This window comes from Amycolatopsis sp. NPDC101161 (assembly GCF_044768185.1).
Lineage (GTDB): Bacteria > Actinomycetota > Actinomycetes > Mycobacteriales > Pseudonocardiaceae > Amycolatopsis.
In genome coordinates this window covers 1-56786 of the sequence record NZ_JBIWPI010000008.1, presented here as the reverse complement: position 1 = coordinate 56786, position 56786 = coordinate 1, and the positions used below count along the sequence as shown (strand labels likewise).

Here is a 56786-nt window from a genome sequence, read left to right as displayed (position 1 = left end):
ACGTGAACGACTGCGTCACGATCTGCTGGACGTCCGGCACCGAAGCCGAACCGAAGGCGGTCCCGCGCTGCCACGGCGACTGGCTCGCGACCGCGCGCGGCTGCGTCCAGGCCGCGGGGATGACCCGCGACGACGTCCTGCTGTCGCCGTTCCCGATGACGAACATGGCCGGCATCGGCGGGATGTTCCTGCCCTGGCTGCTGACCGGCGCCGTGTTCGTCCCGCACCACCCGTTCGACCTGCCGGTGTTCCTCGGCCAGCTCGCCGCCGAACGCGTGACGTACACGCTCGCGCCACCGGCGTTGCTGACCATGTTGCTGCACAACGAGAAGATCCTGTCCGGAGTGGACATCTCGGCGCTGCGCAAGATCGGGTCGGGCTCGGCGCCGCTCTCGCCGTGGCTCGTGCGCAGCTGGGCCGAGCGGTACGGCATCGACATCATCAACTTCTTCGGCTCCAACGAGGGCACCGCGCTGCTGTCCGGCCCGGCCGACATCCCGGACCCGGACCAGCGCGCGAGCTTCTTCCCGAACTACGCCTCCGACGTCACCTGGTCGACACCCGTCGCCGGCTGGACGTCGGTGCGGCTGCACGACCCGGTCACCGGCGAGCACGTGACCGAACCCGGGCGGCCCGGCGAGCTGCACATCGCCGGGCCGACGGTGTTCGCCGGCTACCTCACGCGGCTGGGCGAGCCCCTGGACACCTCGTCGTTCGACGAGGACGGGCACTTCGGTACCGGCGACGTCTTCGAGATCGCCGGCGACCGCGCGCAGTTCCTCAAGTACGTGGACCGGATGAAGGACCTGGTCATCCGCGGCGGCATGAACATCTCCCCGGCCGAGGTCGAAGGCCTGCTGGCCGGGCACCCGGACGTCGCCGACGTGGGGGTCATCGGCGTCCCGGACGACGTCATGGGGGAGCGGGTCTGCGCGGTCGTCGTGCCCGGCGCGCGCAAGCCGTCGCTCGACGAGCTGGTCGCGTACCTGCGCGAGAAGAAGGTGGCCGCGTTCAAGCTGCCGGAGCGGCTCGAGTACGCCGACGCCTTGCCCCGCAACCCGGTGGGGAAGATCCTGAAGCGGCAGCTGCGGAAAAGTCTGGAGTGAGGCCATGACGGTGTTCGTGCTGGGCGGGGCGCAGACCGACTTCGCGCGCAACTTCGCGAAGGAGGGGCGCGGGATCCTCGAGCTGTTCGCCGAGGTCGTGCCCGCCGCCCTCGCGGACGCCGGGGTGTCGGCTCGAGACGTCGGAGTCGCGCACGTCGGGAACCTCGCCGCCGAACTGTTCACCGGCCAGGCCCAGCTCGGCGGGTTGCTGGTTGCCGCGGTGCCCGAGCTGGACGGCGTCCCGTCGACCCGGCACGAAGCCGCGTGCGCGTCCGGCAGCACCGCCGTTCTCGCCGCGTGCGCGGACATCGAGGCGGGCCGCTATGACCTGGCGCTGGTCGTCGGCGTCGAACTGATGCGCAACGTCGACGGGCAGCGCGCGGCCGAGCACCTCGGGTCCGCCGCGTGGGCCGGGCACGAGGCCGTCGGCGCGAAGTTCCCGTGGCCCGCGTTGTTCGCCGACGTCGCTTCCGCGTACGACGAGCGGTACGGCCTCGATCCCGAGCACCTCGGGCAGTTCGCCGCGCACGCTTTCGGCCGCGCGGCCCGGAACCCGCTCGCCCAGGCCCGTGACTGGCGCTTCCCGGACGGCGCCTTCGGAACCGACGACGAGCTGAACCCGCTGATCGAAGGCCGCCTGCGCAAGCAGGACTGCGGCCGGATCACCGACGGCGCCGCCGCGGTCCTGCTGGCTTCGCCGGCGTTCGCCGAACGCCTCGGCGGCGGCTTCCCGCGCATCGCGGGCTTCGGGCACCGCACCTCCCACATCGGCCTGGCCGAGAAGCTGGCCGCGGACGGCGAGTACCTGTTCCCGCACCTGCGCGGCGCGGTCGTCGACGCCTACGACCGCGCCGGCGTGCCCGGGCCGGACGCGCTCGACGTCGTCGAACTGCACGACTGCTTCACGATCACCGGGCTCGTCGCGCTGGAGCACCTCGGCGCCGCACCGCCCGGCGGCGGGGGCGAGTTCATCGCCGGCGGCGGGCTCGACGCGGCCGGCGTCAACCCCGGCGGCGGCCTGATCGGGCTCGGCCACCCGGTCGGCGCGACCGGTGTCCGGATGCTGCGCGACGCGGCCCGGCAGGTGACCGGGACCGCGGGCGAAACGCAGGTCGAGGGCGCGCGGACGGCGTTGACGCTCAACGTCGGCGGCTCGTTCACCACGGTCGTCACGATGGTGGTCACCGCATGAGGCTTTCGGTGTCGCTGGGACTCTGGCAGGACCGCCCGCCGGAGGAAGCCCTCGAAACCGCGCGCGCCGCGGAGGCCGCCGGGTACCCGGAACTGTGGATCGGCGAGATGGCGACCTGGGACGCGTTCGCCTTGGGGACCGCGATCGGCGCGGCGACCTCCCGGATTTCGCTGACGTTCGGGCCGCTGGCGGTGACCGTGCGGGACCCGGCGACGATCGCGATGGGCGTCGCGTCGGTCGCGGCCCTGACCGGCCGGACCACCGGCGTCGCGCTGGGCACGTCCAGCGACGTCGTGGTGCGCGGCTGGCACGGCCGGTCCCGGGCTCGTGCCGCGACGGCGCTGGAGGAGTCGGCCATCGCCGTGCGGCAGCTGCTGGCCGGCGAGAAGTCCACTGTGGACGGATCAGTGGTCGGCTCGCGGGGGTACCGGCTGCGGCTGGCGGCGCCGAAGTCGCCGCTGACGATCGCCGCGTTCGGCCCGCGAGCCCTCGGCGTCGCCGCGCGGCACGCCGACCGGATGGTGGTCAACCTGGTCAGCCCGGCCGCCGCGGCTTCGTTGGTGCGGGGGCTGCGGGACGCGGCCGCGCGGGCGGAGGTGGCGCCGCCGCCGGTGGCCGCGTGGGTGGTCGGCGCGGTGGACCCGGGCCCCGCGGAGGTCGAGCAGCTGCGGCGCGGGGTGGTCGGCTACCTGGCGGCGCCGGGGTACGGCGAGATGTTCCGCGCGGCGGGCTTCGGCGAGCTGGTGGACTTCGCGCGCACCCGTCCGCACCCGCGCGAGCTGCTGGCGGCCGTGCCGGTGGAGGCCATCGCCGCGGTCGGCCTCGTCGGGTCCCGCGAAGACATCGCCGCGAAGGTGCGGGAGTACGCGGAAGCCGGGGTCGACGAGCTGGCGATCGTGCCCGCGACCAGCGATGACGATCCCGGTGGCGCGAAAACCCTCGCCGCGTGTCGATCCGCGGCCGGCTCGTTCGACGCGTAGGCATGACTGAGCCGACGAAGACCAAGAACCTCGACCAGAACGGGCGCCCGGAGCTGCCGTGGAGCCGGGCGCGCGACCTCCTCGCGACCCAGACCCCGCACGAAAACCTGACGTTCTTCGTCGGGACCGTCCGCCCCGACGGGCGGCCGCACGCCGCCGGCGTCGGCGCGATCTGGGTCGACGACGCCCTCTACTTCGTCAGCGGGGACGGCACGCGCCGGGCCCGCAACCTGGCGGCGAACCCGGCGTGCAGCGTCTCGGTGCGCTTGAAGGGGCTCGACCTCACCCTGGAGGGCGAGGCCGAGCGGATTTCCGATCCCGCCACCCTCGAGCGGGTGGCGGCTGTCTACCGCGAGGGCGGCTGGCCCGCGACGGTGTACGAAGGCGGCTTCAACGCGCCGTTCATGGCGCCGAGCGCGGGTCCCGCGCCGTGGTTCCTGTACCGGCTGGCGCCGAGCCGGGCGATCGGCGTCGCGGGCGCCGAGCCCCACGGCGCGTCCCGCTGGGACTTCACCCGCTGACCGCCGCGGCCACGACCGCGCCGATGTGCCGCATGCCGGTGGCGTTGGGGTGCAGCGGGGCCGCGACCGCCGTCGGGATCACGCTCTCGAACCACTTGACGCCGGGCAGCTTGCAGACGTCGTGCCCGATCGACGCCGTCCGGACGTCGACGTACCGCGCGTTGTGCGCGGCGGCCTGCCGGGCCAGGGCCGCGTTCGTCTTGTCGATGCTGCCCTGGATGTAGTTCGCGTCGCGCGGGGTCAGCGGCGCGACCGGCCAGCACCCGTTGTGCGGCAGGTAGGTGCCGTACCCGGCGACGAAGACGTCGGCGTTCGGCGCCTTCGCGTGGATCGCGTCCAGCAGCGCGCCCCACGTCGGCTCGAACGCGGCGATCTTCTCGGCCAGCTGGTCGTGGCCGCCGGCGGTGTAGCGGTCGACGCAGTCCGGGTTGATGCCCGGCAAGAGGTTGATGCAGCTGGTGGCGGCGCCGACCAGGCCGACGTCGTTGCCGCCGATGGTCACCGTGACGGTCTTCGTGCCCGCGCTCAGCGCGTCCAGCTGCGGCGGGACCGCGCCGGTTTCCGTCGACTGCGGCGCGTACATGTCCGCGGTCGTCGCGCCGGAGCACGTGACGTCCTTCAGCGGGACGCCCAGCCGCTGCGCGGCGACGTGCGGGTAGTTCGCGAGCGACCGCAGGCAGCCCGGGGACGAGAGGTCCGGGGGCGGGATCAGCGGACCGGCCGCCGCCGAGTCCCCCAGGGCGACGTACCCGCCGGTGGCCGCGGCCGCCGTGCCCGCGGTCGTCGCCAGCGCCGCGACCAGGATCGTGATGAACGCCGTTGTCCTCACTCGCACGCCGTCCTCCTTGACGTAGTGCTGATGGTTGGCTTCCGTGACACCATCGGCACCGAGGCTGCCCGGATTGACTGGGAATCCGGGCAGAGAACGAGGGGATCGGTTGTGACGGAGCACAAAGCCGGTGGCGACCTGATCCTCGGCGGCCAGCGCGTCCACGAGCGGCTGACCCGCGAGGAGCCGGAGCTGATCGCGCGGGTGCTGACGCGCATCCAGGAGCAGGTCGCCGACTACCGGCGGCTGCCGGTCGAGGAGCTGGCCGGCGACATCGCGCGGATCACCCGGCAGGCGGTGCGCGCGTTCGCCCGGAGCCTGCGCGAGGACCGGCAGCTCAACGACGCCGAGCTGCGGCAGATCGGCGCGTCCGCGGTGCGCCGGGCGGAAGAGGGCTTTCCGCTGGAGGCCGTGCTGACCGCGTACCACGTCGGCGCGCGGGAGATCTTCGCCGTCGGCTCGGCGGAGGCGGGCCGCGCGGACGTCGCCGACCTCCTCGACGTCGCCGACCGGGTGCTCGCGTTCGTCGGCACCATCACCGGCGCCGTCACGCGGGGCTACCTCGAGGAGCTGCGCACGAAGGTCGGGCAGGAGCACACCGCGCGTCGGACGCTGCTTTCGGTGCTGGCCGAGGGCGGCCCGGTCGACGGCGTCGCCCGCAGCGCCGGCCTCACGCTGCCCGCGCGGTACCTGGTGCTGAGCGTCGAGCTGGGGCCGCACGCCGACGAGGCGTCACCGGGCGTCGACGCCGGGATCGCGATCCGCCGGAAGCTGCGGCGGTTCCTGGCCGCGTTCGAACAGTCCTGCGGCGAGGGCGTCCTGGCGTCGCTGGACGGGCCGGGCGGGCTGGTGCTGCTGCCGCTGGCCGGCCGGCTCGCCGACGTGGCGGAGTGGCGGGCGCTGCTGGACACGGCCGGGCGCGCGGCGGGCGTCGACGTGCTGGCCGCGGCCGAGACGGCGGCGCCGTCCGAGGTCCGCGACGTGGCCGGGCGGACGGGGGAGGTCCTCGAGGTGCTGCGCTGGTTCGGGCGCCCGCCGGGGCTGTACCGGCTGGACGACGTCCTGGTGGAGTACCAGCTCACGCGCCCGGGCGCGGCCCGCGACCGGCTCGCGGCGGTGCTCGCGCCGCTGGACGCGCACCCGGAGCTGCTCGAGACGCTCGCGGCGTACCTGGAGCTGGACACGAACCGCCGCCGCACGGCGACCCGCCTGCACGTCCACCCCAACACGGTCGACTACCGGTTGCGGAGGGTGCGAGAGCTGACGGGCATCGACCCGCTGCACCCGGCGGGCCTGCCGCGGATCATCGCGGCGCTGGCGGCCCGGCGCGCTTCGGAGCCGCGGCGCGGGTGACCGGGGCCCCGCGCAGGTCATCGCGGCGTTCCGACGGGAGCGGAGGTGCCGCTTGCCGGCCCGGCGAGCCACTCGCGCGCGAGTGGTCGGGGCGCACCGGCCTCGGCGAGCCTTCCGAACGCGGTGAGGAACCCTTCAGTTCACCGGGCTCACCGTTCGCGGCGAGCCTTTCGATCGCGGTGGGAAACCCGTCAGTCCACTGGGCTGACCGGTCGCGGCGAGCCTCCCGATCCCGCGAAGACACCCTTCAGCTCACTGGGCTGACCGTGCGCGGCGAGCCTCCCGATCCCGCCCAGGCACCCCTCAGTTCGCCGGGCTCACCGTTCGGGGCGAGCCTCCCGATCCCGCCACGACACCCCTCAGTTCACCGGGCTGACCGTTCGCGGCGAGTCGACCGCGGCCGGGCGGCGAGGAGCCGGGATCCGGACCCGGGCCGGGCGCCGGGCGGTGCGCGCGGCCACCCCCGCCACCACCGCCGCCGCGAGGACGCCCGCTGCCAGCGCCGAAGCCGCGTCGAACCGCAGCTCCCCGGCCCGGCCCAGGACGAACCCCGAGTCCAGTGCCCACGCCACCACCGCGACCCCGATCGCGGCGGTGACCGAGCTCCAGAAGCCGGTCAGGAGCACCACCAGCCCGAGCGTGACCAGCGCGTACCACGGATTCCGCGTCGCCCCGGCGACGTCGGCCAGCACCACCGCGACCACCGCCGCCCCACAGCCGAACGGGAACCCGAAGCCACCACTCATGCCGTCCAGCCAAGCCCCGGCCCGGCCGGCGAGCATGATCCAGGACACATTCCCTACGCCCGGACCCCCGGATCTTGACGCGCTATTGACCCGTCACGCGCCCGATCGCCTCGACCAGCGCCGGCCACACCGCGCGCGGCAGGTTGTGCCCCATCCCCGGGATCACCAGCAGCTCCGCGCCCGGGATCGCCTCCGCCGTCGCCTTGCCGCCGCTCACGTCGATCAGCGGGTCGGCGTCGCCGTGGATCACCAGGGCCGGCAGCCGGACGTCGCGGAGCCTGGACGTGCGGTCGCCGGAGGCCACCACCGCCGCCGCGTGGCGCAGCGTGCCCACCGGGTGGCGAGCGCGGTCGTAGTGCAGCGTCGCCTTGGCCAGCAGGAACGCCTCGTCGTCCGGGTAGCCGGGGGAGCCGAGCTTCCGGTAGCCCTCGACGCTGTCGGCGAGCGCCTGCTCGCGGGTCGACGCGGGCGGGCGCGCCAGCAGCCCCAGCGCCCACGGCTCGGCCTGCCCGACCGCGGGGTCGCCGGTGGTCGACATGATCGACGTGACCGACAACAGCCGGTCCGGGTGGTCGATGGCCAGCTGCTGCACGATCATCCCGCCCATCGACGCGCCGACGACGTGCGCGCGGGTGATGCCGAGGGCGTCGAACAGCCCGACGGCGTCGTCGGCCAGGTCCGAGAGCAGGTACGGCGCCGTCGCCAGGTCGCCGGCGGCCAGCGCGGCCAGGTCCGGCGCGGGCAGGTGGTCGAGCCACGTCGAGAGCCCGACGTCCCGGTTGTCGTAGCGGACCACGAAGAACCCGCGGGCGGCGAGCAGCTCGCAGAAGCCGTCCTCCCAGGTGATCATCTGGGCGCCGAGCCCCATCACCAGCACCAGCGGCGGATTGTCCGGATCGCCGAAGGTGTCGTATTCGAGCTCGAGACCGTTGGCCTGTGCGCGTGCCATACCCCGATCCTGCCGTACCCCCGCGGCGCTGGCACGGGTCCCACTCGTGCGGTTACCGTTACCCCCCATGCCGACCTCATCCTCGGGCACGGGCCAGCGTCCGCGGTCGCGCGCCGCGGCGGGACTGCCGGCGCTCACGGCCGACCGGATCATCGACGCCGCGACGACCCTGACCGCCGAACGCGGCCTCGACAACTGGACGCTGCGGGAGCTCGCGCGCGCCGTCGAGGCCTACCCGGCGGTGATCTACCACCACGTCGGTGACCGGGACGCGGTGGTCAACGCCGTCGTCGACCGGGTGGTCGGCCTGCTCGAGCTGCCGGCCGGTGACCTGCCGTGGCAGGACTGGTTCACCGAACTGCTGGCCTCGCTGCGCGCGGTGCTGCGCACGTACCCCGGCTGCGCGCGGCGGCTCGCGTTGTTCGGCCCGTCGGTCCAAGCGGCGACGCGCAGCATCGACGCCGGTGTCGGCGTGCTGCTGAAGGCGGGCTTCGGCCGCGAAAGCGTGCTGGCGTACAACCTGCTGCTGATGACGGCGTGCCAGTTCGTCGCGATGGAAGACGACCGCGACGGCGCGCTCGCGCTGCGGATCGACAACACCGAGGAGTACGCCACCTACCGCGAACGAGCCGACCTGCCGGGCATGGCCGAACTCGGCGCGGCGATGCACGACCTGATGGGCGATCCCGACCTCGCGGCGGGCTACTACGCACAGCTGTACGACTACGCGGTCGGCCGGTGCCTCGACGGGCTGGCCTGCCGCCTCGGCGAACTGGGCGGATCGGGGTTGACAGCGACTTGACAGCGGCCCGGCGTACCGTGGACGTGCGTCGGCGGTTCGCCCGCTGACCCGGAGCCCCTGGCGCCCTCCTCCCCCTCGTGGCGCCGGGGGCTTCGGTCTACTCCGGACCGTTCGGGTGCGCCGGTTCCGCTTGGATCGCCGGGAAGATCTCGCCGACGAGCGTGACGAGCGACTTGGACAGCAGCAGGTGCACCTGGGCGCGGGTCAGGGATCCGCGCACGAGCCATTCCCGGCCGGCGGACTTCACCATCCCGCCGAACGCGCGCACGAGCGCGTTGAGCTCGGGGCCGTGCTCGCTCGCGCTGGAAAGCCCGACGGCTTCGAGCACGCGGTCGGCGGATTCGCGGTCGGCTTCTTCGAGGATGCGCTCGACTTCGAGGTCGCGCCCGATGCCTTCCGGCGCGATGGCGGCGAGCCACATCCGCTCCTGGCTGGTGACCATGTCGAGGAACCACTCGATGGCGACGTCGGCGCGCAGTTCGAGCGGCCCGTCGGGCAGGATCTCCACGGCCAGCCGCGGCACGGTCAGCGCGCGGCGGATGATTTCCAGGTACAGCTCGCGTTTCGTGCCGAAGTAGTGGTTGATCAACCCCCGCGCGACCCCGGCCGCCGCGGCGATGTCCGAAGTGGACACTTCGGAGTAGGGGCGTTCACCGAACAGCCGCGCCGCGCAAGCGTAGATCTGTTCCTTCCGTTCGTCCGGTTCCAGTCTTCGCCATCTCGGCGCCGGCTCGGTGTTCATGGTCCCATCGTCGCACGTGGGGTGGGGCGGGGCAGGGCAGTGGGCACGATGTCGGACGCCGATCCCCGATCGGGGCACGCTCAGTCCGGGAGAGTGATCGGAGCGAGGTCTTCGAAGAGGTCCCCGGGCCCCGGGTTCACCGGATCGGTTCCCCCGCCGAAGTGGTGCAGCACGCCCCAAACCGCGTTGAGCGCCGTCTGGACCGCGCCCTCCGCCCAGCCCGCCGTCCACGACACGTCGTCGCCCGCCAGGAAGAGCCCCCGGTACCGCGCCGGCAGCGAGTCCTGCATGAAGTGCGTGAACAGCCGGTGCTGGTAGCGGTAGTGCCCCGGCAGGTTCGCCTTGAACGCGCCCATGAAGTGCGGCTCCGCTTCCCACGACACCGTCACCGGGTCGCCGATGATGTGCCGCCGGACGTCCACGCCCGGGTAGATCTCGCGCAACGACTGCAACATCACCTCGACGCGCTCACCGACGGAAAGCGGCAGCCACTTCAGCGAGTCGTCGGCCCACGTGTAGGACAGGCAGATCACCGCGGGCGAGTCCGGGTCGGAGCCCAGCAGGTACGTCCCCCGCGGCATGCGGTCGGTGAGCGTCATGCTCATCGTGTCGCGGCCGGTCGCCGGGTCGGGGTCGAGCCAGAACGGCCGGTCCACCGGCACGAACACCTTCGACGACTCCATGTAGTGCGTGCGCTCGATCGCCGTCCAGTGGTCGATCGGGAACAGGGCCTCGTCGCACTCGATCTTGGACAGCAGCATCCAGCTCTGTGCCGTGAACACCGCCGCCGGGAACGTCCGGATGTGGCCGGAGGAGTCGGTCACCGTGATGTTGTTCGGCGCGGTCCGGTGCAGCCTCGTCACGCCGGGGCGCGGGCCGCCCTCGTGCAAGGACGCCAACGACGTTCCGGCGGGCCAGAAAGCGGTCTCCGCGGGCGCGTGCTCCCACAGCCGCAACGGGAGCTGCCGGCTGCCGCCGACGATGCTGCGGTGCTCGTCGTCGGCACCGGTGTAGACGACGCGCAGGATTTCCAGGATGGAGTTGGGGAAGTCGGTGTCCCAGCCACCGGTACCGAAGCCGACCTGGCCGAAGATCTCGCGGTGGCGGAAGGAAGCGAACGCGGGGGAGTCGCAGAGGAACCCGTAGAACGTCTGGTGGTCCAGCCGCGGGACGAGCTCGTTCCACAGCCGCTTGATCGTCTTCGCGTCGCGGTCGCGGATCGCCGTCTGCATCTCGGCGAACGACGCGTGCTCGGCCAGCGTCCGGTCCCACGCCGCGGCGACGTCGCGGAAGACCGCGGGCAGGTCCTCGGGCGTGCGCGCGTAGTGGCTCTGTCCTTTGAGGTCGACGACCGTGCTCGGCGTCCCCGGCGCCAGCGGGTTGGGGAACGGCGTCGTTTCGAGGCCGACCTTGTCGATGTAGTGGAACAGCGCGGTCGACGCGGGCGGGAAGCGCATCGCGCCCATCTCGGCGACGACGTCGTCCGGGCAGCCGGGGAACCGGACCGTGCGCAGCCGGCCGCCGAGTTCGGCGATTTCGTAGACCACCGGCCGCAAGCCCAGTTTCATCAGCTCGTACGCGGTGACGACGCCGGACAGGCCGCCGCCGATCACCGCGACCTCGGTGCCGTGCCGGTGGGCCGGGATCGCACCGAGCCCGGCGGGGTGGGCGAGGTAGTCGTCGTAGGCGAACGGGAAGTCGGGGCCGAACATGGTGATCGGGCGGCCCGCCGGTTCGTCGTGGTGGATCGCGGTGGGTAAGGCGGAGGTCATGCGGTGGTTCCTCGGTACAGTTCGGGCCGCCGGTCGGCCAGGTGGGTGTTCTCCAGCCGCGACGCGGTGAGCGCGTCGCGGGTGACTTCAGCGGTGATCAGCGCGGGACCCGCCCCGGCGCGGGTCAGCACTTCACCGGTCGGGGCGACGACGCAGGAGCGGCCGCAGTAGGTCAGCTCCTGTTCGACGTCACAACGGTTGGCGTAGGCAACGAACAGCTGGCTCTCGTAGGCCCGCGCCGGCACCAGCGTGTCCGCGACCAGCTCGTAGGGGCTCATGAGCGCGGTCGGCACGACCAGCAGTTCGGTGCCGGCCAGCGCGTGCGCGCGGACCAGTTCGGGGAACTCGACGTCGTAGCAGATCAGCAACCCGACCCGGACACCGGCGACGTCGGCCTGCACGACCGGCTCGTCGCCGGCGGTGAACCACGCCTTGTCGAGGTCGCCGAACAGGTGCGTCTTGCGGTAGTTCGCGCGCCGCCGCCCGGACGCGTCGACGAGCTGGACGCTGTTGTGGACGGTCCCGCCGTCGGACTCCGGGTAGCCGTACACCAGCGCGGTGCCGGTTTCCTTTGCCAGAGCGGACATCTTCGCCGCCGTCGGTCCGTCGGCGGGCTCGGCGAGTTCGTGCGTCCGCGCGCCGATGTGGTAGCCGGTGGTGCTCATCTCGGCCGTGACGACGAGGTCGGCGCCGGCCGCGCGGACCGCGTCCGGCAGCGCGTCGACCGGGCCCTGGTGGATCGCGACCCTCATGCCAGCCTCGACCGCCGGATCCCGTAGCCGAAGTAGATCAGCAGGCCCAGGGCCATCCAGCCGCCGAAGACGACCCAGGTGGCGCCGTCGAGGCTGAACATCATGTAGCCGCAGCAAAGCACGCCGAGGATCGGTGTCACCGGCGAGAACGGCACGCGGAACGAGCGCGGCCGGTCGGGCTGGCGCCGGCGCAGCAGCAGGACGGCGATGTTGACCAGCAGGAACGCGAACAGCGTCCCGATGCTGGTGGCGTCGGCGAGCTTGCCGAGCGGGATGAACGCGGCCAGGGCGGCGACGAAGGCCGAGACGACCAGCGTGTTGATCCGCGGCGAGCCGGACTTGGCGTCCACTTTGGACAGCGACTTCGGCACCAGGCCGTCGCGGGACATCGCGAACAGGATGCGCGTCTGTCCGTACAGGACGGTCAGCACGACGCTGGAGATCGCCACGATCGCGCCGACGGCGAGCAGGCCGGCCCAGAAGGGGTTCCCCGACACGACGCTCAGCACGTGCGACAGCGCGGCTTCCTGGCCGTCGAACTGCTGCCACGGCAGCGCGCCGACGGCGGCCACGGCGACCAGGCAGTAGAGCACGGTGACGATGCCGAGCGAGAGCAGGATCGCCCGCGGCAGGTCGCGCTGCGGGTTCTTCGCCTCCTCGCCCGCGGTCGACGCGGCGTCGAACCCGATGTAGGAGAAGAACAGCTTCGCGCCGCCGGCACTCATCCCGGCCAGCCCGAGCGGCAGGAACGGCGAGAAGTTCCGCGCCTGCACCGCCGTGAACGCGATCGCGCAGAACAGCACCAGCGTGCCGATCTTGACCGCGACCATGACGGCGTTGGCCCGCGCGCTCTCCTTGGCGCCGGACAGCAGCAGGAACATCGCCAGCACCACGACGACGATGGCGGGCACGTTGACGATCCCGCCCGACCCCGGCGGCTGGCTCAGCGCGTCCGGGATGGCGAAGCCGAAGGCCAGCCGCAGCAGCTCGTTCAGGTACTGCCCCCACCCGACGGCGACCGAAGCGACCGAGACGCCGTATTCGAGCACCAGGCACCACCCGCAGACCCAGGCGACCAGTTCGCCGAGCGTCGCGTACGCGTAGGAGTAGGACGAACCGGACAGCGGGATCATGCCGGCGAGCTCGGCGTAGGAGAGTGCGGAGAACAGCGCGGTGACGCCGGCGAGCACGAACGACAGCACCACCGCGGGCCCGGCCACCGGGACGGCTTCGCCGAGCACGACGAAGATCCCGCTGCCCAGCGTCGCGCCGATGCTCAGCGTGGTGAGCTGCCCGAGCCCGAGCGACCGCTTCAACGTGCCATGATCACTTTCGGCGACCAGATCGGCGACCGGTTTCCGCCGCACCGTCGCGGCCCGCAGATTCATGCCGACGACGGTATCTGCCGTTCCTGGCACGCAAAACAGGGGAACATTGCGCGTACAGATGAATCACAGGTGATTCATTGCACAGCGAGTGCGAATCATGGCGAATCGTTCCGGTGACCGGCCGGGAGCAGCACCGTGAACGTCGGCGGATCCGGCCGGCTCAGCCGCAACCGGCCGCCCTCGGCCTCCGCGAGGCTCCGGGCGAGGCGCAGCCCGATGCCGTGGCCGGAGGGCGCGGTCGCGAACGGGTCGGTTTCGCCGAGGTCGGGGCCTTCGTCCGCGACGTCGATGGCCAGCGCGTCGCCCGCGTCGCGGGCCACCACCGTCACGGTGCCGCGGCCGTGCGTCGCCGCGTTGTCCAGCAGCACCCCGAGGACCTGGCGGACCGCCGCGGCCGCCACCCGCGCCGTCGGCGGGTCCTCGCGGGTGATCCGCAGCGCGCGTCCCTGCGGGCCGAGCACCGCCTCGCCCGCCTGCCGGATCTCCTCCAGGAGGGCGTCGAGGTCGAGCTCGGCCTGCGGCGCCCGGCGCTCCCGGCCCAGCGCCAGGAGGTCCTCGATGGTGCGTTCCAGCCGGTCGGCGGACGCGATCCCGGCGCGGATCGCCGCGTACGGGTCCGCGGCCGGCGTCTCCAACGCGGCTTCGAGCTGCAGGCGCAGCCCGGTCAGCGGGTTCCGCAGCTGGTGGGACGCCTCCGCGGAGAACGCGCGCTCGCGCTCGAGGGTCTCGCCGATGCGTTCCGCGGTGGCGTCCAGCGCCTCGCCGACCCGGTCGATCTCGGCGATCCCGGCCCGGGGGCCACGGGCGGTGAAGTCGCCGTCGCCGAGGCGCCCGGCCGCGGCGGCCAGCTCCTCCAGCGGCCGGACCAGCCGGGTCGTGAACCGCCGGGCCAGCAGCCAGCTCACCCCGATCGCCGCGATCGCGAGCCCGACCATGCCGAGCCAGGTCAGCGCGACCCGCATCCGCAGCTCCGCCATCGGCTGCGCCGCGCGGACCACGCCGGTCACCCGGGTGCCGCTGAGCACCGGCACCGCCAGCACCACGTCGTCGGCTTCGCGGCCGAGGACGACGTCCACGGTCGCACTCGCCGCCTGCCGCTCGACCGCGCCGCCGACGGCGGGGCCGTTCCCGGCGAGCAGCCGGGCGTCCGGGCCGTAGATCCCGACCACGCCGCCGACCTCGTCGTCCGCCCGGTCGAGCGGCGGCAGGGTCGGTGTCCGGCCGGCGGTCAGGTCGCCCGACACGGCGAGCGCGACGGTGTCCGCGGCCCGCTCCAGGTCACCCTTGGTGTCGTCGCGGTAGTACTGCATCACCGCGATGCCCAGCGGCAGCGCGAACAGCACGATCGCGACCAGCGCGGCCAGCATGGTCAGGGAGATGATCCGGCGGCGCACGGCTACCCTTCGGCGACGGTCCGGGCCGGGTCTTCCAGCCGGTACCCGTGGCCCCGCAGGGTGGCGATCCGGGGCACCTCGACCCCGGGGCCGGCCGCCGACGCGAGCTTGCGGCGCACCGCCGCGATGTGCACGTCGAGGGTCTTGGTGGAGCCGTACCAGTGCGCGTCCCAGACCTCGGACATCAGCGTCTCGCGGCTGACGGCGACGCCCGGTTGCTCGGCCAGCCGCGCCAGCAGGTCGAACTCCTTCGCCCGCAGCACGACCTCCTGGCCGCCCACGGTGGCGCGGCGGCCCGCGATGTCGACGGTCAGGCCGCCGACGGTCACCGGCGGCCGGGCCCCGGCCGGCGCGCCGCGGCGCAGGTGCGCGCGCACCCGGGCCAGCAGCTCGCCCAGCCGGATCGGCTTGGTCAGGTAGTCGTCGGCACCGGCGTCGAGGCCGACGACGACGTCCATCTCCTCCTGCCGGGCGGTGAGGATGACCAGCACGGTGGCCGGCAACGCGGTCCGCAGGCGGCGGCAGACCTCGACGCCGTCGAGGTCGGGCAGGCCGAGGTCGAGCAGCACCAGGTCGAATTCGCCGGCCTCGGCGGCCTGCAGGGCCGTGCGGCCGTCGCGGCGCCAGCACACCTGGTAACCGTGCAGTCGCAGAGTCGATTCGAGCACGCTGCCGATCGCCGCGTCGTCTTCCACCACCAGCAGGTTCGGCATGCGGGGAGCCTAACCAACGACCCACCGGATTCCCGATGACTGTGGCCTATTCCGCCCGCGTCCCGAGGCCGATCTGCGATATCCGCAGTGCGGCACCGGCCACGGCTTCGGTAAACGCAGCGACTTCGGCGGGTCCGAACCGGCTGCTCGGTCCCGTGACCGCGAGCGCCGCCAAGACGCGCCCGTCACCGTCGTGCACGGGCGCGGCGACGCTGGACGCGCCGGCTTCCGGCTCGCCGTGGCTGACCGCGGCTCCTTCGGCACCGTCGAGCACCCGCCCGGCGGCCCCGAAGCCGAGGGGCAGCTCGTCGCCGACGCGCCCGACGTGCCGGATGGCCAGCGGGCCTTCCTGCTGGGCCACGCAGACCAGCACACCGGTGCTGCGGACGTAGAGGTTGACCGTCTCGCGGCACTCCTGCGCCAGCTCGCGCAGCACCTGGCGAACGGGCTCGGGCAGCTGCCACGCGGTGTTCGCCAGCTGCGCCCACCGAAGCATCCCGGGCCCGACGGTGATCCGCCCGTCCGGCCGCGTCCAGAGCAGGCCGCGCTGCTCACAGGTGGCGACCAGCCGCAGCACGGTGGTCTTCGCCAGGCCGCTGGCGGCGGTGAGGTCCTTGACCGCCCAGGTCCGCCGGTGTTCGGTGAAGAGGGCGAGCAGGTCGAACGCGCGGAGCACGCTGCGGACGGACCCGTCGTCGTCTGCTTTCATCGAGCGACCCCCGTCCGCCTGGTGGTTCCAGCGTACCGCCAGGCGGACCGGTTCAGGCCACGTGTCGCTCGAACGCCGCAACGGTCTCCGCCAGTACCTCCGCGCCCGGGCGGGCCCACAGGTCGGCGTTGAAGACCTCCACCTCGATCGGGCCGGTGTATCCCGCGGCCGCGACCGCCGCGCGAGGGCAGTGGGCGACGGGCCGGCGGCCCTTGGCGTCCTGCCGGGGCGGTGCTGACGTGGTCAGGCCACGTGTCGCTCGAATGCCGCAACGGTCTCCGCCAGTACCTCCGCGCCCGGGCGGGCCCACAGGTCGGCGTTGAAGACCTCCACCTCGATCGGGCCCGCGTACCCCGCCGCCTCGACCGCCGCGCGCAGGTGGCGGTGGTCGATCGGGCCGTCGCCCGGCAGGGCTCGCCCCAGCAGGGGGTCCGGCAGCGGCACCAGCACGTCGCACACGTGGAACCCGGCGATCCGGCCGGCGGCCGCCGCGATCGACGCCTCGATCCGCGGGTCCCACCAGACGTGGAACTCGTCGATGATCACCCCCACCTGCTCGGCCGGGTGCTCGGCCGCGATCGCCAGCGCCTGGTCCACAGTGGACAGCACCGACCGGTCCGCGCACTGCATCGGGTGCAGCGGTTCCAAGCCGAGCCGCACGCCGCGTTCACCCGCGTACGGCGCCAGCTCGCCCACGGCGTCCGCGACCCGCTGCCGGGACGCGGCGAGGTCGTTGCCCGCGATCCCGCCCACGACCAGCACGAGCACGCCGGCGCCCAGCGCGGCCGCCTCGTCGATCGCCTCGCGCGTCTGCGCCACACCGTCCACAGGGGACCCGTCCGGCGTCACGCCGGTGAAGAACCCGCCGCGGCACAACGACGAAACCCGCACCCCGTGGTCCTTCAGCAGCCGCGCGGCCGCGTCGACGCCGGTTTCCGCGACCTTGTCCCGCCACAGCCCGATCCAGCCGACGCCGGCCGCGGCGCAGCCCGCCACCGCCTCCGGCAGCGACCACGCCTTCGTGGTGATCTGGTTGAGGCTGAACCGCGGGTCCATCACGCCACCCCCGCGACCCGCAGCAGCGGCCGCATCCGCGCGACGGCCAGGTCGGGGTCGGCGAGCACGCCCGCTTCGTCGGCCAGCCGCAGCAGCGTGGCCAGGTGCGTGATCGTGCGCGCCGACTCGCTCCCGGCGAGCATCCGGAAGTGCTCTTGATGACCGTTCAACCAGGCGAGGAAGACGACGCCGGTCTTGTAGTGCCGGGTCGGGGCGCGGAAGATCTCGCGCGCCAGCGGGACGGTCGGGTCGAGCAGGGCCGCGAACCCGGCCCGGTCGCCTTCGTCGAGACGGGCCAGCGCCGCCGCGGCCACCGGCGCGATCGGGTCGAAGATCCCCAGCAGGGCCTCGCTGTGCCCCTGCTCGTCACCCGCGATGAGCCGCGGGTAGTGGAAGTCGTCGCCGGTGTAGCAGGCGACGCCGGCGGGCAGCGCGCGCCGGAACTCGGTCTCGACCTCGGCGTCCAGCACCGAGACCTTGACCCCGGCGATCGTGCCCGCGTGCTCGGCGCAGAGCGCGGCGAGCTCCCGGGCCGCCGCGCGGACGTCGTGGTGGCCCCAATAGCCGGCCAGCGCCGGGTCGAACTGCTCGCCCAGCCAGTGCAGCAGGACCGGCCCGCTCGCCTCGGACAGCAGCTTCCCGTAGGCCGCGTGGTAGTCGTCCGGGCCCGTGGCCGCCGCGGCGAGCGCCCGGCTCGCCATGACGACCGGAACCGCGCCCGCGCCGCCGACCAGGTCCAGCTGCGCGCGCCAGGCGTCCACAATGGACGCCGGGGTGGCCGGACCCGCGGGCAGCTGGTCGGTGCCGACGCCGGCGCACCACCGGCGGCCCCCGGCGACCGCGCCGGTGCGCGTCACGAGCTCTCGGGTGGCCGCCCAGTCGAGACCCATTCCGCGCTGCGCGGTGTCCATCGCCTCCGCGACGCCGAGCCCGCACGACCAGACGTGCTCGCGGAAGGCCAGCGTGGTGTCCCAGTCGATCGCGCCGGGTTCGTCGGCGAGCGCGTCCGCGACGACGTGCACGGCGGCGTAGGCGATCCGCGACGACGGCGGGGTGCCCGGCGGCGCGGGCCGCGGCGGGCCGGCCGGCGACCAGTTCACGAGCCCGCCGCCGGGAACCGGGAGCACGAGCATCGGATGACCTCCGCGAGAGTCAGAAAGCGCTTTCTCAATTCCACGGTAGGGCCCGTGCCGGAGCACGACAAGGCCCGACCGGGTCAGCGTTTGGGGCGCGCGGTGCTGTCCCGCAGGACGACTTCGCCCGACAGCCGGACGGTCCGCGGCCGGGTGCCGCCGGCCCCCTTGATCGCCAGGTCCATCGCCCGTTCGCCGAGCTCTTCGAGCGGCAGCCGGACGGTGGTCAGCGCCGGGGCGAGGTCGCGGACGACCGGGATGTCGTCGAAGCCGGCGACCGAAATGTCGCCCGGGACGGACAGGCCCTCCTCGCGCAACGCCGTCATCGCGCCGATCGCCATCACGTCGGTGACGGCGAAGACGCAGGTCGGCAGCTTGCGCTTGCGGCCGGCGAGCAGCCGCTTCGTCGCCTCGTAGCCGCCGTCGCGGGTGAACGCGGCCTCGACGATGTCGTCTTCGTGCAGCGTGATGCCGTGTTCGGCGAGCGCGTCGGTGAACCCGGCCAGCCGGTCGATGACGGTGCTCAGCTTCCGCGGTCCGGCCAGCACGGCGAACCGCTTGTGGCCGAGCCCGACCAGCGCCTTCGCCAGCGCCGCGGCGCCGCCCTTGTTGTCCGGCTGCACGGTGTCGATCTTGAGCCCGCGGTGGCGGCTGACCGCCGCGACCTGCCCGCCGCCGCGGCGGTAGGGCTCGAGCTCGGCGGCCATCGCGCGTTCCCACGCGCGGTCCTCGAACGCCGAACCGATCAGCAGGATCGCCGCGGCCCGCTGCGCGCGCAGCGTCGAGACGTAGGCGACTTCGCGGTCCGGGTCGCGGAAGGTGCCGGCCAGCATCACGAGCAGCCCGTTGTCGGTGGCCACCCGCATCACCCCGCCGGCGATCGCGGCGAAGTACGGGTCGCTGACGTCGTGGCAGATCACGCCGACCGTGCGGTGGGTGCCCCCGGCGAGCGCCTGCGCGTGCGCGTTGGGGGCGTAGGCCAGCTCGGCCGCGGCGGCGGAAACGCGCTCCCTCAGGTCGGCGCGGACGGACGCGGTGCCGTTGAGCACCCGCGACGCCGTCGCGAGCGAGACGTTCGCGCTGCGTGCCACGTCTTCCAGTGTCACGTGCGGCCGGGCCTTCATGGCTGGCTCCTCCAAGATCGGTCTCGAGTGTCTCGGCGTGCTCGGTCGGTGCAATCTACTGGGAGGGGGGTGGGCCGGGAGAAGCCGCTGGCCGGGGGACCTGACCCGTTCGAGTGAAATGCGCGGGAAGATCGGGGGCCGCGGGTGTGTTGAAAACAAGGAGAACCTTCAAGTGGTTTGTATGCCACTGCACTGATGACCGCGAAAGGAACCACGCATGCTGTTCGGTGACGAGCACGTCCGCCGCTACGAGGAGACCGACGGCGAGGTCGGCCACGACTGGAAGGACGGCGTCCCGGCGCTCGTGCTGACCACCAAGGGCCGCAAGACCGGGCAGGAGCGCAAGTTCGCCCTGATCTACCAGGAAGTCGACGGCAACCCGGTGATCGTGGCGTCCAAGGGCGGCGCGCCGAACCACCCCGGCTGGTACTACAACCTCCTCGAGACCCCCGAGGTCGGCGTGCAGGTCAAGGCCGACAAGTTCAAGGCCCGCGCCCGCACGGCGGAGGGCGAGGAGCGCGCGAAGCTGTGGGAAAAGCTCGCCGCCGTCTGGCCGGACTACAACGAGTACGCCAAGAAGACCGACCGCGAGATCCCGGTCGTGGTGCTCGAGCGACTGTGATCTGCGCCGCGTTCCGCGGGCGCGGGGGCCGATCCGGCCGTCCGTCGGCTACGAATGACAGCCATGGACCGCTGGACCGCCCTGGACACCGAAGGTGAGCTGCTCACCCGACGCCAGATGATCGCCTACGGCCGGCGCTTCGCCCGCGCCGGCCGGGGCGCCTGGTACAGCTTCGCGATCGAGGTCGTCTGGCAGTTCCTCGCCCAGACGACCCGCTTCCGGGTGCGGGGCTCGCAACACATCCCGAAGACCGGCGGCGTCCTGGTGGCGTCGAACCACCTGTCGTTCGCCGACCCGACGACGCTCACGGCGTTCTGCCTCGCCGCCGGCCGCGTGCCGCGGTACCTGGCGAAGGCGTCCTTGTGGAACCTGCCGGTGGTCGGGCGCGTGATGCGCTCGGGGCGGCACATCCCGGTGTACCGCGGCGCGGCGACGGCCGCCGAGGCCTACCGCGACCTGGTGTCGTCCGTGCGGGCCGGCGAGTGCGTCGCGGTCTTCCCGGAGGGCACCTTCTCGACGGACCCGGACGGCTGGCCGATGCGCGGCAAGACGGGCATCGTGCGCGCCGCGCTCGAAACCGGCGCGCCGGTGATCCCGGTGGCCAACTGGGGCACCCACCGCCTGCTGCCGTCGACGGCGTGGTTCCCGCGCGTGTTCCCCCGCAAGACCGTCGAGCTCGTGGCCGGGGCGCCGGTCGACCTGTCGGACCTGCGCGACCGCCCGCTCACCCGCGAGGTGCTGGAGGAGGCGACGGCCCGGATCATGGGCGCGGTGACGTCGCTGCTGGAGACGATCCGCGGCGAGGAGCGGCCCGTCGCCGCGTGAGGTCCGCGTCACCCCGCCCGCGCGTCTCGATGGGGGTAGTTTCGGCTCATGAGTGCACAACACTTTGATGTCGTCGTGCTGGGGGCCGGGGTGGGCGGCTACGTCGCGGCGATCCGCGCGTCCCAGCTGGGGCTGAGCGCCGCCGTGGTCGAGGAGAAGTACTGGGGTGGGGTGTGCCTGAACGTCGGGTGCATCCCGTCCAAGGCGCTGCTGCGCAACGCCGAGCTCGCGCACATCGTGACCCAGGAGGCGTCGGCGTTCGGGATCTCGTCCGACAGTCCGATCCGGGTGGACTACACGGCCGCTTACGAGCGGAGCCGGAAGGTCGCCGACGGACGCGTCAAGGGCGTGCACTTCTTGATGAAGAAGAACAAGATCACCGAGTTCGACGGGCACGGGACGTTCGTCGACGACCACACCCTCGAGGTGAACGGCTCGCAGATCACCTTCGACCACTGCATCATTGCTACGGGCGCTACCACCCGGTTGCTTCCGGGTACGTCGCGTAGTTCGCGGGTGGTCACCTACGAAGAGCAGATCCTGTCCAGTGAGCTGCCTTCGAGCATCGTGATCGCCGGTGCCGGTGCCATCGGGGTCGAGTTCGCTTACGTGCTGCGCAACTACGGGGTCGACGTCACGATCGTCGAGTTCCTCGACCGGATCGTTCCGCTGGAGGATGCCGAGGTTTCGGCAGAGCTCGCTCGGCGGTACCGCAAGCTGGGGATCAAGGTGCTCACTTCGACTCGGGTCGAGTCGATCGATGACTCCGGTTCCTCGGTGCAGGTGACCGTGTCTTCGGAGAAGGACGGGCAGCAGGTTCTCTCCGCCGACAAAGTTCTTCAGGCCATCGGGTTCCAGCCTCGCGTCGAGGGGTACGGGCTCGACAAGACCGGGGTTGCTCTTACCGATCGGGGTGCCATCGCCATCGATGGGCGGGGGCGTACCAACGTTCCGCACATCTTCGCCATCGGTGATGTGACCGCGAAGCTGATGCTGGCGCACGCTTCCGAGTCGATGGGTGTTGTCGCCGCGGAGACCATCGCCGGTGTCGAGACGATGGAGCTCGACTTTCCGATGATTCCCCGGGCTACTTACTGTCAGCCGCAGATCGCCAGTTTCGGGTGGACCGAGGCTCAGGCTCGGGAGAAGGGGTTTGACGTTCGCGTCGCCAAGTTCCCCTTCACCGCCAATGGGAAGGCTCAGGGGCTGGGGGACGCTGGTGGGTTCGTCAAGCTGATCAGTGACGCTCGGTATGGGGAGTTGATCGGGGGGCATCTCATCGGGCCTGATGTCACTGAGTTGCTTCCTGAGTTGACTTTGGCTCAGCAGTGGGATTTGACCGTTCACGAGGTTTCTCGGAACGTTCATGCTCATCCGACTTTGGGTGAGGCTGTCAAGGAAGCTGTTCACGGGCTTGCCGGGCACATGATCAATATGTGACTTTTCGTGCTTCGCCCCGATGCCTGATTGTCACTACGGCCGGCGAGCCGCGTCAAGGCGGGAAAGCGTGCCTTGACCCGGCTCGCCGGCCGTGTACTGCGGCTTCGTATCGGGGCCGGGGAGGTGTGGGCTCGTGGTTGCCCTGGCAGACCTCGATCGGCTTCGGGGTCTTCTCCTGCGCAACGATCTTCTTGTCGACGTTCGGGCCGTTGGGCGATGCCTGCCTTGGGCTTCCCGTTGACGTTCAAGTGCGCAACGAGGCTCGCGTGCATCTCTGGTACGAAGCCAAGTTCGGTGTTTCTTGCCTGCCCCGGCCGTCTGCTCGTGCGTTGGGGTTCGGGTTGCGCTTGATGGCTCGTGGCACTTCTACGCTCCGCACGGCCTCGACGATCTCTTCGGCCTGGTCGTCCGGCCCAACCCCGTGCTCGCGCCTCGGGAAGTCTTCGAACGCAAAGCCGTCCGGTGGAAGGAACGCTGGCCCGAGCTCACCGTCTTGACCTCGCCCAGCTGGTGACCGGCGATTGGAATCGTTCTCATGTTTGCCTGATCGTTCCAGCATGTGGGCGCCGGGACGTTCCCGACTTTGGTCGGTGGACCACCGGGCGGTCACTCCTTAGATTCTCCCCATTACACCCGGTTGGGTGTCATACGGCCGAGTGCCTTCAGGGAGAAATCGATGGTGAGATTCAGCCGGGTCGCCGCGCACGCGGTTCCGCTGACGGTTGGCGCCTTGCTGCTGACCACGGGGGTTTCCGTGGCTCAGCCGTCCACCGTGGACGCCGCCGCCGCGCGGACCGAGGCGGGCATCAACGCTCTGCAAAGCATCAAGAAGAGCTTGACCCCTGCCGAGCGCAAGCAATCGAGCCAGCTCGTCGTCGAGAAGCGGTTGCGGGCCGATCGGTCCCTCGCCGCGAAGCTGCCCGACTACCGCTCCGGCGTCGGGGTCAGCACCGCCGGCACCGTCTCCGTCGACATCGCCGCCAGCCGTGACCAGTCCGTCGCGGACGCCGTCAAGGCCGCCGGCGGCTCCGTCCGCTATGCCGCGGCTGGCGCCGTCCGCGCCGACCTGCCGCTGGCCGCCGTCGATGCCATCGCCGGGCGCGCCGATGTCGCCGAGGTCCGGCCCGCTTCGCAGGCGACCACCTGGCGGGAGCCGGCCAACCGGGATGCCGCCGTGCAGGCCGCTGCCGCGACCCAGGTGTCCGAAGGCGACAAGGCCCACGGTGCCGACGCCGCCCGCGCCACCTACGGTGTCAGCGGATCCGGCGTGAAGGTCTGCGTGCTCTCCGACGGCGTCGACTCGCTCGCGAAGTCGCAGAGCGCCGGCGAACTGCCCACTGTGGACGTCCTGTCCGGCCAGAAGGGCAGCGGCGACGAGGGCACCGCGATGCTGGAGATCATCCACGACCTCGCGCCGAACGCCGCCCTCGGCTTCGCCACCGCCTTCACCAGCGAGGCCGGCTTCGCCGCGAACATCCGCGCGCTGCGGACCACCGGGCACTGCACGATCATCGTCGACGACGTCGCCTACTTCGACGAGTCGCCGTTCCAGGACACGCAGGTCGCGCAGGCGGTCAACGAGGTCACCGCGGCCGGCGTCCTGTACTTCTCCTCGGCCGGCAACTCGGGCAACGCGACCGACGGCACCAGCGGCTACTACGAGGGCGACTTCCGCGCGTCCTCGTCGAAGATCAGCGGTGTCACCGGCACCCCGCACGACTTCGACCCCAGCAGCACGACGCAGAACTTCGACGCGCTGTCGGCCGGCTCGCTCGGCAAGCCCGTGACGCTGTTCTGGTCCGACCCGTGGGGCAAGTCCGCCAACGACTACGACCTGTTCATCCTGAACTCGTCGGGCAGCGTGGTGGCCTCCAGCGAGAACAGCCAGACCGGCACGCAGAACCCGTACGAGATCGCGAACGTGCCCAGCACCGGCTCCGGCTACAAGGTCGCGGTGGTCAAGTACAGCGGCGCCGACCGGTTCATCGCGCTGAACGTCATCCGCGGCCGGTTCGTGGCTTCGGGTTCGCTCAAGGCGTTCAGCACCAACGGTGTCACGAACGGCCACTCGTCGGCGGCGAACGCGTTCAGCGTGGCGGCGGCCCCGGCGGCGGGCGCGTTCAGCCGCCCGCTGGAGACGGGTGACCCGGCCAACCCGGCGGGTCCGTACCCCGGCCTGTTCAGCGCGTCGAGCAAGTGGGAGCGCTTCTCCTCCGACGGCAAGCGCCACCTGTTCTACAACGCGGACGGCACGGCGATCACGCCGGGCAACGTGTCCTCGACGGGCGGCACGACCCGCAGCAAGCCGGATATCACCGCGGCGGACGGCGTGTCGACGTCGGTGACCGGCTTCCAGCCGTTCTTCGGCACCTCGGCGGCGGCCCCGCACGCGGCGGCGATCGCGGCCCTGCTGCTGTCGGGCAAGCCGACGGCGACGCCGGCCGAGATCCGGTCGGCGCTGGTGTCCTCGGCCATCGACCTGGGCGCGCCCGGGTTCGACACGGTGACCGGCAACGGCGTGATCATGGCCGGCCCGGCCCTGGCCGCGCTGGGTGTCCAGCCGAAGTAGGTTTTTCCGCGGAAGAGGGCCCGGTGCTTTCGCCGGGCCCTCTTTATTTCTGCGCGCTGACCAGCAGGCGGAAGCCGAGCCCACCGCCGAATCCGATGTCCACCGCCGTTTCACCGCCGGTCAGCTCGATCGCCGCGACCGCCTTGACCACCGCCGCCCGGTTCCGGCGGTCGAGCATCGCGCCGACGATCCGGCCCCGCAGGCCGCTAGGGTGGCCGAGTTGCCGGGCGAGCCCGGCTCGGAAACTCTCGCGAAGTCCCATGGACGCGGTCTAGGAGGCGAAATGGCGAAGACAGCGGTGGTGACCGGAGCCGGGTCGGGGATCGGGCGGGCGGTGGCCCGCGCCCTGCTGACCGACGGCTGGTCCGTGGCCCTGGCCGGGCGGCGCGCGGCCGCTCTCGAGGAAACCGCGGCCGGCTTCGACGGCGCCCTCGTCGTGCCCACCGACGTCGCCGACGAGGACTCGGTTGTCGCCTTGTTCGCCGCGGTGCGCGAGCAGTGGGGGCGGCTCGACCTGCTGTTCAACAACGCCGGTATCGGGGCCGCCGGGACCGTCGCGGATCTGTCCGTCGAGGACTGGAAGCGGACCGTCGACGTCAACCTCACCGGGATGTTCCTCTGCGCGCAGCAGGCGGTCCGGCTCATGCGCGACCAGGACCCGCGCGGCGGGCGGATCGTCAACAACGGATCCATTTCGGCGCACGTCCCGCGCCCGGCGAGCGTCGCTTACACCGCGACGAAGCACGCCGTGACCGGGTTGACCCGCTCGATTTCCCTGGACGGCCGCGCGTGGAACGTCGCGTGCGGACAGATCGACATCGGCAACGCGGCCACGGAGATGACCGAGCGCATGGCCGCGGGCATCCCGCAGGCGGACGGCCGGGTGGTGGCGGAGCCGACGTTCGACGTCGAGCACGTCGCGGATGCCGTGCGGTACATGGCGGGGCTGCCGCTGGACGCCAATGTGCAGTTCCTCACCATCACCGCGACCACGATGCCGTTCATCGGACGCGGTTAGCACGCTCGAATTCCCGGATGTACCGGACATTCCGAAACGCACCGTTCACAATCCTCCGGCGCGGTCGCCGGATGTTCGCACCGAATTAACCGGCGAGCGGCGCGGCCGCGATTGTAAGGCGCAGCAAGGGAAACCGCAGTGCCGCTCGCGCGACGCCAGTCGATCGGGATCGGTTAGGAGGGGTTCCGATCCACCCTCGAACAGCGTGATAGCGTCCGCCCGATGCAGACGGTCGGCGGAATATCCACGTTCATCTCCGCCGAGGTGCCCCATTCAGGGCGACCCGGCACCGGCGCCGCGAACCGGACGAATACCCGGTTGTGGCGCCGGCTGGTGATCGTGCTGGGAATTCTCGCCGCGGGCTGCGCGCTCGCCTCCCCCTTCCTCCCGGTGGTGCAGGACACCGCCGAGATCACCTGGCCCGTCGGCACCGACACCCGCCCGGTGAACGCCCCGCTCACGGGCTACTGGGCGCAGGACATGCGCGCCGACCTGCCGTGCCCGACGATCCGGGCGGTCGACGCGCGCAAGCCGGGCGGCGCCACCGTGTTCTCCACCGTTCCGGGCGCGCGCACCGGTAACGGTGCCGGGATGTTCCTGCGGGTCGAGCACGGGGTGCTGACCGCGTTCAGCCGCGGCCAGCAGGTCGCCAGCCAGCCGCTGCCCGCGACCGGGTGCGACGTCCGGTTCTCCTCGTCGGCGACGCACACCACACTGACCGTCGGCGGCACGCCCGTGTACGACGCGGGCGGCGACGTGCGCCCGCGGGTCGTCGGGATCTACACCGACATCACGTCGGCGAGCGATCCGATCGCCGGGCTGCGCGTGTCGATCACCCCGGACACCCGCTACCAGTCCGCGCCGACGGCGTTGAAGACCGGGGTCGGCATCGTCGGCGTGCTCGCGCTGATCGGCTGCCTGATCGCGGTGAACCGGCTCGATCGCGGCGGCGCGCGGCGGGCGCCCCGCTGGGCGCCGGTCGGCTGGTGGAAGCTCACCAAACGAGACTTCACGGTCGTCGGGGTGCTCGGCGCCTGGGTCTTCATCGGGCCGGTGACCTCCGACGACGGCTACATCCTGACCATGGCCAGAGTGGCGTCGCAGGTCGGCTACCTGACCAACTACCACCGGTGGTTCGGGGTCGCCGAGGCGCCGTTCGGCTGGAACGACCACATCTACGAGCTGATGGCGACGGTCTCCACGGTGCCGCCGTGGATCCGGCTGCCGTCGTTCCTCATCGGCGTGATCTGCTGGCTGCTGATCAGCCGCGAGGTCATCCCGCGGCTGGGCAACCAGGTCCGCCAGAGCCCGGCGGCGAGCTGGGCCGCGGCGATGGTGTTCCTCGTCTGGTGGCTGCCGTTCAACAACGGGGTGCGCCCCGAGCCGTGGGCCGCGCTGGGCTCGCTGCTCGCGCTGTGCGCGGTCGAACGGGCGCTCGTCACGCGGCGCTTGCTGCCGCTGTGCCTCGGCCTGGTGGCCGCCGCGTTCGCCCTCGCCGCGACCCCGACCGCCCTGATCGCCGTGGCGCCCTTCCTGGTGGCCGCGCGCCCGCTGGTCCAGCTGCTGCGCGCCCGGGTGCGGGAAGCGGGCTGGGCGGCGGTCCTCGCGCCGATCGCGGCGGCCGGCGTCATCGTGCTCGTCGTCGTGTTCGCCGACCAGACGTTCGCCACCGTGGCGGAGGCGACCCGGTTGCGCGGCAGGGTCGGCCCGAGCGAACCCTGGTACAACGAGCTTTCGCGGTACCAGCTGCTGTTCTCCGACAACGCCGACGGCTCGCTGACGCGGCGGTTCCCGGTGCTGCTGCTCATCCTGTGCACCGGCACCTGCCTGGTCGTGCTGCTGCGCCGCGGCCGGATCCAGGGCGCCGCGCTCGGCCCGGCCCGGCGGTTGATCGGTACCACCGCGTTGTTCTTCCTCCTGCTGGCGCTGACACCGACCAAGTGGACGCACCACTTCGGCGCGTTCGCGGCGGTCGGTTCGGCGATGGCCGCGCTCACCGCGCTCGCCACCAGCTCGGCGGTGCTGCGGTCGAAGCGCAACCGGGCCGCGTTCACGGCCGGGCTGCTGGTGGTGGCCGCGCTCGCGGTGACCGGGCCGAACGCGTACTGGTTCGTCTCGAGCATCGGCGTGCCGTGGTTCGACAAGGCGCCGTCGCTGCACGGCTACCACCTGTCGACCCTGCTGCTGCTCGCGGCGGCGGTCGCCGCGGTGATCGCGTTCGTCGAGAACGTGCGGGCGCAGCGGCCGGGGCCGCTGCCACCGCCGACGCGGGAACGACGGCTGCGCGCGCTGAAGCTCGGTTCGATCTCGCTCGTCGTGGTGTGCGGCGTGGTCGTGGCGTTCGAGTTCGCCGGCATGGGCAAGGCGATCCAGAAGCAGTGGCACAGCTACAGCCTCGGCGCCGCGAACGTGGCGCACCTGTTCACCAGCAGCGGCAACCTTTCCGACCACGTCATGGTCGAGAAGGACCCGGCCTCGAGCGTGCTCAAGCCGGTTTCGGCGCGGACCGCGCCGGCCGGGCAGCGGCCGGTCAAGCCGGGGCTGCCGCCGGCCGACCAGGACAACGACACGACTTCCGCCGGGTTCCACACGGGGGCGAAGTCCGGCGACGACCCGCTGGACAACCCGCCGAACGGGCTGAGCACGAGCACCCTGCCGATGTGGAGCAGCTACGGCGCCGAGGAGCGGACCGGCCGCCTGCGCACGTCCTGGTACCAGCTGCCGGGCAACCGGGCGGACGCGCAGCTCGCGGTCGCGGTGGCGGCCAAGGCCGGCAAGGCGGAGAGCGTCTGGTTCGAGTTCGGCACGCGGACCTCGGCGGGGGTCGAGGTCGTCAAGTCGGACCAGGTGCACGCCCCGGGGGCGGACACCGAATCGAGCGGTGACCCGTCGAGCACCGGCAAGTGGGCCGACGAGCGGATCGGGATCGGTGACCTGCCGAAGGACGTCACGCTGGTCCGCGTGGTCGCGAAGGACGACGACGTCACCCCGGACGGCTGGGTCGCCGTGACGGCGCCGCGCATCCCGACGTTCACGACGCTGACCCAGCGGGTCGGAGCCGCACCGGTTTACCTCGACTGGCCGGCGGCCTTCGTGTACCCGCGCATGAACCCCGTGGCGTCGCACGACGGGATCTCCGAGGTACCGGCGTACCGGATCACCGCGGGTGATCTCCAGTCGGAGGCGAACTGGGCGAGCAGCGCCCACGGCGGCCCGCTCGGCTGGCTCGAGGAGGTGGCCGACCAGCCCGAAGTGCCGAGTTACCTGGAGGGGGCGCCGGGGCAGCCGTGGGGCCAGCTGATGCGCGTCCAGCCGTACGCCAACGGGCAGCCACCCCACGTCGTGCACGGCGAGGAGACCGTCTGGGGCTGGTGGTCACCGGGGCCGGGACCCATGCAGCCGAACGGGACCACGGCCACGCGCTAGCGACCTCCGAGCCCGGCGCCCCACGCGATGTCAGAGGCGGTCCAGCCAGGGGTGCTCGCCGTAAGTCTTCGCGAGGGCCTCGGCCAACCAGCGTCGCCGGGGGCCGTCCAGCACCGGGAGCACGGCGGCGAAGTCCTGTTCGTCCTTGGGCCGGGTGCCGGCGGCCTTGGCGAACAACTGCACCTCCGGCGCGAGGTACGGGACACCGTCGGGCGAGACCGTGCCGAAGAGCGCGATTTCCCGTCGTACGTCGGCATTGCGACGGGAAACCCACTCGTTCCCTTCGGACTCGTCGAGCATCACCTGGATCCGCCACGGCGCCGACGCCGATGGGCGGCACCACACATCGTCGATTCCGGGTGGCAGGACCTCGCCCGGCCGCCATGGGCGGAGCGTGCCCGGTGGGTCGGCTGCCCACCACTCCCAGGACCGCAGCGCCTCCTGCACCGCCGCCTGGTCGCGGCGGAGCAGCAGCACGTCGACGTCGGCGTGCGGCCGGAACGCGTGTCCCACCGCCAGCTCGATCGCGTGGCCGCCCGCGATCCACCACGGCGCGCGGACCCGCGAGAACAGCGCCGCCACCTCCGGCAGCGGCGCCGGGTCCCAGGTCACGAGACCCCGATCCCCGCGAGCACCGGGCCGGTGAACGGCGTCGTCGTGACGTCGTGGGCCCGTGACGACCACACCGCGTGGCCGTGGCCCGACCACAGCGGGGCCACCGGGAGGTCGCGCAGGAGCTGGTTCTCCGCCAGCCGGTACAGCTCGCCCGCCTCCTCCGGTGTGGCCGCCGCGTCGGCCAGCGAAAGGTTCTGGCGGAACACCTCGTCGGTGTAGCCGGACGCCGAAGCCAGCAGCGACAGCAGCTCGTACGGGCTCGCCGTGGTCAGGGAGACGTCCAGTGTGGACGGTCCATCCGCCGCGCCGGGGGCGGGCTGGGCCGTCACCGAGACGTCCAGGGACTTGTGCAGCCCGACCACGAGTGCGCGGGTCCACTCCTCGGTGCCGGGTCTGAAGTAGACAGTCGCGCCGCCCGGGAAGGAAGCTTGCTTCAGCAACGCCTTACCGGCCGCCGCGTCGAAGCTGCACGGGCGGCACGTGCCCGATCGCTCGCCGGGCGCGTCCGCCGGGGGCAGCAGTGCCTTGGCCGGGTCGACCTGGTGCGCGAGGGGACCCGCTTCGAGGGCCGCGCGGTCGATGCCGAGCGCGAAACCGTGGCGGACCGTCGCGTCGGCGAACCGGGGGTTCGCCACCGGGAACGCCAGGTAGCCGGCTCGCGGCAGCGCCCAGGTCGCGTGGTGGTCGTCGCCGAAGTCGGCGTGCATCGCGTCGTGCTTCTCGCCCGGGACCTCGGTCGCGAGGTCGAGCGTGCCCGCCTTGACCGCGTCGTACTGGGCCGCCGGATCGCCGACGCGCAGGTCGATCTCCTCGGTCTTGCCGGAACCGACGCGCTTGAGCGTGCCGCCCGAGCCGGGCCGCCACGGGCCGTCGAGCCGGTACGGGCCGTTGCCGACCGGCGCCTTCGCGAAGCCGGCCCAGTCGTGCGACGCGAGCACCGACGCGGGCAGCGGCACCAGGCCCGATGCCGACAGCAGCGCGGGCACCTGGCCCGACGGCCGGTCCAGGACGAGCGTGATCGTGTCCGGAGTGGACGCCGTGATCTCCCGTGCGCGCAACAACTTCGTCAGCACCGATGCCGACGCCCACTGCGAAGCGGCGATCGCGCGCCAAGTGTCTACATAGGACTCAGCGGTGACCGGGGTGCCGTCGTGGAACTTCGCCGGCCGCAGCTTGACCGTCCAGTGCACCCGGTCGGTGCTCTCGATCGACTCGGCCGCGCGTGGCGTGACCTTCCCGGTCGCCGCGTCGTAGTCGGCCAGCGGCGTCCACAGCGCGCCGGTCACCAGCCGGCCAGCCTGGTCGGTGACGTCGGCGGGCAGGAGCGTCGCGGGCTCCCGGAGGCCGGCGGACAGGACACCGGGCCGGTCCGGATCGGAGCCGGAACAGCCCGTGACGGCGAGGGCCACGACGGCGAGCAGGGCGAACAGGCGCATGGGCCAGTCCTACCAGTCAGGAGGCAACCAAAGGTGGTTGTGTCCGGTTGATCTCCGTCGTACCGTTCGCTGGACACGCGTTCTGGGAGGTTTCGTGCGCACCTGGCTCCGGTCGTGCTTCGCCGCCGTCACCGTCAGCGCCACGCTGGTCGCGACCGGGCTGCCGGCCGCCGCCTGCGGGGAGGACGACAAACCCGCGGTCCCGGCCGCGCGCACCTTGGGCGTCCCGGGGGCGATCAAGAACGTCAAGGCCGTCGGCAGCGTGCCGGACGCCGCGGGCGCCATCTCGGTCAACTTCCTCGACTACGGCCGCCGCGACGTCATGGTCGTGTCCGGCGAGTTCGGGCTCAAGGTCTACGACCTGACGAAGAACCCGGCCGCGCCGAAGCTGGTCGGGCAGGTCAGCCTGCCGGGGCTGTGGGAGACCGAGGACACCGAGGTCGACCAGAACCGCAAGCTGGTGTTCCTGTCCCGCGACCCGCGCGCGTTCGGCGGCACGACGCACACCGGCGAGTCCGGCATCTACGTCGTCGACGTCTCGAAGCCCGAGGCCCCGGCGATCCTCAGCTACACGAAGGTCCCGGCCGGCCACACGACCAGCTGCGTCGACGGCTGCCGCTACCTGTGGACCGGCGGCCCGGCGAAGGCCGACGACCAGCCCGCCGACTGGGGCGGGCGCCCGATCTGGGTCACCGACGTGCGCGACCCGCGGCACCCGAAGGTCAACCCGCAGCCCATCGAGCTGGCCCGCAACGACGGCAAGACCGACTACGTCCACGACGTCCAGGTGGACGAGGACGGCGTGGCCTGGGTGTCCGGTCGCGGCGGCGTGCGCGGGTACTGGACGTCCGGCGTCCACCGCGACCCGGTCGCGGGGAAGATCCGCCGCGCGACGGCGCACGAGCCGATCCCGTACGCCGGTGGCGGCATCGCCGAGACGGCGGCGCCCTCGCGCTTCATGCACAACAGCTTCCACCCGGCGGGCCACCGCATCGGCGACGGCGCGTGGCGCGGCCAGGACCTGATCTACGCGACGGAGGAGAACTTCGTCGACGGCTGCGCGGGCGACGGCGTCCTGACGATCTCGTCGCTGGCGGGTTCGTACCACGGCGAGGGGTGGCGTTCGACGCCTTCGCAGCCGTTCCGGTTGCAGAGCGTGGGCACGTGGAGCGTCAACGGCCAGGAGGGCAGCGACCCGGCCTCGGACGACTGTTCGGCGCACTACTTCGACGTCCGCGGCAAGGTGTTGGTGCAGTCGTTCTACTCGCAGGGCACGCGCTTCCTGGACGTGAGCGACCCGACGAACCCGCGTCAGATCGCGTACTACCGCCCGGGTGACGCGAGCGCGTGGGCGCCTTACTGGCACGGGAAGTACGTTTACGTGGCTGATAACGCGCGGGGCATCGACATCCTGCAGCTCACGAAGTAGCGGTCGGGCACCAGAAGCGCAGGCGCCCGGCCGAGCTGACGTCGGCGAAAGCGCCGCCGTTGCGCTCGATCACGCGGCGCGAGGCGTGGTTGTCCGGGGCGCAGGTCAGCAGGGCCCGCTCGATGCCCGCGCCACGCGCCGCGCTCAGGACGGCCCGCAGCAGTGCGGTGGCGTGCCCGCGGCCGCGGGCCGTGGGGCGGATGTCGTAGCCGATGTGGCCGCCGAACTCGGTCAGCTCTTCGGTGAGCCGCAGGTTGAGCCGGGCCCGGCCGAGGAAGTGCGCGCCGGCGACCCACCAGTACTCGCGGCGCGTCGGCGCGACGGCTTCGGCTGCCCAGCGCCGGAACTCCGCCGGGTCGGCCAGGACCTCCGGGCGGAGGTCGGTGTGCAGACCCTCGTCGTGGTACTCGCGCAGGGCGTCGAGGAACGACGCGTGACAGCACGCGCCGGGGACGGCCAAGCGGGGTTCGGGCACCGCCCGACCATCGCGAATCGCGGCGGGGGGCGCAAAGCGATTTCCGGCTGATCCACCGGAGGCCGCCGCCGGGTTGACCCGGCGACGGCCTCCGGTGCGTCTTCAGCCGCGCAGCCAGACTGCCGTGTCCGTCGGCAGGGACTCCGTCACCGGGCCGCTGGCCAGGACGACCTCACCCGCGGGGAGGGGCACCGGCGCCGCCGAGAAGTTCAGCGCGAACGTGAACTCCGTCCCGATCCGGAACGCCAGCACGCCCTCGCCGAGCGACAGCCACTCCAGCGCGCCCGCCGGGAGGTCGCGCCGGAGCCGCAGGCCCGCTCGGTACAGCGACAGCATCGAGTCCGGATCCGCCGCTTCGGCTGCGGCCGTGTACGCCTTCCACTCCGCCGGCTGCGGCAGCCACGCGCCGCCGGAACCGAAGCCGAACGGGGGCTCGTCGCCCGACCAGGGGATCGGGACGCGGCAGCCGTCGCGGCCCGGGTCGGCGCCGTTCGTGCGGGCCCACACCGGGTCCTGCCTCAGCTCGTCGGCGATGTCCAGGATCTCCCACAGCCCCAGCTCTTCGCCCTGGTAGACGTACAGGCCGCCGGGCAGCGCCAGCGTCAGCAGCGCCGCCGCCCGCGCCCGCTGGGTACCGAGCGAGAGGTCCACCGGCAGCTCGTGCAGCCGGTTCGCGAAGCTGAATCCCGTGTCGCCCCGCCGGCCGTACCGCGTCACGTGCCGCGTGACGTCGTGGTTCGACAGCACCCACGCCGCCGGCGCGCCGACCTCGTCGTGCGCCCGCAGCGTCCGGTCGATGACGTCGCGGAAGCGCGCCGCGTCCCACGGGCAGACCAGGAAGTCGAAGTTGAACGCCGAGTGCAGCTCGTCGCGGCGCAGGTAGCGCGCTGCGCGGGACATGTCCGCCAGCCACATCTCGCCGACCAGCACGCGCTCGCCCGGGTAGCTGTCGACGATCTTGCGCCACGAGCGGTAGATCTCGTGCAGGCCCTCCTGGTCGGAGAACGGCGTCTCGTCGCCCTCTTCGACGTCCGGCAGGGCCGGGTCCTTCACCAGGCCGTCGGCGACGTCGATGCGGAAGCCGTCGACCCCGCGGTCGAACCAGAACCGCAGCACGTCCTCGAACTCCGTGCGGATCTCGGGGTTGTCCCAGTTGAAGTCGGGCTGGCGGGAGCTGTAGAGGTGCAGGTACCACTCGCCGTCGGGCACGCGCGTCCACGCGGACCCGCCGAAGCGCGATTTCCAGTTGTTCGGCGGTTCGCTGCCGTCCGGGCCGCGGCCGGGCCGGAACCAGAACCGTTGCCGCTCCGGCGATCCCGGGCCCGCGGCCAGCGCGGCCTGGAACCAGCGGTGCTCGTCGGAGCAGTGGTTGGGCACGATGTCGATGATCACCCGGATGTTCCGGGCGTGGGCCTCGGCGATCAGCTCCTCGGCCTCGGCGAGCGTGCCGAAGAGCGGTTCGATGTCGCGGAAGTCGGCGACGTCGTAGCCGCCGTCGTCCATGGGGGACGGGTACCACGGGGTGAACCAGATCGCGTCGATCCCCAGGTCGGCCAGGTGGTCCAGCCGGGCGCGGACGCCGGCGAGGTCGCCGACGCCGTCGCCGTTGCCGTCCGCGAAGCTGCGGATGTAGACCTGGTAGATCGCCGCGCTCCGCCACCAGCCGGTCTTGTCGGTCACGAAAGTGCCCCTCCTGTTTGTTGGGAAGGCCTCAGCCCTTGATGCTGCCGGCGGTCAGCCCGGCGAGGATCTGCCGCTGGAACGCCAGGAACAGCGCCACCATCGGCAGGCTGGCCAGCACCATCCCGGCGACGAGCACGTTGAGCGGCATGTCGATCGCCACCCGCTGCAGCATCACCGAGAGCGTCTGCTTTTCGGTGTCCGGGAACACCAGCAGCGGCCAGATGAAGTCCTTCCACGCGGTGACCACCGCGAGGATCGACACCACGGCCAGGATCGGCCGCGAGATCGGCAGGATGATCCGCCAGAGCGTGCGCACCGGCCCGGCGCCGTCGATGCGCGCGGCTTCGATGAGCTCGTCCGGGATCTGGTCGAAGAACCGCTTCAGCAGGTAGATGTTGAACGCGTTCGCCGCCGCCGGCAGCCAGACGGCGGTCGGCGAGTTGATCAGGTTGAGGTGCACCAGCGGCAGGTCCGTCACCGTCACGTACGTCGGGACGAGCAGGGCCGTCGCCGGCAGCATCAGCGTGGCCAGCATCAGCCCGAGCACGACGTTGCCGAACTTCGGCCGCAGTTTCGACAGCGCGAACGCGGCCGGGACGTCGATGGCCAGCTGCGCCAGCCACGCGCCGCCCGCGACGACGAGCGTGTTGAGGAAGTACTTGCCCAGGTTCAGCTGGCTCCACGCGTCGCCGAAGGTTTCCGGGTGCCACTCGTGCGGGACGAGCGTCGCCGGCGTCGCGGCCAGTTCCTGCGGTGACTTCAGCGCCCCGGTGACCGCCCAGTAGAGCGGGAACATGAAGGCCAGGATGAAGATCGCGAGCGTGCACGCGAAGACGACGCCGTAGACGACCTTGCCGCGCGGGCTGCGCAACGCGCTGGGCGAAACGAGGGTCCTCATGACTGGTCCGCCTTCCGCGTCAGCCGGACGTACCACGCCGAGAACACGCCGAGCGCCACGAACAGCAGCAGGCTCATCGCGCTCGCGGAGCCGAAGTCGTTGTAGACGAAGGCGTAGCGGTAGAGCAGCAGGAGCACGGTGACCGTCGAGTCGTCCGGTCCGCCGCCGGTCATCACGTACGGCTCGGTGAACACCTGCATGGTCGCGACGATCTGCAGCAGGAGCAGCACCAGCAGGACGAACCGCGTCTGCGGGAAAGTGACGTGCCGCAGGCGCTTCCACAGCCCGGCGCCGTCCAGCTCCGCGGCTTCGTAGAGCTCGCCGGGGATCGTGCCGAGCGCGGCCAGGTAGATCAGCGTGGTGCTGCCCATGTTGGCCCACGTCGAGACGAAGACCAGCGACAGCATCGCGGTGCTGCTCGAATCGAGCCACTGGCCGCCGGGCAGGCCGACCGCGCCGAGTGCGGAGTTGAACAGGCCGGGACCCGGGTCGTAGAACCACTTCCACATCAGCGCCGTCACGACCGGCGGCAGCATCACCGGCAGGTAGACGGCGAGCCGGAAGAACGCCTTCGCGTGCCGGATCTCGTTGAGCAGCACCGCGGTGAGGAACGGGACGGCGAACCCGAAGACCAGCGCGAGCCCGGTGAACAGCAGCGTGTTGCGCCAGGCGACGCCGAACAGCGGGTCTTCGAACAGGCGCCGGAAGTTGTCGAACCCGACCCACGTCGGCGCGTTGACGAAGTCGACCTGCTGGAAGCTCAGCAGCACCCCGCGGATGATCGGGTACCACGAGAACAGGGCGAACACCACGAGCGCGGCGCAGAGCAGGCCGTACGCGGTGAGGTTCTCCTTGAGCTTGCGCTTGAGCCGGGTCCGGCGGCGTTCTTCCGGGGAGGCGACCGGCCGCCTGGCCCGCGACGAAGCCGTCGCGGGCCAGGCGAGCAGGCTACTTGACCTGGGCGAGGACACTGTTGACCTTCGACGACGCGGACGACAGCTGCTGGTCGAGGTTCGCGTTCTGGTCGGTCAGCACGGCCTGCATCACGCTGTCGAGCGCGGCGTAGATCTGCTGCGCGTTGGGCGGTTCGATGCTGCCCTTGATCTTGCTGGTCGTGTCCACGTAGGACTGGTAGTTCTTCGCGGGAACGTTGGCGTACTTGGCCTTCAGGGCCAGCTGCTGCTCGCGGACCGAGCCCGTCCAGACGTCCGGGGTCGGCTCGGCGGGCAGGCCGACCGGCTGCTTGCCGTCCACGTACTGCTGGATGTGCTTCTCGAAGCGGTCCGGGTTGAGGTACTTCCACTGGATCCACTCGAGGCCGGCCTTGACCTTCTCCGGCGAGGCCTTCGGGTTGATCATGTAGCCTTCGCCGCCGAGAAGCGTGCCCTGGCCGCCGGGCATGCCGGCGACGCCGTAGTCCTCGTACTTGCCGTTGAACTGCTTGACCAGCACGGGAACGTTGTCCGGGGCGGCCATGTACATGCCGAGCTGGCCGGCGCCCATCATGCGCTGCACGTCGGTGGCTTCGAGGAGCTGCTTGGCGCCCATCGAGTTGTCGGTCCAGCGCATGTCGTGCAGGTACTGCAGAGCCTGCTTGCCCTTCTCGTTGTTGAAGTCGGCGACCCACTTGTCGCCGTCCTTGCGGGCGATGTCGCCGCCCATCGAGTACATCCAGCCGGTCATGTGCCAGCCGCCCTGGTTGTTCTTGCTGTAGTCGGCGTACCCGACGACGCCGTTGCCCAGCGCGGCGATCTTCTGCGCGTCGGCGCGGACCTCGTCCCAGGTCGCCGGCGGCTTGTCGGGGTCGAGCCCGGCCTTCTGGAACAGCGGGCGGCTGTAGAGCAGGCCCATCGTGTAGTTCATCGTCGGCAGGCCGTAGAGCTTGCCGTTCGCGTCGCGGAAGTTGTCCAGCAGCTCCGGCTTGATGTCGTTGACGTGCGGGACGCTCTTCACGGCTTCCGTGATGTCGGCGGCTTGGTGCCGCGCGATGATCTGGGCCGGGTCGGTGAAGTAGACGTAGTAGACGTCCTCGAGCTGCCCGCCCGCGAGCTTCGCGGAGAACGTCTTCGGGTCCATGAACCCCTCGTGGGGCTCGATCTGGATGTTCGGGTGGGACGCCTCGAACTCCTTGACGTCGGCGTCGAACACGCCGCGCTCGAACGGCTGGCTGGTCGGCGGCTGGCCGGTGACCGTGATCTTCACCTTGCCGCCGGTCTGGGCGGCGGTGTCACCGTCACCGCAGGCGGCCAGGCCCAGGGCCAGGCCGCCCGCGGCGAGCAGGCACAACGTGCGGCGGGACACGGATCGGGACCAGGGACTGCTCATCTCAAGCCTCTTCTCGGGGTCGCGACGGCTGTCACGTGATTGCGGTCACTCTAAAGTGTGAGAGCAGATCGACGCAATAAGACGACGAGAAGTTGCAAGTTACGAACAGGCTGCGGACGGCTGGCGAGCGCCAGTGCAAGACGAGCGACGGGTTTCGAACCCGTCACTCACCCCGGGCGTCCCGCGGGCGCGAAAAAGGGCGCGCCGACCGGAGTCGTCGCGCCCTCGGGGCCGGCGGTCAGGCGGTGCGGCGGGCGGTGGACCCCCGAACCACCAGCTCCGGCGCGAACAGCAGCTCCTCCGCCGCCACTTCACCGCCGTTGATCCGCTTCACCAGCAGCTCCACCACGGCCCGCCCCATGGCCTCGATCGGCTGCCGCGTGGTCGTCAGGGGCGGGTCCGTGCAGTTCATCAGCGCAGAGTCGTCGTAGCCGACCACCGAGATGTCCTCCGGCACCGACAGCCCCTGCCGGCGCGCCGCGCGGACCGCGCCCAGCGCCAGCAGGTCGCTCGCGCAGAGCACCGCCGTCGCGCCGCGGGGGTACAGCCGGGCCGCCGCCGCGTGGCCGCCCTCGATCGAGAACATCCCGTGCTCGACCAGCTCGTCCAGGACCGGCAACCCCAGCTTCGCCGCGTACGCCTGGAACGCCGCCAGCTTGCGCTGCGACGGCACGTGGTCCGACGGCCCGAGCACCAGCCCGATCTTCTCGTGCCCCAGCGAGCTCAGGTGCCCGACGACCTGCTCGACGGCGACCGCGTCGTCGCACGACACCTGGGGCAGCCCCAGGTGCTCGACCGCCGCGTTGATCAGCACCGTCGGCAGCCGCCGCTCGACGAGGTGGTGGTAGTGCGAGTGGACCGCGTCCGCCTGCGCGTACAGCCCGCCGGCGAAGACCACGCCGGACACCTGCTGCTGCAGGAGCAGCTCGACGTACTCCGCCTCGGACACCCCGCCCGCCGTCCGTGTGCACAGCACCGGCGTGAACCCCTGCTGCGCGAGGGCGTTGCCCATGATCTCGGCCAGCGCGGGGAAGATGGGGTTCTGCAGCTCCGGCAGCACCAGCCCGACCAGGCGGGCCCGCTCGCCGCGCAGCTGGGTGGGGCGCTCGTAGCCCATCACGTCCAGCGCGGTGAGCACGGCGGCCCGGGTGCTGGCCGACACCCCGGACCGGCCGTTGAGCACCCGGCTGACCGTGGCTTCACTGACCCCGACCTGGCGGGCGACTTCGGCAAGACGACGCGTCATGAGTGAAACTTTACAGCAACCGGGCGCAAAAGTATGACAAGCCCGTACCGGTCCAGTAGACCGGTACGGGCTCGTCGCCAGCCGAGCTACGAAGCCGCCACTTCGAACTCGGACACCTGGCCCGCGGGCCAGCCGGTGTTGCCGGTGAACGTCAGCCGGACGAAACGCTGCGACGTCGCCGTGAAAGACGCCGACGCCGTGTTGCCGGAAGCCGGGTCGAACGCGTAGCCGCGCGAACCCACCAGCGTCGTGTACGTCCCGCCGTCCGTGCTGCCGGAGATCGTCACCGTCTGCGTCCGCGCGCCCCACGCCGAGGACGGCGGCAGGCGCAGCGTCACCTTGTTGATCGACGCCGGCGCGCCCAGGTCCACCGTCAGCGTCTGCGGGAACGCGTTGTTCGCGCTCTCCCAGTACGTGTCGGCGTTGCCGTCGTTCGCGTTCGACGGCGGGAAGCCGCCCTGCGACGCCGACGCGCTGATCGCCTTGCCGCGCGCGAGGTTGCTGCCGGACGTCGGCGGCTGCGGCGGGCCCGAGTTCGGCGCCGGCCACGTCGAGCAGTCGCCCCAGGTCCCGGTCCAGCCGCTGTTGCCCGACCCGTTGAACGTCATCTTCGGGATCGACGTCGGGTACGGGCAGTTGTACGTCCCGGTCACGCCGACGCCGGACGCCGTCAGGTTGCTGATCGACACCGACCCCTGCGTCTGCGACTGCGCCACGAACGTCCCGACGCCCTGCACCGAGACGCCGTCGAGGGTGATGCCCTGGATCTGCTTGCCCGCGCCGTTGCCGTCGATGAACTGGATCGCCTCGTACGGGCTCTGGATCGCGGTGAACCCGGTGACGCGGATGGTGACGCCGGTGATCGCCTGGTCCCGCGCGTCGAACCACAGCGCGCCGACGCCGAACTGCCAGTTCGGGTCGAGCGCGCCGGCCCGCAGCGCCGTGTTGTTCGACAGCGTGACCGTGCCTGACAACGGCACCGAGTTGAACCGGTTCGCGACGAGGTAGCCGCCGCCGAGGGCGTTGGTGTCCTGGACGAGGTTGCCGCTCACCGTGTTGTTCGACCCGCCGTACAGCGCGATGCCGTTGGCCAGGTTCGGCTGCACGACGGTGTTGTTGACGAGCGAGTTGCCCGAGTCGGCCTGGCCGTTCGACCACAGCGCGAGCCCGTCGTCGCCGTTGTTGCGCAGGTAGTTGTTGCGCAACGTCGAGTTCGTGACGGCGCCGTCGAAGTTCACGCCGTCGGCCTGGGTGTCGAGGATGCGGTTGTTCTCGATGGTGAGGTTCGACGACGCGCCGTTCATCAGCCACAGGCCGCACTTCGTGTCCTGGATCCACAAGCCGCTGACGACCGACCCATTGCCGAGCACGCCGTGGAACGCGTTGTCCGGGCTGCCGTCGTTGCGCTCGGTCACGTCGCCGAACACCGCGAAGTCGTAGAGCTTGATGTTCCCGGACGCGCTGCCGTTGTTGAAGATGTTGTTGCCGTGCAGCACGGTGTACCACTGGCCCGCGCCGCGGACCGTCGTCTGGTCGATCTGCAGCGCCGACCCGATCTCGAACCGCCCGGACGGCACCCAGACCTCGCGACCCTGCGAGCGCGCCGCCGACAGCGCGTTCCGGAACGCCTGCGAGTCGTCCGAAGAGTCGTTCGGGGTGGCCCCGTAGTCGGTCACCGACAGGGAGTTGGCCGGTTGCGAACCCGCGCCGCCGACCTGCTCGAAGTCGGCGAGGTCGATGGTCGCCTGGCCGACGTCACCGGAGTCCGCGGCCACGCGGACCTTCGCGCCGGCCGACGCGTTCTGGCCGAACAGCAGCCGGGCGTCGTCGAAGAAGTGGTGCGTCTTGGCGCCGGGGATCCAGCCGGTGTCCACATAGGAATACCGGGACGTCACCGAGAGGCCGCTGCCGAGCTTGGTCCCGTTGACGTACACCGAAAGCCGCCCGGCCGAGCCGTCCGGCAGGTTGTAGTGGACGTTGATCGAGTTCGCCGCCGCGGGCAGCGTGAACTCGACGTACTGGCCGGTCGTGATGCGCACGGCCTGCCGCCCGGAGGCTTCCGAGGCGATCGAAGCCTGGGTGTAGTCGGGGCCGACGGCTGAGCCGTTCGTCGCCGAGCACTCGGCTTCGACGGTCCGGAACGGCACGCTCGCGCCGCCGGACGCGGTCGTCGGGCAGGTCGCGGCCGCGGCGGGCGCGCCGCCGGCCAGCACGGTCAGGCCGGACGCGGCGAGCGCGGCGGCGAGTAGAGCCGGGATGCGGGACATCGTCGTCACCTTTCTGGTCAGGAGGAATAGGCTTCGAGCTCGGACAGCTGCCCCGCGGGCCAGCCGGTGTTGCCGGTGAAGGTCAGCCGCAGGGTGCGCGCCGACGTCGCCGGGAACGTGACGGTCGCGGTGTTGCCGGTCGCCGGGTCGAACGTGTAGCCCGCGGCCGCTTTGACGCCGTCGACCGAGATCGTCTGGGTGCGCGTGCCCCACGCCGACGACGGCGGCAGCTTCAGCACCAGCCGCGAGACGGTCACCGTGCTGCCGAAGTCGACGGTGAACGTCTGCGGGAACGCGTTGTTCGCGCTCTCCCAGTACGAGTTCGCGTCCCCGTCGACCGCGTTGCCCGGCGGGAAGCCGCCCTGCGAGGCCGACGCGCTGACGTTCTTGTGCAGCGCGAGGTTCCCGGTCGGCGGGGTGGTCGTCGTGGTCGGCGGCGGCGGGGTGGTCGTGGTGCCGCCGTTGTCCGAGCCGTAGACGGGCGTCGGCCACGAGCCGCAGTACGTCGTCGTCCAGCCGGAGTTGCCGCCCTGGTCGGCGAGGCCGGCCATCGCGTCCGGTCCCATGCAGTTGTAGACACCCGCCCGGCCGACGCCGGTCGCGACGACGTTCTGCACCGACCCCGTCGGCTTGGCCTGGATCTGCCAGGCGAACGTGCCGGCCCCGCTGATCCGGACGTTCGTGAAGTGCACGTCCGTGGTGGCGCTGTCGATGAACTGGATGGCCTCGTAGTTGTTGTCCTGCAGGTCGAGGTCGCTGACGTCGACGCGGCCGGTGATCGCCGAGTCGCGGCCGTCGAACCACAGCGCGCCGACGCCGAACTGCCAGTTCGAGTCGAGCACGCCGGTGCGGATCGCGGTGTTGCGCGCGACCGTCGTGGTGCCCGAGAGCGGCACCGCGCTGAACCGGTTCGCGATGTGCAGGCCGCCGCCCTGGTCCTGGTTGTCGGCCACGACGTTGTCGGACACGGTGTTGTCGTGCCCGCCGTAGATCGCGATGTTGTTGGCGAGGATCGGCAGCAGCACGGTGTTGAAGGAGAACGTGTTGTTGTGGTCCGCGTCGTGCTCGGACCACATGGCCAGGCCGTCGTCACCGGTGTTGCGCAGGAAGTTGTTCGTGACCGTGACGTTGCTGATGCCCTGGTGCAGGTTCAGCCCGTCGGCCGTCTGGTCGAGGATCCGGTTGCCGGACACGGTGAGCCCGTCGAACGGCCCGTCGAGCCACAGCCCGACCTTCGTGTGCTGCAGCCACAGGTTCTGCACGACCGAGCCGCCGCCCAGCGCGCCGCCGATGGCGTTGGACTGGTCGCAGTCGACGCGGGCGTCGACCTGGCCGATGATCGCGAAGTCGTAGAGCTTCACCGCGCTGCTCGTCCCGGGTACCGCCGCGTTGCCGGGGTACGTCGACGTCCCGCAGCTCGCCGGTTCGCCCTTGCCGAAGATGCCGGCGCGTGGGCCGGTGAGCACCGAGTACCAGGGCCCGGCGCCGCGGATCGTCACCTGGTCGACCGTGATGTGGTGGCCGAGGGTGAAGGTGCCGGCCGGGATCCAGACTTCCTTGCCCTGGCTGCGTGCCGCGGCGACCGCCGAGTCGAACGCGGAAGCGTCGTCGCTCGTGTCGTTCGCGGTGGCGCCGTAGTCGGTGACGGACACCGAGTTCGCCGGGCGCGTGGCCGCCGCGCCGACCTGCTCGAAGTCGGCGAGGTCGATCGTCGCCGGCGTCACGTCGCCCGCGTCGACCTGCAGCTTGATCTTCGTGCCGGCCGGGTACGACGTGCCGAGCAGCGCGCGGGTCTCGTCGTAGAAGTGGTGCGCGTGCCCGTCACCCGGGTTGTTGGTGAACGGGTACGAGCCGTAGTACCAGGCCCACTTCGACGTCAGCGCGATGTCCCGGTTGTGGGCGCCGCCGACGTAGAGCGAGATCGTCCCGTTCACGGAATCCGGGACGCTGTAGCGGAAGTCGATCGAGTTCGCCGGCGCGGTGAGCGTGAACTCGACGTACTGGCCCTGGCCGGACAGCGTCACGGCTTTGCGGCCGGACGCCTCGCCGGCGAGCGTGCCCGCGGCGCGGTTCGGGCCGATCACCGACCCGTTCGTCGCGGCGGTTTCGGCTTCCTGTTCGACGAAGGGCACGCTTGCACCGCGACCGGCGGCGAGCGCCGAATTCCCCGCGGGGGCGGCGGCGATGGTGAGCCCGGCGGCGGCGAGCACGGCCGCGGCCAATGCTCCATAACGGATTTTGGGCGCGTTGAACACAGAGCTGGGAGACATGGACGGCACTGGCCTTTCCGCAGCAGGTGGGGACCTCTGTGATCCGGATCATACGAATCGTGGACAGGAAATCGCAATAGTTGGACGAACTTACGCAAGTTTGCGACAGGAATTGACGACTGCGCCGGATGCCCGACGTTCGGTTGCGCCCCGCGGAGCAACGCCCTCGACGGCGGAGCGCGCTGATAGTTTTCAGGCATGAGCCAGCGACGTGCGGACGGCAGCGCGGGGGACGCCGATTACGGGGCGATCGGCGGGGTCTACACCGACTACCGCAAGCCGGATCCCCGGATCGGCCAGTACATCCTCGACGCGCTGGGCGACGCGCGGACCGTGCTGAACGTCGGCGCGGGCGCCGGCGCGTACGAACCCGAAGACCGCGAAGTGACCGCCGTCGAGCCGTCCGCGTCGATGCGCGCGCAGCGCCCGGCGGACCTGCCGCCGGCGGTCGACGCGGTGGCCGAAAAGCTCCCGTTCCCGGACCGGGCGTTCGAGGGCGCGATGAGCACGTTCAGCGTCCACCAGTGGAACGACCTGTGGACCGGGCTCAAGGAGATGCGCCGGGTCACCCGCGGCCCGATCGCCATCCTGACCTGCGATCCCGCGCTGCTGCGGCGGTTCTGGCTGCTCGACTACGCGCCCGAGGTGATCGAGACCGAGGCGCGGCGCTACCCGTCGGTCGACGACATCGCCGACGGGCTCGGCGGCCACACGTCGATCGTCGGCGTGCCGATCCCGATCGACTGCACCGACGGCTTCAACGAGGCCTACTACGCGCGGCCGGAACGCCTGCTCGACCCGGGCGCGCGGCTGTCGTGCTCGGCGTGGAGCTTCGTCGACGACCGCGTGCACCACCGCTTCGCCGCCGAGCTGCAGCACGATCTCGACGACGGCACGTGGGACCGCCGCTACGGGCGACTGCGCGAACAGCAGACGTTCGACGGCTCCCTGGTCCTCGTCGTCTCCGACCCGACGTCGTGACGCCGCCGCCGTTCGACCCGGAGCTGGCGCCCGTCGTCGAGATGTTGCGCGCCCTCCGGCCGCCGCTGGCGTCGCTCGACGACATCCCCGGCCGGCGCGAGCTGAACGCGGCCGAGCACCGGACCGTCGAGGAACTGGCCGTCGCATACCCCGTATACAAAGTCGCCGAAGAATACGCGGGTGACGTCCCGCTGCTGGTCATGACGCCGGAATCGAGCGCGGGCGTCCTGTACTACGTGCACGGCGGCGGCACGATCGTCGGCAGCCACCTCGGCGCCGACGTCCCGAACCTGCTGGCCTGGGCGGGCGAGTTGAACCTGACGATCGTCTCGCCCGGCTACCGGCTCGCCCCCGAGCACCCGTACCCGGCGCCGGTCGAGGACTGCTACGCGGGACTGCGGTGGACGGCCGAGCGGTTCGCCGGCCCGCTCGTGCTCGGCGGGATCAGCGCGGGCGGCGGGCTCGCGGCGGCGACCGCGTTGCTGGCCCGCGACCGCGGCGGCCCGGCCCTCGCCGGGCAGCTGCTGCTCTGCCCGATGGTCGACGACCGCAACGACACCCCGTCGGCGGTCGACCTCGACGGCCGCGGGTTGTGGGACCGCACGGCCAACAACGTCGGCTGGGCGGCCTACCTGGGCGGCCTCGACGACGTCCCGGCGTACGCGGCCGCGGCCCGTGCCGAGGACCTTTCCGGCTTGCCGCCGGCGTTCCTGGACGTCGGCACGGCGGAGACGTTCCGCGACGAGGTCGTCGCCTACGCGAGCCGGATCTGGCAGGCGGGTGGCGAGGCGGAACTGCACGTGTGGCCGGGCGGCTTCCACGGCTTCGACTCGCTGGCGCCCGAAGCGCAGCTCAGCCGGGCAGCGCGCGCCGCCCGGCTGACCTGGTTGCGCCGCTTACTCGGCCAGTAGCTCCTGCAACTCCCGCACCGCGACGGCGAGTTCGTCGGCGAAGCGGTACATCTCGGCCGAGACGTGCTTCGGCGTGCTGAGGTAGATGTTCCAGCGGTCCGGCAGCAGGACGTACGCGATGCCGATGCACTGCGGGCTCGTCGAGCCGAACCCGAAGTACTGGATGTTGACCGACGGCGCCGAGCTGGTGCTCAGGTAGTCGTCGCGCGACTTCAGCCAGCCCGGCGAGGAGTACAGCGCCAGGTCCGCGGCGTCCCCGCGGCGTTTCCCGATCAGCTGCAGCTCCCACAGGTGCTGCTCCGGCGCGTCCCCGGCCTGACACTCCTTCGCCCGCGAAACGTGCTTCGCCGCCGCGGCACGGAACGCGGCACGCTTTTCTTCGCGAGAGGCGTCGGAGGTCATGACGTCGGCGAAGCGCACGACCTCGGGCGTCACGACCCGCATGGCTTCGGTCCGGCCGTTCTGGAACTGCCGCGTCGCGATCGACTCGTACGTGGCGCCGGTCAAGCCCTTCGCGCGGCGATGCGCGAGCTGGTACGACATCTGCGCGAAGGCGTCCGGGGACATCCCGAGCTCCTTCGCGCGGTTGGCACCGACGTCGAACGACACGGTCTGCGTCGCCGTCGCGTCCGCGTAGGCCTTGAAGGCTTCTCGGGCGGCGCGCGCGTCTTCGCGGAGGGCGTCGGTCAGCGTGAACTCGACGACTTCGTAGCCGGGGACGCCGTCAGCCGGTTCGCGGTCCTCGCGCGAACCGCTCAGCAACGCGTCGGTGAAGCCGAGGATCGTGGTGCCGTCGAGTTCGCAGTGCTCGACGTTGATCCCCGCGGTGCCGTCCTCGAACACGATGAGCGAGACCGCCTTGTCGTACCAACGGTTGTCGCCGTACAGCAGCTGGTCGCCCGCTTCGAGGGCGTCTGCCGGTGTGAAGTCGTCCAGGCACAGGCAGAACAGCGCGGTCTCGATGGTCTCCAGCGCGGCGGCGTTGCCCGCTTCGAGGAGCGCGGCCCGCGAAGCCGCCCACTCCGCGCGGGCCTTCGTCGTGAACGGACCGGCCGGGACGTCGGTGACGTGGTCGTCCTTGAGGATCGCGCGCAGCCCGTCGGCCAGCTGCGCCGGCGAATACGGGCGCCCGTCCTCGGCGAGGACGTCCAGCCGGAACGGCGTGCCCTTCGAGAACACGACGATGTGCCGCTCGGGCGACGGGAACCGCGTGCGCGCGGTGTCCAGCAGCTCGCCCGGGATCCGCGTGGCCGAGAAGAGGTACTTGTGCTGCACCATCGACTGCGGCGTGCCGCGCAGGAGCACCGGCGGCACGAGCTCGCCGTCGAGCTTCAGCTTGTAGTCCACGGCGGACGCGGTCAGCTCGGCCGCGCGCTCGACCTGGCCGAGCGGGGAGTCCTGGAACAGGAAGAAGAAGTTGGCGTTGAGCGCGATCCGGTCGCGGCGGCCGAGGTAGCGGTACGGCCAGAACGTGTCGAGCCAGCTGCGCACGCCGGGCGAGCGGTCGTACTCCTCGAGCGCGGCCTGCAGCTCGTGCGCGGGGCTCTCCGGCGCCAGGAACTCCGCGACGGCGGCTTCGGTCTCCTCCAGCTCCTCCGGCGTCAGCAGCGGGGCGCACCACTCGAGGAAGCGGCGGCCGCTGTCCTCCAGCGTGGGGACGGGGACGCGGGGGAGCCGGTCCTCGTTGCCGAAGGTGCGGGTGGACCATTCCGGACTGCTCACGGTCATCCTTCTTCGTCGAAGTTGCCCAGCACGGCCGCCAGCTCGGCCGCGCTCTCAGGACGGGAAACATACAGCTGCGCGTAGAGCCAGCCATCGGATTCGAGCCCTGTCGGGTCGACTCCGGCGGCGTCGAGGGTGTCCAGGATCTGCGTCTGCTCCTCGGCGGAGGCGAACCGCCGCTGCCGGAAGACACCTTCGACGGGCGCGGTGTCGTAGCCCAGCCCGGCCAGGCTGTCGGCGACCGGCTCGTAGGAGAACATCCGCAGCACGAAATGCGCCATCCACGGCCGCGAGCCCCGGGCGATCCGGGAGAGCGTCTTCTCGGTGACGTAGCCGACGCAGCCGGTCGAGATCACCAGGTCGACGTCGTCCAGGAGCTTGCGCTGGGTGCTGTCCGGGTCGTCGCGCTCGAAGTCGGCGTGGATCGCCTCGTCGAGGAACCCGGCGGAGAGCGCGTACTCGAGCGCCGGCGCCGACGCGTCCAGGCCGTAGAACTTCGCCCCGCCCGGGTCGACGACGCGCGCGCGGTCGGCCTCGATCAGCCCCGCGTGGCTCAGCGCCCGCACGTCCGGGGCGGTGTAGTGGGCGTAGAGGTCGTCCATCGTGGCGTCGCAGCGCCGGAGCGCGGCGTTGACGCCGTACGAGCAGCCGACGTCGAGCACGGTCGGGCGCTCGGCGGGGTGTTCGCCGATCAGCTTGGCGAAGTACGGCTTCGCCAGCTGCGGGATTTCGTAGCCGACGCGGCGCAGCGTGCCGAAGAACGGCCGCGGGTCGGGCGCGGTGTAGATGTGGTCGAACGAGATCTTGCCGGTCGAGTCGAAAGGCACAGGCCAGGCTCCTGATCTAGTCGAGCAGCTCGTCGCCGCGCACGGTGCGCCCGGCCAGGTGTGCGGGCAGGACCCGGCCGAAAAGCTGCCTGGTCCGCTCCGCGCTGCCGACGACCCCCGGGCGCTCGCTGTAGGCGAAGATCGCGGAATGCCGCGCGATCGCACCCTCCACCGTACTGACCCGGTGCAAGGCGAAGCGCCCTTGAAAGAGCTGCAGATCCCCCGGACGGAGGCCGAGCCGCTGGACCGGATGGGTGCCGTCGCCCGCCAGCACCGACCGCACGGCGGCGAAGTTCTCGTCGGCCGCGGACCGGATACCGGGGCAGTACTCGAAGGTCCCGCCGGCCTCGGCGGACTGCGTCAGCATGCTCACGGTGTAGGAGTTCGTGTCGAAGTGCCACGGGTGCGCGCGGCCGGGCGCGATCACGTTGAGCGTCAGCCCGGACAGCGGGTCGGCCAGCTCGTGCAGCTCCGGCAGGCCGAAGCAGTCGGCGACGAACCGCTGGAACAGCGGGCTGGTGTAGAGCCGCGCGATGATCGACGACGCGGGGATGCGGTCCCGCGCGACGAAGGCGTTGCCGCGCTCCATGATCGTGCGGCCCGGGTGGTCTTCGGGCAGCGGCTCGCCGATCGCCGTGTTGTAGGCGTTGACCTTCTCGATCTTCGTGTAGGCGTGCGGCTCGAGCGCGGCGCATTCCGCGCGGAGCGCTTCCTGCAGCCCGGGCCGGATGAAGTCGGCGAGCACGCTGCACCCGACGTCGGCCAGGTCGGCCCGGGTGCGCCCGACGGTCTCGCGCCACGCGGGACTGCCCGGATCGGTGAGCGGGTAGCGGTCGGTGTCGACCATTTCCAGCGGCGCTACGGAGGTGCTCATCGAGGTCCCTTCCGGCGGGTGAAGGACCAGAGTTAGCACAGAGTCCCGCTGGTCAACCGTCGGTTTGTGAGCGGTGACACAGGGTCGTCACGCGCCCACCCCGGTGGCCCACGAGCTGACGGTGACGGTGTGGGAGCTGCTTTTGCGCAGGCTCGCCCGGAACCGGGACCACCGCGATTGCCGCGCCGGTGCGCGTGTCACCGCTCGTGACGGTCGCCGGCCACGCGGGGACGGCCTCGACCTTCCCACCCGGCTGGACGGTCAGGTCCTGCAGGCCGAGGTCGCGCGCGAAGTACGACGTCCCGTGCTCGACCTCGACCTGGCCGACCGAAAGCGCCAGACCGGTCGACGGCGGCGGCCCGTACGTCGGTCTCGGCGTGGATGTCGGCGTAGGCGCGGGCGGCGGCGGAGAAGCAGCGGGCGCCCGGAGCCTGGGCGCCCGCTACCGTCCTACGGCGTCAACAGCGGCAGAAGCGGCTTGCGCACCGCCGTCGCGACACCGTCCGACGCCTCCGCGGCGGCGACGCGCTCGGCCGACGGCCGGCCGTACCCCGTCGTGCGCTGCACCAGCGGGCGGCCCAGCGGTTCGACCATCTCGCGCATGTCGCTGATCGTCTTGTACGACCCGTTGGACGCGCCCGCCATCCGGCTGATCGTCTCCTCCATCAGCGTGCCGCCGATGTCGTTGACGCCGCCCTGCAGCACCGCGCGGCTGCCTTCCACGCCGAGCTTGACCCAGGAGCTCTGGATGTTGTCGATCATGCCGTGCAGCAGCAGCCGGGACAGCGCGTGCACCGCCCGGTTCTCGCGCACGGTCGCTCCCGCGCGGGCCAGCCCGGCGAGGTAGATCGGGGAGCTCTGGTGGATGAACGGCAGCAGCACGAACTCGCTGAACCCGCGTCGCCCGTGCTTCTCCAGGCCCTCGCGCTGCAGCCGCGCGAGCAGCTTCAGGTGCGCGACCCAGTGCGCCGGCGTGTCGACGTGGCCGTACATCATCGTCGACGTCGTCGGCAGCCCGACCTCGTGCGCGGTCGTCACGACCTTGATCCACTCCGACGTCGGCAGCTTGCCCTTGGTCAGCACCCAACGGACGTCGTCGTCGAGGATCTCCGCGGCCGTGCCGGGCAGCGAGTCGACGCCGGCTTCCTTGGCCTTGATGAGCCAGTCGCGAAGGGACAGGTTGGTCCGCGAAGCTCCGTTCACGACCTCCATCGGGCTGTAGGAGTGCAGGTGGATCTCCGGCTGCCGGCGCTTGACCTCGGCCGCGAGGTCGAAGTACGCGGTGCCCGGCAGGTCCGGGTGGATGCCGCCCTGCATGCAGATCTCGGTCGCGCCCGCGGCCCACGCCTCGTCGACGCGGTCGCCGACCTGCTCCAGCGAGAGCGTGTATGCGTCGGCGTCCGTGCGACGCTGCGCGAAGGCGCAGAATCGGCAACCCGTGTAGCAGACGTTGGTGAAGTTGATGTTCCGCGTGACGACGAACGTGATGTCGTCGCCGACGGTCTCACGGCGCAGGTCGTCGGCGAGCCGCGTGAACGCGTCCAGCTCCTTGCCGTCGGCGTGCAAGAGCGCGAGCGCGGCGTCGTCGGACAGGCCGGCCGGGTCCTTTTCCGCGCTGCGCAACGCTTCCAGGATGTCCGTGTCGAACTTCTGCGGCCCGGTCTTGATCCGGTCGCCGATCTCCTTCCAGTCCCCGTACACGGAGTCGAAGTCGCTTCGGCGGTCTTCGGTGCGGCCGCTGGTGTCGATCTCGGTGTGCAGGTCGGTGCGGCCGGACTCCTGCCAGCCGCCGTCCGGCTCCTGCCACGGGATGCCGACCGGCATCGCGTCTTCGCGCGCCATCCCGGTGTCGTAGTCGACGAGCGCGGCGACGTGCCGCGTGATCCGCGGGTCCAGCCACGGCTCGCCGGTCTTGACGTACTCCGGGTAGATGGTGAGCCGTTCCTTGAGCTCGAAGCCGGCCTTCTCGGTGCGGCGGGCGAGCTCGTCGATCTGCGGCCACGCGCGTTCCGGGTTGACGTGGTCCGGGGTCAGCGGCGAGACGCCGCCCCAGTCGTCGATGCCGGCGCGGATCATCAGGTCGTACTGGCTGCCGATCAGGTTCGGCGGCGCCTGGATGCGCATCTTCGGGCCGAGCACCAGCCGCGCGACGGCGATGTTCGCGGCCAGCTCTTCGAGGTCGGCGTCCGGGGTCGCGCGCATCTTCGTGTCCGGCTTGGCCCGGAAGTTCTGCACGATGACTTCCTGGATGCCGCCGTAGGTCTTGGCGATCTTGCGGATCTCGAACAGCGCGTCCGCGCGCTCTTCGAACGTCTCACCGATGCCGATGAGGACACCGGTGGTGAACGGCACCGAGCTGCGTCCGGCGTCCTCCAACACCCGGAGCCGCACGGCCGGGTCCTTGTCGGGTGACCCGTAGTGCGGGCCGCCCTTCTCGCTCCACAGGCGGGTCGCGGTGGTCTCCAGCATCATGCCCATCGACGGTGCGACCGGCTTGAGCCGCTGGAAGTCCTGCCAGGTCAGCACGCCCGGGTTGAGGTGCGGCAGCAGGCCGGTCTCCTCGAGCACGCGGATGGCCATCGCGCGGACGTAGGAGAGCGTGTCGTCGTAGCCGTGCGCGTCCAGCCACTCGCGAGCGGCCTTCCAGCGGTCCTCCGGCCGGTCGCCGAGGGTGAAGAGGGCCTCCTTGCAGCCCATTTCGGCGCCCTTGCGGGCGATGTCGAGGACCTCGTCCGGGGACAGGAACGGCGATTCGAGCCGGCCCGGCACGGTGACGAACGTGCAGTAGCCGCAGCGGTCGCGGCACAGCCGGGTCAGCGGGATGAACACCTTCTTGCTGAAGGTGATGACGCCGGAGCGCCCGGCCTCGGCCAGGCCCGCGTCGCGGATGCGGGAGGCGTACTCGGAGAGCGTGGTGAGGTCGTCGCCGCGGGCGTGCAGCAGGACGGCCGCTTCGGTGACGTCCAGTGTCTTCCCGTCACGCGCCCGGGCGAGCGCGCGGCGCATCGCGGAGGCGGTCGGGGCGGTGGCGTCGGGTTCGGGTCCCATTCCGACCACGCTAGGACCGTCCTCACGCGACCAGCCAGTGTGTGTTGCGCACCCGGCTGCGGTTCCACCCGGACGTGATCGTCGTCGCAGGTCACCGCGGTGCCGTGGTTGTCGATCAGCTGCTCGACGTGTATTACCTAAAGCGTGGCATCGGTGGTCGGGAAGAAGATCGGCGGACGGACGTACTACTACCTGGCGGAGTCCGGCCGGGTCGACGGCAAGCCACGGGTGGTCACCCAGCGTTACCTCGGGACGGCCGAGGAGATCGCCCGCGCCGTCCCGGGCGGCGAGCCCGCGTCGACGTCGTACCGGGCGTTCGGCGACGTCGCCGCGGTGTGGTCGACGCTCTCGCGCTTGGACTTCGTCGGCCGCGTCGACGACGTCGTGCGCGCGAAACCGTCGCTCGGGCTGACCCTCGCGGTCGCGGTGCTGCACCGGGCGACGGCGCCCGGCACGTCGCTGCCCGACTGGTGGACTTCGGGGCCCGCCGCCGATCTCGTCCGACCGCGTCTGTCCACAGTGGACGGGATCTGGAAAGCACTGGAACGCCTTACGCCGGAACGCATCGCGGGCATCGAGGACACCGTGGCCGCCGCGGTGCTCGAGACGCTCGACGACCACGCGGCGCTCGCCGTCGACGTCCCCCAGTTCGCTGCGTTCGCCCCGGCGGACTGCACCCTGCCCTCGGCGTGCCAGGGCGTCCTCGCCGGGGCCGGCCTGCGGGTGACGCGCGACGGCGCCATCCCGCTGGCGTCGCGGCTGTACCGGCGCGACGACGGCACGGCACCGACGTTCGCTTCGCTCATGGCGGGGCTGGGACCGGCGACGCTCGTCTTCCACTCCGGCCAGGCGGCCCAGCTGGACCTCGGCTCACGCAGCGGGTTCGTCGGCTCGCTGCCGCTGACCGACCACCCCGAGCTGCTGACCCAGCCCGCGTCGGCCCGCAAGCGCGTCGACCCCGAGCGGTTCGCCGGCCTGACGGCGCTGGACACGCACGCGGTGGTCGACGGCGTCCGGCGGCGGGTGATCCTGACGCACTCGGCGACGCTGCACGCGGCGCAGTCCCGCGCGTTCGCCGACGAGCTGGCCACCGCGACCCGCGAGCTGGACGGCCTGGCCGAGGCCCTCGCCGCGGGCACCCACCGCGGCGACCGCGCCCAGGTGCACGCCGAGCTGGGCCGGGTGACGCGCGGCCGGCGCATCGAGCGCGTGCTCACCGCGGTGCTGAGCGGCAACCGGCCGGGGGAGATCCGGCTGGAACGGCGGATCGACTCCGCCGCGCTGGCCCGGCTGGACGAGGAGTTCTTCGGCAAGCAGGTGCTGGTCACGGACCGGGACTGGCCGATCGGCGACGTCGTCACGGCCTACCGCGCGCGCACCCACCTGGAGTCGACGTTCCGCTGGCTCACCGGCCCCGCCGTCACCGGCCCGACCCCGCGCTGGGAGTGGACGCGGCAGCGGATCGCCGCGCACGGCCTGGTCTCGGTGCTCGCCGCGACCGTCACCCACCTGATGCGGCGCGAGGCCGACCGAGCGGGGATGAACCTGTCCGTCCGCGAGCTGCTCGACCAGCTGGCGGGCATCGGCGAGCTGGTGCTGCGCTACCCGTCCACCGGCGGGCGCCCGCGGACGAAGCGCCTGCTGACCGAGCTGGACCCGGAGCAGCAGGCGCTCCTCGACCTCTTCGGACTGGGTCAGACGGCGACGTCGGCGTAGGTGCTGCCGAGTTTCGCGTGGTTGAGCAGGGCCGTCGCGTGGCCGCTGTTGCCGCCGGAGCGGTAGACGCCCCACTTGTGGTTGACGTGGTCGCCCCACAGCGTCGGGCCGGGGTAGCGGGTCTGGCCGTTCGAGAACGCCTGCTGCTTGCCGTTGTAGTAGAACTCGCACCAGCCGTCGTTGCCCCTCGACATCTTGTAGCCGATGGCGAAGGTGCTCCAGGTGTTCACCGGGAACGTGGCCGACCAGATGTGCTGGTTCGCGCCGCTCGGCCCGGTCAGCTGGAAGTACAGCTTGCCGTCGCCGAGGGTGCGCAGCACGAACGGCCCGGACTGCGCCTGCGAGCTGCTTTCCCCGGAGATGTGGAACTGGTAGACCGCGATCCACTTGCCCGCTTTGGGGTTCACGTTCCAGTTCGCCCGCCAGCCGAGGTACTGGACCTGGCCGAGCGTGCCGGCGCCGGGCCGGTAGACGCTGCCGTCCGGCAGCCGGAGGCCGCGGCTCTCGCAGCGTTCCTTGGTGCCGTCGGCGTTGTCCCAGGTCTCGTACCGGAAGCACTTGCCGTACGTCGCGTCGTTGACGACCGTGATGCTGCCGGGCTCCTTCTCGATCCCGTCGAACACCGCGGTGCCGCGCGCCGGGTCGCCGTCCCAGATGACGCTTTCCGGGGCCGCGGTGGCGGTGGTGCCGATGAGCGGAACGGTGGCGAGGGCGCCGAGGCCGGCGAGAACCGTGCGCCGGGACAGGGAATCCATGGGTACCTCCGAAGTTCGGACGTGCTTTCGAACGACGGCGGTGACCCGATGCTGCCTGCCCCGGCGCGGGTGGTCAAGAGTTGTCGCGGAAGATCTGCAACGGGGAAAAACTTTGCACGACCGGCATCAGCTCGATGACGTTGATGTTCACGTGCTTCGGCTGGCTGGCCGCCCAGTAGACGGACTCGGCGACGTCGTCCGCGGTCAGCGGGGTCGTGCCCTCGTAGACCTTGTCGGCCTTGGCCGCGTCGCCGTCGAAGCGGACCTTCGAGAAGTCCGTGCCGCCGACCATGCCGGGCTCGACGTTCGTCACGCGGACGCCGGTGCCGTGCAGGTCGCTGCGCAGGTTGAGGCTGAACTGGTGGACGAACGCCTTGGTCGCGCCGTAGACGTTGCCGCCGGGGTAGGGGTAGGTGCCGGCGATCGAGCCGATGTTGATCACGTGGCCGCGGCCGCGCTCGACCATGCCGGGCAGCAGCGCGCGCGTGACGTGGACGAGGCCGCGGACGTTGGTCGCGATCATCTGGTCCCAGTCGTCGAGCTCGGCCTTGTGGGCGGGCTCGAGGCCCTTGGCCAGCCCGGCGTTGTTGACCAGGACGTCGACCTCCCGCCAGTCTTCGGGGAGGTTTTCGATGGTGGTCTTGACCGCTTCGGGGTCGCTGACGTCGAGCGTGACCGGGAGGACGGCGTCGCCGAGCTCGCCGGCCAGCTTCTCGAGCTTGTCCTCACTGCGGGCGACGGCGATCACGCGGGCGCCCTCGGCGACGAACCGGCGCGCGATGGCGTCGCCGAAGCCGGCGCTGGCGCCGGTCACGAACACGGTCTGCTGGGTCATGGGGTGAACCTTATTCCGGTCAGGAACGCACTGAGGGCGTCGTCGAACTCGGTCTCGCGCTCCAGGTTAGGCAGGTGGCCCGCGCCCTCGATCACCACCAGGGTCGAAGTCGCCACTTCCCGGTGGATGAGCTCGGCGTCGGCGACCGGCGTGAACTCGTCCTCGCTGCCGACGACCACCAGGGTCGGGACGCCGATGTGCCTGAGTGTGGGCGTGTAGTCGGGTCGCTCGGCACGTCCCCGCAGCGCGGCCGCCGCTCCGTCTCGCGGCGCGTTGCGCATCATGCGCCGGACGTGGGCTTCGACGTCGGGCCTGCTCGCGCGGGTCTGCTTCGAGATCATCTTGGGGAGCAGCTCGTCGGTGTAGCGCTCCATGCCCTCTTCGGCGATCCGGTCCGCCGTGTCGTAGCGGGCCTGCTTCGCTTCCGGGGTGTCGAGGCCGGGGAAGGTGTCGGCCAGGAGGAGGGCCCGGACCCTTTCCGGGTGGTCGTTTGCCAGCTGCATGACGATCTGGCCGCCCATGGAGAGGCCGCCGAGGACGAAGCTCGCCAGCCCCAGGTGGTCGGCCAGCTCTACGAGGTCCTTCGCGAAGACGTCGAGGCCGGTCTTGGTGTCGCCGGTGTCCTCGGTGTCCGAGTCGCCGTAGCCGCGGAGGTCGGGTGTCACGACCCGGTAGCCCCGCTCGGCCAGGTACCCGGCCTGGGGACGCCACATGGAGCGGTCGAAGGGGTGGCCGTGGACCAGCAGGACCGGGTGCCCGTCCCGCGGGCCGAGGTCGTCGTGGGCGAGGTGCATGCGGCCGACGTTAAGCGGAGCACTGGCGCGGAGCAATGCGGCGCAATGTAGTCGGAGCAATGTTCTTTCGCTGGCGCTCCCGGGCCCAGGGGTGCAGACTGAGCCGCAGACGGGCTTCGTCGTGGGGTCTGACCTGCGCTGATCTTGTTTGGGGACCCCCCTGTTTCGAGCCCTTTCGGGGCATGTAAAGTTCTCCAAGTCGCCAGGGAAACCGAGCGGCAGGGACACGAACCAAGCTCTCGCAGAAGCGATTGAGTGGGTGGCCCACCAAAAACTGCTAGGAATAACTCGCTTCGAGTAAGGCCGCTTGACGGCGGCGCGACTCGGGGTGTGTTGCTTGAGAACTCAACAGTGTGCTAGTGAACTAAGCCAGTAGAGCTTATGTATTGAACCTCGTATGAGGTTCCTTTGAGAGCATTAAAATGCCTCGATTAAACTGTTCATTGTTGGAGAGTTTGATCCTGGCTCAGGACGAACGCTGGCGGCGTGCTTAACACATGCAAGTCGAACGCTGAACC

General features: G+C 71.4%; 48 protein-coding genes, 1 rRNA gene and 1 pseudogene (1 of these 50 running past the window's edge). 18 read left to right on the top strand and 32 right to left on the bottom strand.

The window, feature by feature from the left end; genetic code table 11:
* The 4 genes in view from ACIRSS_RS46805 to ACIRSS_RS46790 are tightly spaced (at most 4 nt apart) and all read left to right on the top strand, a layout consistent with a single transcriptional unit that may run on beyond the window.
* Positions 1 to 1106: the 3' portion of a class I adenylate-forming enzyme family protein gene (locus ACIRSS_RS46805; RefSeq protein ID WP_400907946.1), read on the top strand. 586 nt of this gene lie to the left of the window's left edge; 1106 of the gene's 1692 nt are visible here — the last part of the coding sequence; its start codon lies off the left edge, out of view; it ends in the stop codon at positions 1104 to 1106.
* Between the two features lie 4 nt (positions 1107 to 1110).
* Positions 1111 to 2298, top strand: a complete 1188-nt coding sequence (locus ACIRSS_RS46800; RefSeq protein WP_400907944.1) for an acetyl-CoA acetyltransferase — start codon at positions 1111 to 1113, stop codon at positions 2296 to 2298.
* Positions 2295 to 3278, top strand: coding sequence for an LLM class F420-dependent oxidoreductase (locus ACIRSS_RS46795; RefSeq protein WP_400907943.1), 984 nt, complete (start codon positions 2295 to 2297; stop codon positions 3276 to 3278). The genes ACIRSS_RS46800 and ACIRSS_RS46795 overlap by 4 nt, the downstream gene beginning before the upstream one ends.
* 2 nt (positions 3279 to 3280) lie before the next feature.
* Entirely contained in the window at positions 3281 to 3799 is a 519-nt protein-coding gene (locus ACIRSS_RS46790; RefSeq protein WP_400907941.1) for a pyridoxamine 5'-phosphate oxidase family protein, read from the top strand.
* Here ACIRSS_RS46790 and ACIRSS_RS46785 read toward each other — a convergent pair.
* Positions 3789 to 4628, bottom strand: coding sequence for an SGNH/GDSL hydrolase family protein (locus tag ACIRSS_RS46785; RefSeq protein ID WP_400908813.1), 840 nt, complete (start codon positions 4626 to 4628; stop codon positions 3789 to 3791). The two genes, ACIRSS_RS46790 and ACIRSS_RS46785, sit on opposite strands and share 11 nt — an antisense overlap.
* A gap of 111 nt (positions 4629 to 4739) precedes the next feature.
* Here ACIRSS_RS46785 and ACIRSS_RS46780 point away from each other — a divergent pair, with 111 nt between their 5' ends.
* Positions 4740 to 5981, top strand: coding sequence for a PucR family transcriptional regulator (locus tag ACIRSS_RS46780; protein ID WP_400907939.1), 1242 nt, complete (start codon positions 4740 to 4742; stop codon positions 5979 to 5981).
* A 359-nt stretch (positions 5982 to 6340) separates the two neighbouring features.
* Here the strand turns inward: ACIRSS_RS46780 and ACIRSS_RS46775 are convergent, their stop codons facing one another.
* The gene (locus ACIRSS_RS46775; protein WP_400907936.1) at positions 6341 to 6775 is read right to left on the bottom strand and encodes a hypothetical protein; all 435 of its coding nucleotides are present in this window, start codon (positions 6773 to 6775) and stop codon (positions 6341 to 6343) included.
* A gap of 34 nt (positions 6776 to 6809) precedes the next feature.
* Complete coding sequence (locus ACIRSS_RS46770; RefSeq protein WP_400907934.1) at positions 6810 to 7676, bottom strand: alpha/beta fold hydrolase; 867 nt, start codon at positions 7674 to 7676, stop codon at positions 6810 to 6812.
* 67 nt (positions 7677 to 7743) lie between these two features.
* On the opposite strand from ACIRSS_RS46770, the gene ACIRSS_RS46765 reads away from it, so the two are divergent.
* A complete protein-coding gene (locus ACIRSS_RS46765; protein WP_400907932.1) occupies positions 7744 to 8478 on the top strand; it encodes a TetR/AcrR family transcriptional regulator in 735 nt (244 codons plus the stop codon).
* Between the two features lie 97 nt (positions 8479 to 8575).
* Here ACIRSS_RS46765 and ACIRSS_RS46760 read toward each other — a convergent pair whose 3' ends face one another.
* The 11 genes and pseudogenes from ACIRSS_RS46760 to ACIRSS_RS46710 form a co-directional block, all read right to left on the bottom strand.
* The gene (locus tag ACIRSS_RS46760; protein WP_400907930.1) at positions 8576 to 9220 is read right to left on the bottom strand and encodes a TetR/AcrR family transcriptional regulator; all 645 of its coding nucleotides are present in this window, start codon (positions 9218 to 9220) and stop codon (positions 8576 to 8578) included.
* 80 nt (positions 9221 to 9300) lie between these two features.
* Positions 9301 to 10992 (bottom strand): flavin monoamine oxidase family protein, encoded by a 1692-nt coding sequence (locus ACIRSS_RS46755; protein WP_400907928.1) that lies wholly within the window; start codon positions 10990 to 10992, stop codon positions 9301 to 9303.
* Complete coding sequence (locus ACIRSS_RS46750; protein WP_400907925.1) at positions 10989 to 11744, bottom strand: carbon-nitrogen hydrolase family protein; 756 nt, start codon at positions 11742 to 11744, stop codon at positions 10989 to 10991. The genes ACIRSS_RS46755 and ACIRSS_RS46750 overlap by 4 nt, the downstream gene beginning before the upstream one ends.
* A complete protein-coding gene (locus ACIRSS_RS46745) occupies positions 11741 to 13132 on the bottom strand; it encodes an amino acid permease (RefSeq protein ID WP_400907922.1) in 1392 nt (463 codons plus the stop codon). Before ACIRSS_RS46745 ends, ACIRSS_RS46750 begins: the two co-directional genes overlap by 4 nt.
* 95 nt (positions 13133 to 13227) lie before the next feature.
* A complete protein-coding gene (locus ACIRSS_RS46740; protein ID WP_400907919.1) occupies positions 13228 to 14526 on the bottom strand; it encodes a sensor histidine kinase in 1299 nt (432 codons plus the stop codon).
* Between the two features lie 2 nt (positions 14527 to 14528).
* The gene (locus tag ACIRSS_RS46735; RefSeq protein ID WP_400907916.1) at positions 14529 to 15239 is read right to left on the bottom strand and encodes a response regulator transcription factor; all 711 of its coding nucleotides are present in this window, start codon (positions 15237 to 15239) and stop codon (positions 14529 to 14531) included.
* Positions 15240 to 15285: 46 nt separating this feature from the next.
* Positions 15286 to 15948: an IclR family transcriptional regulator gene (locus ACIRSS_RS46730; protein ID WP_400907913.1), complete on the bottom strand. Its 663-nt coding sequence runs from the start codon at positions 15946 to 15948 to the stop codon at positions 15286 to 15288.
* Between the two features lie 52 nt (positions 15949 to 16000).
* Positions 16001 to 16117 (bottom strand): annotated as a pseudogene (locus ACIRSS_RS46725) (sugar phosphate isomerase/epimerase); the annotation flags it as partial.
* Between the two features lie 74 nt (positions 16118 to 16191).
* Positions 16192 to 17004: a sugar phosphate isomerase/epimerase family protein gene (locus tag ACIRSS_RS46720; protein WP_400907911.1), complete on the bottom strand. Its 813-nt coding sequence runs from the start codon at positions 17002 to 17004 to the stop codon at positions 16192 to 16194.
* Complete coding sequence (locus tag ACIRSS_RS46715) at positions 17004 to 18137, bottom strand: DUF993 family protein (protein WP_400907908.1); 1134 nt, start codon at positions 18135 to 18137, stop codon at positions 17004 to 17006. The genes ACIRSS_RS46720 and ACIRSS_RS46715 overlap by 1 nt, the downstream gene beginning before the upstream one ends.
* An 83-nt stretch (positions 18138 to 18220) precedes the next feature.
* Positions 18221 to 19261: a LacI family DNA-binding transcriptional regulator gene (locus ACIRSS_RS46710; protein ID WP_400907905.1), complete on the bottom strand. Its 1041-nt coding sequence runs from the start codon at positions 19259 to 19261 to the stop codon at positions 18221 to 18223.
* Positions 19262 to 19478: 217 nt separating this feature from the next.
* On the opposite strand from ACIRSS_RS46710, the gene ACIRSS_RS46705 reads away from it, so the two are divergent.
* The 5 genes from ACIRSS_RS46705 (at position 19479) to ACIRSS_RS46685 (ending at position 24717) form a co-directional block, all read left to right on the top strand.
* Positions 19479 to 19883 carry a nitroreductase family deazaflavin-dependent oxidoreductase gene (locus ACIRSS_RS46705; protein WP_400907903.1) on the top strand — a complete coding sequence of 135 codons (405 nt, stop codon included), beginning with the start codon at positions 19479 to 19481 and terminating at the stop codon, positions 19881 to 19883.
* 63 nt (positions 19884 to 19946) lie between these two features.
* Positions 19947 to 20708: a lysophospholipid acyltransferase family protein gene (locus ACIRSS_RS46700; protein ID WP_400907900.1), complete on the top strand. Its 762-nt coding sequence runs from the start codon at positions 19947 to 19949 to the stop codon at positions 20706 to 20708.
* A 48-nt stretch (positions 20709 to 20756) separates the two neighbouring features.
* Positions 20757 to 22148, top strand: a complete 1392-nt coding sequence (gene lpdA, locus ACIRSS_RS46695) for a dihydrolipoyl dehydrogenase (RefSeq protein WP_400907897.1) — start codon at positions 20757 to 20759, stop codon at positions 22146 to 22148.
* A gap of 301 nt (positions 22149 to 22449) precedes the next feature.
* Positions 22450 to 22662 carry a nucleotidyltransferase family protein gene (locus ACIRSS_RS46690; protein ID WP_400907894.1) on the top strand — a complete coding sequence of 71 codons (213 nt, stop codon included), beginning with the start codon at positions 22450 to 22452 and terminating at the stop codon, positions 22660 to 22662.
* Between the two features lie 162 nt (positions 22663 to 22824).
* A complete protein-coding gene (locus ACIRSS_RS46685) occupies positions 22825 to 24717 on the top strand; it encodes a S8 family serine peptidase (RefSeq protein WP_400907892.1) in 1893 nt (630 codons plus the stop codon).
* 43 nt (positions 24718 to 24760) lie between these two features.
* Here ACIRSS_RS46685 and ACIRSS_RS46680 read toward each other — a convergent pair whose 3' ends face one another.
* The gene (locus ACIRSS_RS46680; RefSeq protein ID WP_400907889.1) at positions 24761 to 24979 is read right to left on the bottom strand and encodes a hypothetical protein; all 219 of its coding nucleotides are present in this window, start codon (positions 24977 to 24979) and stop codon (positions 24761 to 24763) included.
* 21 nt (positions 24980 to 25000) lie between these two features.
* Here ACIRSS_RS46680 and ACIRSS_RS46675 point away from each other — a divergent pair, with 21 nt between their 5' ends.
* Positions 25001 to 25735: an SDR family oxidoreductase gene (locus ACIRSS_RS46675; protein ID WP_400907886.1), complete on the top strand. Its 735-nt coding sequence runs from the start codon at positions 25001 to 25003 to the stop codon at positions 25733 to 25735.
* A gap of 222 nt (positions 25736 to 25957) precedes the next feature.
* Positions 25958 to 29161, top strand: a complete 3204-nt coding sequence (locus tag ACIRSS_RS46670; RefSeq protein WP_400907884.1) for an arabinosyltransferase domain-containing protein — start codon at positions 25958 to 25960, stop codon at positions 29159 to 29161.
* Between the two features lie 30 nt (positions 29162 to 29191).
* Here ACIRSS_RS46670 and ACIRSS_RS46665 read toward each other — a convergent pair whose 3' ends face one another.
* Together ACIRSS_RS46665 and ACIRSS_RS46660 are read right to left on the bottom strand one after the other, a co-directional pair.
* A complete protein-coding gene (locus tag ACIRSS_RS46665; RefSeq protein ID WP_400907882.1) occupies positions 29192 to 29773 on the bottom strand; it encodes a nucleotidyltransferase domain-containing protein in 582 nt (193 codons plus the stop codon).
* Positions 29770 to 31212: an ABC transporter substrate-binding protein gene (locus ACIRSS_RS46660; protein WP_400907879.1), complete on the bottom strand. Its 1443-nt coding sequence runs from the start codon at positions 31210 to 31212 to the stop codon at positions 29770 to 29772. Before ACIRSS_RS46660 ends, ACIRSS_RS46665 begins: the two co-directional genes overlap by 4 nt.
* A gap of 94 nt (positions 31213 to 31306) precedes the next feature.
* Between ACIRSS_RS46660 and ACIRSS_RS46655 the strand changes: the two genes are divergently transcribed.
* Entirely contained in the window at positions 31307 to 32641 is a 1335-nt protein-coding gene (locus ACIRSS_RS46655; protein ID WP_400907876.1) for an LVIVD repeat-containing protein, read from the top strand.
* Here the strand turns inward: ACIRSS_RS46655 and ACIRSS_RS46650 are convergent.
* The 8 genes from ACIRSS_RS46650 to ACIRSS_RS46615 all read right to left on the bottom strand — a co-directional run bounded on the left by ACIRSS_RS46650 (position 32631) and on the right by ACIRSS_RS46615 (position 43805).
* Entirely contained in the window at positions 32631 to 33116 is a 486-nt protein-coding gene (locus ACIRSS_RS46650; protein ID WP_400907874.1) for a GNAT family N-acetyltransferase, read from the bottom strand. The two genes, ACIRSS_RS46655 and ACIRSS_RS46650, sit on opposite strands and share 11 nt — an antisense overlap.
* A gap of 102 nt (positions 33117 to 33218) precedes the next feature.
* A complete protein-coding gene (locus ACIRSS_RS46645; protein WP_400907871.1) occupies positions 33219 to 34796 on the bottom strand; it encodes a glycoside hydrolase family 13 protein in 1578 nt (525 codons plus the stop codon).
* Between the two features lie 31 nt (positions 34797 to 34827).
* Entirely contained in the window at positions 34828 to 35697 is an 870-nt protein-coding gene (locus ACIRSS_RS46640) for a carbohydrate ABC transporter permease (RefSeq protein WP_400907868.1), read from the bottom strand.
* A complete protein-coding gene (locus ACIRSS_RS46635) occupies positions 35694 to 36668 on the bottom strand; it encodes a carbohydrate ABC transporter permease (protein WP_400907865.1) in 975 nt (324 codons plus the stop codon). Before ACIRSS_RS46635 ends, ACIRSS_RS46640 begins: the two co-directional genes overlap by 4 nt.
* A complete protein-coding gene (locus tag ACIRSS_RS46630; protein ID WP_400907863.1) occupies positions 36646 to 38022 on the bottom strand; it encodes an ABC transporter substrate-binding protein in 1377 nt (458 codons plus the stop codon). The genes ACIRSS_RS46635 and ACIRSS_RS46630 overlap by 23 nt, the downstream gene beginning before the upstream one ends.
* A gap of 238 nt (positions 38023 to 38260) precedes the next feature.
* Entirely contained in the window at positions 38261 to 39268 is a 1008-nt protein-coding gene (locus ACIRSS_RS46625; protein ID WP_086856081.1) for a LacI family DNA-binding transcriptional regulator, read from the bottom strand.
* 86 nt (positions 39269 to 39354) lie between these two features.
* Positions 39355 to 41535, bottom strand: a complete 2181-nt coding sequence (locus tag ACIRSS_RS46620) for a discoidin domain-containing protein (protein ID WP_400907860.1) — start codon at positions 41533 to 41535, stop codon at positions 39355 to 39357.
* Between the two features lie 17 nt (positions 41536 to 41552).
* Positions 41553 to 43805 carry a discoidin domain-containing protein gene (locus tag ACIRSS_RS46615; RefSeq protein WP_400907857.1) on the bottom strand — a complete coding sequence of 751 codons (2253 nt, stop codon included), beginning with the start codon at positions 43803 to 43805 and terminating at the stop codon, positions 41553 to 41555.
* Between the two features lie 198 nt (positions 43806 to 44003).
* Here ACIRSS_RS46615 and ACIRSS_RS46610 point away from each other — a divergent pair, with 198 nt between their 5' ends.
* Both ACIRSS_RS46610 and ACIRSS_RS46605 read left to right on the top strand, forming a co-directional pair.
* Positions 44004 to 44786 (top strand): class I SAM-dependent methyltransferase, encoded by a 783-nt coding sequence (locus ACIRSS_RS46610; protein ID WP_372670921.1) that lies wholly within the window; start codon positions 44004 to 44006, stop codon positions 44784 to 44786.
* The gene (locus ACIRSS_RS46605; RefSeq protein ID WP_400907856.1) at positions 44783 to 45697 is read left to right on the top strand and encodes an alpha/beta hydrolase fold domain-containing protein; all 915 of its coding nucleotides are present in this window, start codon (positions 44783 to 44785) and stop codon (positions 45695 to 45697) included. The genes ACIRSS_RS46610 and ACIRSS_RS46605 overlap by 4 nt, the downstream gene beginning before the upstream one ends.
* On the opposite strand, the gene ACIRSS_RS46600 is transcribed toward ACIRSS_RS46605, so the two are convergent.
* The 4 genes from ACIRSS_RS46600 to ACIRSS_RS46585 all read right to left on the bottom strand — a co-directional run bounded on the left by ACIRSS_RS46600 (position 45683) and on the right by ACIRSS_RS46585 (position 52168).
* Entirely contained in the window at positions 45683 to 47425 is a 1743-nt protein-coding gene (locus tag ACIRSS_RS46600) for a choline/carnitine O-acyltransferase (protein WP_400907854.1), read from the bottom strand. The two genes, ACIRSS_RS46605 and ACIRSS_RS46600, sit on opposite strands and share 15 nt — an antisense overlap.
* Complete coding sequence (locus tag ACIRSS_RS46595; RefSeq protein ID WP_400907852.1) at positions 47422 to 48246, bottom strand: class I SAM-dependent methyltransferase; 825 nt, start codon at positions 48244 to 48246, stop codon at positions 47422 to 47424. Before ACIRSS_RS46595 ends, ACIRSS_RS46600 begins: the two co-directional genes overlap by 4 nt.
* Before the next feature lie 16 nt (positions 48247 to 48262).
* Complete coding sequence (locus ACIRSS_RS46590) at positions 48263 to 49120, bottom strand: arpA protein (protein ID WP_400907849.1); 858 nt, start codon at positions 49118 to 49120, stop codon at positions 48263 to 48265.
* 450 nt (positions 49121 to 49570) lie between these two features.
* Positions 49571 to 52168, bottom strand: coding sequence for a bifunctional FO biosynthesis protein CofGH (locus ACIRSS_RS46585; protein WP_400907847.1), 2598 nt, complete (start codon positions 52166 to 52168; stop codon positions 49571 to 49573).
* A 153-nt stretch (positions 52169 to 52321) separates the two neighbouring features.
* Between ACIRSS_RS46585 and ACIRSS_RS46580 the strand changes: the two genes are divergently transcribed.
* A complete protein-coding gene (locus ACIRSS_RS46580; RefSeq protein WP_400908810.1) occupies positions 52322 to 53884 on the top strand; it encodes a transposase in 1563 nt (520 codons plus the stop codon).
* On the opposite strand, the gene ACIRSS_RS46575 is transcribed toward ACIRSS_RS46580, so the two are convergent.
* The 3 genes from ACIRSS_RS46575 to ACIRSS_RS46565 form a co-directional block, all read right to left on the bottom strand.
* Positions 53863 to 54639 (bottom strand): heparin lyase I family protein, encoded by a 777-nt coding sequence (locus ACIRSS_RS46575; protein WP_400907845.1) that lies wholly within the window; start codon positions 54637 to 54639, stop codon positions 53863 to 53865. The genes ACIRSS_RS46580 and ACIRSS_RS46575 overlap by 22 nt on opposite strands.
* A 73-nt stretch (positions 54640 to 54712) precedes the next feature.
* The gene (locus ACIRSS_RS46570; RefSeq protein WP_400907842.1) at positions 54713 to 55474 is read right to left on the bottom strand and encodes an SDR family oxidoreductase; all 762 of its coding nucleotides are present in this window, start codon (positions 55472 to 55474) and stop codon (positions 54713 to 54715) included.
* Positions 55471 to 56268: an alpha/beta fold hydrolase gene (locus tag ACIRSS_RS46565; RefSeq protein ID WP_400907839.1), complete on the bottom strand. Its 798-nt coding sequence runs from the start codon at positions 56266 to 56268 to the stop codon at positions 55471 to 55473. Before ACIRSS_RS46565 ends, ACIRSS_RS46570 begins: the two co-directional genes overlap by 4 nt.
* A 443-nt stretch (positions 56269 to 56711) precedes the next feature.
* Here ACIRSS_RS46565 and ACIRSS_RS46560 point away from each other — a divergent pair.
* Positions 56712 to 56786: ribosomal RNA gene (locus tag ACIRSS_RS46560) — 16S ribosomal RNA — on the top strand; the annotation flags it as partial.

Bases quoted from the DNA above. Each gene is read 5' to 3' on its own strand.
- ACIRSS_RS46590 (WP_400907849.1), bottom strand. From the start codon at position 49,120: ATGAGCACCTCCGTAGCGCCGCTGGAAATGGTCGACACCGACCGCTAC.
- ACIRSS_RS46765 (WP_400907932.1), top strand. From the start codon at position 7,744: ATGCCGACCTCATCCTCGGGCACGGGCCAGCGTCCGCGGTCGCGCGCC.
- ACIRSS_RS46565 (WP_400907839.1), bottom strand. From the start codon at position 56,268: ATGCACCTCGCCCACGACGACCTCGGCCCGCGGGACGGGCACCCGGTC.
- ACIRSS_RS46715 (WP_400907908.1), bottom strand. From the start codon at position 18,137: ATGCTCGTGCTCCCGGTTCCCGGCGGCGGGCTCGTGAACTGGTCGCCG.
- ACIRSS_RS46570 (WP_400907842.1), bottom strand. From the start codon at position 55,474: ATGACCCAGCAGACCGTGTTCGTGACCGGCGCCAGCGCCGGCTTCGGC.
- ACIRSS_RS46685 (WP_400907892.1), top strand. From the start codon at position 22,825: ATGGTGAGATTCAGCCGGGTCGCCGCGCACGCGGTTCCGCTGACGGTT.
- ACIRSS_RS46585 (WP_400907847.1), bottom strand. From the start codon at position 52,168: ATGGGACCCGAACCCGACGCCACCGCCCCGACCGCCTCCGCGATGCGC.
- ACIRSS_RS46795 (WP_400907943.1), top strand. From the start codon at position 2,295: ATGAGGCTTTCGGTGTCGCTGGGACTCTGGCAGGACCGCCCGCCGGAG.
- ACIRSS_RS46625 (WP_086856081.1), bottom strand. From the start codon at position 39,268: ATGACGCGTCGTCTTGCCGAAGTCGCCCGCCAGGTCGGGGTCAGTGAA.
- ACIRSS_RS46730 (WP_400907913.1), bottom strand. From the start codon at position 15,948: ATGAAAGCAGACGACGACGGGTCCGTCCGCAGCGTGCTCCGCGCGTTC.
- ACIRSS_RS46745 (WP_400907922.1), bottom strand. From the start codon at position 13,132: ATGAATCTGCGGGCCGCGACGGTGCGGCGGAAACCGGTCGCCGATCTG.
- ACIRSS_RS46630 (WP_400907863.1), bottom strand. From the start codon at position 38,022: ATGAGCAGTCCCTGGTCCCGATCCGTGTCCCGCCGCACGTTGTGCCTG.
- ACIRSS_RS46615 (WP_400907857.1), bottom strand. From the start codon at position 43,805: ATGTCTCCCAGCTCTGTGTTCAACGCGCCCAAAATCCGTTATGGAGCA.
- ACIRSS_RS46675 (WP_400907886.1), top strand. From the start codon at position 25,001: ATGGCGAAGACAGCGGTGGTGACCGGAGCCGGGTCGGGGATCGGGCGG.
- ACIRSS_RS46755 (WP_400907928.1), bottom strand. From the start codon at position 10,992: ATGACCTCCGCCTTACCCACCGCGATCCACCACGACGAACCGGCGGGC.
- ACIRSS_RS46720 (WP_400907911.1), bottom strand. From the start codon at position 17,004: ATGGACCCGCGGTTCAGCCTCAACCAGATCACCACGAAGGCGTGGTCG.
- lpdA (WP_400907897.1), top strand. From the start codon at position 20,757: ATGAGTGCACAACACTTTGATGTCGTCGTGCTGGGGGCCGGGGTGGGC.
- ACIRSS_RS46600 (WP_400907854.1), bottom strand. From the start codon at position 47,425: ATGACCGTGAGCAGTCCGGAATGGTCCACCCGCACCTTCGGCAACGAG.
- ACIRSS_RS46680 (WP_400907889.1), bottom strand. From the start codon at position 24,979: ATGGGACTTCGCGAGAGTTTCCGAGCCGGGCTCGCCCGGCAACTCGGC.
- ACIRSS_RS46770 (WP_400907934.1), bottom strand. From the start codon at position 7,676: ATGGCACGCGCACAGGCCAACGGTCTCGAGCTCGAATACGACACCTTC.
- ACIRSS_RS46640 (WP_400907868.1), bottom strand. From the start codon at position 35,697: ATGAGGACCCTCGTTTCGCCCAGCGCGTTGCGCAGCCCGCGCGGCAAG.
- ACIRSS_RS46710 (WP_400907905.1), bottom strand. From the start codon at position 19,261: ATGAAGGCCCGGCCGCACGTGACACTGGAAGACGTGGCACGCAGCGCG.
- ACIRSS_RS46660 (WP_400907879.1), bottom strand. From the start codon at position 31,212: ATGCGCCTGTTCGCCCTGCTCGCCGTCGTGGCCCTCGCCGTCACGGGC.
- ACIRSS_RS46620 (WP_400907860.1), bottom strand. From the start codon at position 41,535: ATGTCCCGCATCCCGGCTCTACTCGCCGCCGCGCTCGCCGCGTCCGGC.
- ACIRSS_RS46760 (WP_400907930.1), bottom strand. From the start codon at position 9,220: ATGAACACCGAGCCGGCGCCGAGATGGCGAAGACTGGAACCGGACGAA.
- ACIRSS_RS46705 (WP_400907903.1), top strand. From the start codon at position 19,479: ATGCTGTTCGGTGACGAGCACGTCCGCCGCTACGAGGAGACCGACGGC.
- ACIRSS_RS46670 (WP_400907884.1), top strand. From the start codon at position 25,958: ATGCAGACGGTCGGCGGAATATCCACGTTCATCTCCGCCGAGGTGCCC.
- ACIRSS_RS46700 (WP_400907900.1), top strand. From the start codon at position 19,947: ATGGACCGCTGGACCGCCCTGGACACCGAAGGTGAGCTGCTCACCCGA.
- ACIRSS_RS46575 (WP_400907845.1), bottom strand. From the start codon at position 54,639: ATGGATTCCCTGTCCCGGCGCACGGTTCTCGCCGGCCTCGGCGCCCTC.
- ACIRSS_RS46610 (WP_372670921.1), top strand. From the start codon at position 44,004: ATGAGCCAGCGACGTGCGGACGGCAGCGCGGGGGACGCCGATTACGGG.
- ACIRSS_RS46735 (WP_400907916.1), bottom strand. From the start codon at position 15,239: ATGCCGAACCTGCTGGTGGTGGAAGACGACGCGGCGATCGGCAGCGTG.
- ACIRSS_RS46800 (WP_400907944.1), top strand. From the start codon at position 1,111: ATGACGGTGTTCGTGCTGGGCGGGGCGCAGACCGACTTCGCGCGCAAC.
- ACIRSS_RS46790 (WP_400907941.1), top strand. From the start codon at position 3,281: ATGACTGAGCCGACGAAGACCAAGAACCTCGACCAGAACGGGCGCCCG.
- ACIRSS_RS46750 (WP_400907925.1), bottom strand. From the start codon at position 11,744: ATGAGGGTCGCGATCCACCAGGGCCCGGTCGACGCGCTGCCGGACGCG.